Annotated in this window: 42 protein-coding genes, 1 tRNA gene and 1 pseudogene; 10 read left to right on the top strand and 34 right to left on the bottom strand. The window is 64.8% G+C overall.

The annotated features are described in order from the left end of the window. Window positions 1-72: 72 nt before the first annotated feature. A tRNA-Ala gene (locus B3T59_RS06600) sits at window positions 73-145 on the bottom strand. Between the two features lie 121 nt (window positions 146-266). Between B3T59_RS06600 and B3T59_RS06595 the strand changes: the two genes are divergently transcribed. After that, window positions 267-1,049, top strand: coding sequence for a hypothetical protein (locus B3T59_RS06595; protein WP_251722638.1), 783 nt, complete (start codon window positions 267-269; stop codon window positions 1,047-1,049). On the opposite strand, the gene glpR is transcribed toward B3T59_RS06595, so the two are convergent. The 5 genes from glpR to B3T59_RS06570 form a co-directional block, all read right to left on the bottom strand. Further along, window positions 1,006-2,442, bottom strand: a complete 1,437-nt coding sequence (glpR, locus tag B3T59_RS06590; protein ID WP_287001800.1) for a gephyrin-like molybdotransferase receptor GlpR — start codon at window positions 2,440-2,442, stop codon at window positions 1,006-1,008. The two genes, B3T59_RS06595 and glpR, sit on opposite strands and share 44 nt — an antisense overlap. A gap of 162 nt (window positions 2,443-2,604) precedes the next feature. Next, a complete protein-coding gene (locus tag B3T59_RS06585) occupies window positions 2,605-3,264 on the bottom strand; it encodes an SIMPL domain-containing protein (protein ID WP_287001799.1) in 660 nt (219 codons plus the stop codon). 48 nt (window positions 3,265-3,312) lie between these two features. Then, window positions 3,313-3,975 carry a GNAT family N-acetyltransferase gene (locus B3T59_RS06580; RefSeq protein ID WP_039856816.1) on the bottom strand — a complete coding sequence of 221 codons (663 nt, stop codon included), beginning with the start codon at window positions 3,973-3,975 and terminating at the stop codon, window positions 3,313-3,315. Window positions 3,976-4,062: 87 nt separating this feature from the next. Continuing rightward, window positions 4,063-5,376 (bottom strand): gephyrin-like molybdotransferase Glp, encoded by a 1,314-nt coding sequence (gene glp / locus B3T59_RS06575; RefSeq protein WP_287001798.1) that lies wholly within the window; start codon window positions 5,374-5,376, stop codon window positions 4,063-4,065. Between the two features lie 107 nt (window positions 5,377-5,483). After that, window positions 5,484-6,440, bottom strand: coding sequence for a UTP--glucose-1-phosphate uridylyltransferase (locus B3T59_RS06570; protein ID WP_287001797.1), 957 nt, complete (start codon window positions 6,438-6,440; stop codon window positions 5,484-5,486). 172 nt (window positions 6,441-6,612) lie between these two features. Between B3T59_RS06570 and B3T59_RS06565 the strand changes: the two genes are divergently transcribed. Beyond that, window positions 6,613-7,191 carry a 5-formyltetrahydrofolate cyclo-ligase gene (locus tag B3T59_RS06565; RefSeq protein ID WP_287001796.1) on the top strand — a complete coding sequence of 193 codons (579 nt, stop codon included), beginning with the start codon at window positions 6,613-6,615 and terminating at the stop codon, window positions 7,189-7,191. 54 nt (window positions 7,192-7,245) lie between these two features. Here B3T59_RS06565 and B3T59_RS06560 read toward each other — a convergent pair whose 3' ends face one another. Then, window positions 7,246-7,599, bottom strand: a complete 354-nt coding sequence (locus tag B3T59_RS06560; RefSeq protein WP_287001795.1) for an FmdB family zinc ribbon protein — start codon at window positions 7,597-7,599, stop codon at window positions 7,246-7,248. A gap of 247 nt (window positions 7,600-7,846) precedes the next feature. Between B3T59_RS06560 and B3T59_RS06555 the strand changes: the two genes are divergently transcribed. Further along, the gene (locus tag B3T59_RS06555) at window positions 7,847-9,391 is read left to right on the top strand and encodes an alanine/glycine:cation symporter family protein (RefSeq protein WP_287001794.1); all 1,545 of its coding nucleotides are present in this window, start codon (window positions 7,847-7,849) and stop codon (window positions 9,389-9,391) included. 13 nt (window positions 9,392-9,404) lie between these two features. On the opposite strand, the gene nhaA is transcribed toward B3T59_RS06555, so the two are convergent. After that, complete coding sequence (nhaA, locus tag B3T59_RS06550; protein WP_287001793.1) at window positions 9,405-10,751, bottom strand: Na+/H+ antiporter NhaA; 1,347 nt, start codon at window positions 10,749-10,751, stop codon at window positions 9,405-9,407. A 304-nt stretch (window positions 10,752-11,055) separates the two neighbouring features. Between nhaA and B3T59_RS06545 the strand changes: the two genes are divergently transcribed. Then, window positions 11,056-11,655 (top strand): SAF domain-containing protein, encoded by a 600-nt coding sequence (locus tag B3T59_RS06545; RefSeq protein ID WP_287001792.1) that lies wholly within the window; start codon window positions 11,056-11,058, stop codon window positions 11,653-11,655. A 185-nt stretch (window positions 11,656-11,840) separates the two neighbouring features. Further along, window positions 11,841-12,674: a large conductance mechanosensitive channel protein MscL gene (gene mscL, locus B3T59_RS06540; protein WP_064870008.1), complete on the top strand. Its 834-nt coding sequence runs from the start codon at window positions 11,841-11,843 to the stop codon at window positions 12,672-12,674. Between the two features lie 494 nt (window positions 12,675-13,168). Here mscL and B3T59_RS06535 read toward each other — a convergent pair whose 3' ends face one another. The 6 genes from B3T59_RS06535 to B3T59_RS06510 form a co-directional block, all read right to left on the bottom strand. Continuing rightward, window positions 13,169-13,888: an MspA family porin gene (locus B3T59_RS06535; protein ID WP_287001790.1), complete on the bottom strand. Its 720-nt coding sequence runs from the start codon at window positions 13,886-13,888 to the stop codon at window positions 13,169-13,171. Window positions 13,889-13,965: 77 nt separating this feature from the next. Next, complete coding sequence (locus tag B3T59_RS06530; RefSeq protein ID WP_287001789.1) at window positions 13,966-14,610, bottom strand: MspA family porin; 645 nt, start codon at window positions 14,608-14,610, stop codon at window positions 13,966-13,968. Between the two features lie 695 nt (window positions 14,611-15,305). Then, window positions 15,306-15,962 carry a MogA/MoaB family molybdenum cofactor biosynthesis protein gene (locus B3T59_RS06525; RefSeq protein ID WP_064870011.1) on the bottom strand — a complete coding sequence of 219 codons (657 nt, stop codon included), beginning with the start codon at window positions 15,960-15,962 and terminating at the stop codon, window positions 15,306-15,308. A 159-nt stretch (window positions 15,963-16,121) separates the two neighbouring features. After that, a complete protein-coding gene (locus B3T59_RS06520) occupies window positions 16,122-17,525 on the bottom strand; it encodes a S1C family serine protease (protein WP_287001788.1) in 1,404 nt (467 codons plus the stop codon). A gap of 172 nt (window positions 17,526-17,697) precedes the next feature. Further along, window positions 17,698-19,155 (bottom strand): sensor histidine kinase, encoded by a 1,458-nt coding sequence (locus B3T59_RS06515; RefSeq protein ID WP_064863806.1) that lies wholly within the window; start codon window positions 19,153-19,155, stop codon window positions 17,698-17,700. A 32-nt stretch (window positions 19,156-19,187) separates the two neighbouring features. Further along, the gene (locus B3T59_RS06510; RefSeq protein ID WP_005207267.1) at window positions 19,188-19,874 is read right to left on the bottom strand and encodes a response regulator transcription factor; all 687 of its coding nucleotides are present in this window, start codon (window positions 19,872-19,874) and stop codon (window positions 19,188-19,190) included. 64 nt (window positions 19,875-19,938) lie between these two features. Here B3T59_RS06510 and B3T59_RS06505 point away from each other — a divergent pair, with 64 nt between their 5' ends. Further along, window positions 19,939-21,201, top strand: coding sequence for a cation:dicarboxylate symporter family transporter (locus B3T59_RS06505; protein WP_287001787.1), 1,263 nt, complete (start codon window positions 19,939-19,941; stop codon window positions 21,199-21,201). An 81-nt stretch (window positions 21,202-21,282) separates the two neighbouring features. Here B3T59_RS06505 and B3T59_RS06500 read toward each other — a convergent pair whose 3' ends face one another. Both B3T59_RS06500 and B3T59_RS06495 read right to left on the bottom strand, forming a co-directional pair. Continuing rightward, a complete protein-coding gene (locus B3T59_RS06500) occupies window positions 21,283-22,878 on the bottom strand; it encodes a 4Fe-4S binding protein (protein ID WP_287001786.1) in 1,596 nt (531 codons plus the stop codon). Next, window positions 22,878-23,822, bottom strand: coding sequence for an AurF N-oxygenase family protein (locus B3T59_RS06495; RefSeq protein WP_287001785.1), 945 nt, complete (start codon window positions 23,820-23,822; stop codon window positions 22,878-22,880). The genes B3T59_RS06500 and B3T59_RS06495 overlap by 1 nt, the downstream gene beginning before the upstream one ends. 244 nt (window positions 23,823-24,066) lie before the next feature. Between B3T59_RS06495 and B3T59_RS06490 the strand changes: the two genes are divergently transcribed. Further along, the gene (locus tag B3T59_RS06490) at window positions 24,067-24,837 is read left to right on the top strand and encodes an SDR family oxidoreductase (RefSeq protein ID WP_287001784.1); all 771 of its coding nucleotides are present in this window, start codon (window positions 24,067-24,069) and stop codon (window positions 24,835-24,837) included. A gap of 40 nt (window positions 24,838-24,877) precedes the next feature. Here the strand turns inward: B3T59_RS06490 and B3T59_RS06485 are convergent, their stop codons facing one another. The 3 genes from B3T59_RS06485 to B3T59_RS06475 form a co-directional block, all read right to left on the bottom strand. Beyond that, window positions 24,878-25,516: a trimeric intracellular cation channel family protein gene (locus B3T59_RS06485; protein WP_064863809.1), complete on the bottom strand. Its 639-nt coding sequence runs from the start codon at window positions 25,514-25,516 to the stop codon at window positions 24,878-24,880. Between the two features lie 184 nt (window positions 25,517-25,700). Then, window positions 25,701-25,874, bottom strand: a complete 174-nt coding sequence (gene rpmF / locus B3T59_RS06480; protein WP_005174583.1) for a 50S ribosomal protein L32 — start codon at window positions 25,872-25,874, stop codon at window positions 25,701-25,703. 268 nt (window positions 25,875-26,142) lie between these two features. Continuing rightward, window positions 26,143-27,093 carry a DUF4190 domain-containing protein gene (locus B3T59_RS06475; RefSeq protein WP_287001783.1) on the bottom strand — a complete coding sequence of 317 codons (951 nt, stop codon included), beginning with the start codon at window positions 27,091-27,093 and terminating at the stop codon, window positions 26,143-26,145. Between the two features lie 193 nt (window positions 27,094-27,286). Between B3T59_RS06475 and B3T59_RS06470 the strand changes: the two genes are divergently transcribed. Then, window positions 27,287-28,225 (top strand): AEC family transporter, encoded by a 939-nt coding sequence (locus B3T59_RS06470; protein WP_287001782.1) that lies wholly within the window; start codon window positions 27,287-27,289, stop codon window positions 28,223-28,225. A gap of 90 nt (window positions 28,226-28,315) precedes the next feature. On the opposite strand, the gene B3T59_RS06465 is transcribed toward B3T59_RS06470, so the two are convergent. After that, a complete protein-coding gene (locus tag B3T59_RS06465) occupies window positions 28,316-29,836 on the bottom strand; it encodes an MFS transporter (RefSeq protein WP_287001781.1) in 1,521 nt (506 codons plus the stop codon). Window positions 29,837-29,921: 85 nt separating this feature from the next. Here B3T59_RS06465 and B3T59_RS06460 point away from each other — a divergent pair, with 85 nt between their 5' ends. Next, window positions 29,922-30,593: a TetR/AcrR family transcriptional regulator gene (locus B3T59_RS06460; RefSeq protein WP_287001780.1), complete on the top strand. Its 672-nt coding sequence runs from the start codon at window positions 29,922-29,924 to the stop codon at window positions 30,591-30,593. 57 nt (window positions 30,594-30,650) lie between these two features. Here the strand turns inward: B3T59_RS06460 and B3T59_RS06455 are convergent, their stop codons facing one another. From B3T59_RS06455 to B3T59_RS06445, 3 genes are all read right to left on the bottom strand, one after another. Further along, window positions 30,651-31,307 carry a DUF1707 SHOCT-like domain-containing protein gene (locus B3T59_RS06455; protein WP_287001802.1) on the bottom strand — a complete coding sequence of 219 codons (657 nt, stop codon included), beginning with the start codon at window positions 31,305-31,307 and terminating at the stop codon, window positions 30,651-30,653. A gap of 260 nt (window positions 31,308-31,567) precedes the next feature. After that, window positions 31,568-33,568 carry a vWA domain-containing protein gene (locus tag B3T59_RS06450; RefSeq protein ID WP_287001779.1) on the bottom strand — a complete coding sequence of 667 codons (2,001 nt, stop codon included), beginning with the start codon at window positions 33,566-33,568 and terminating at the stop codon, window positions 31,568-31,570. Window positions 33,569-33,603: 35 nt separating this feature from the next. Beyond that, window positions 33,604-35,049: a sigma 54-interacting transcriptional regulator gene (locus tag B3T59_RS06445; RefSeq protein WP_064863815.1), complete on the bottom strand. Its 1,446-nt coding sequence runs from the start codon at window positions 35,047-35,049 to the stop codon at window positions 33,604-33,606. A gap of 212 nt (window positions 35,050-35,261) precedes the next feature. Between B3T59_RS06445 and B3T59_RS06440 the strand changes: the two genes are divergently transcribed. Further along, window positions 35,262-35,738, top strand: coding sequence for an OsmC family protein (locus tag B3T59_RS06440; RefSeq protein WP_251722623.1), 477 nt, complete (start codon window positions 35,262-35,264; stop codon window positions 35,736-35,738). Between the two features lie 69 nt (window positions 35,739-35,807). Here the strand turns inward: B3T59_RS06440 and B3T59_RS06435 are convergent, their stop codons facing one another. From B3T59_RS06435 to B3T59_RS06385, 11 genes and pseudogenes are all read right to left on the bottom strand, one after another. Next, complete coding sequence (locus B3T59_RS06435; protein ID WP_287001778.1) at window positions 35,808-36,386, bottom strand: maleylpyruvate isomerase family mycothiol-dependent enzyme; 579 nt, start codon at window positions 36,384-36,386, stop codon at window positions 35,808-35,810. Window position 36,387: 1 nt separating this feature from the next. Then, window positions 36,388-36,876, bottom strand: coding sequence for an SRPBCC family protein (locus B3T59_RS06430; protein WP_039856209.1), 489 nt, complete (start codon window positions 36,874-36,876; stop codon window positions 36,388-36,390). After that, window positions 36,870-37,253: an ArsR/SmtB family transcription factor gene (locus B3T59_RS06425; protein ID WP_064863817.1), complete on the bottom strand. Its 384-nt coding sequence runs from the start codon at window positions 37,251-37,253 to the stop codon at window positions 36,870-36,872. Before B3T59_RS06425 ends, B3T59_RS06430 begins: the two co-directional genes overlap by 7 nt. A gap of 334 nt (window positions 37,254-37,587) precedes the next feature. Further along, the gene (locus B3T59_RS06420) at window positions 37,588-38,529 is read right to left on the bottom strand and encodes a TauD/TfdA dioxygenase family protein (protein ID WP_287001777.1); all 942 of its coding nucleotides are present in this window, start codon (window positions 38,527-38,529) and stop codon (window positions 37,588-37,590) included. Window positions 38,530-38,832: 303 nt separating this feature from the next. After that, window positions 38,833-39,765: an ABC transporter ATP-binding protein gene (locus tag B3T59_RS06415; RefSeq protein WP_287001776.1), complete on the bottom strand. Its 933-nt coding sequence runs from the start codon at window positions 39,763-39,765 to the stop codon at window positions 38,833-38,835. Continuing rightward, window positions 39,746-40,822: an ABC transporter substrate-binding protein gene (locus B3T59_RS06410; RefSeq protein ID WP_287001775.1), complete on the bottom strand. Its 1,077-nt coding sequence runs from the start codon at window positions 40,820-40,822 to the stop codon at window positions 39,746-39,748. The genes B3T59_RS06415 and B3T59_RS06410 overlap by 20 nt, the downstream gene beginning before the upstream one ends. A 6-nt stretch (window positions 40,823-40,828) precedes the next feature. After that, entirely contained in the window at window positions 40,829-41,698 is an 870-nt protein-coding gene (locus B3T59_RS06405; RefSeq protein WP_287001774.1) for an ABC transporter permease, read from the bottom strand. Between the two features lie 210 nt (window positions 41,699-41,908). Further along, window positions 41,909-42,652, bottom strand: coding sequence for a sulfite exporter TauE/SafE family protein (locus tag B3T59_RS06400; RefSeq protein ID WP_064863819.1), 744 nt, complete (start codon window positions 42,650-42,652; stop codon window positions 41,909-41,911). A gap of 111 nt (window positions 42,653-42,763) precedes the next feature. Next, entirely contained in the window at window positions 42,764-44,344 is a 1,581-nt protein-coding gene (gene purH / locus B3T59_RS06395; protein ID WP_005207290.1) for a bifunctional phosphoribosylaminoimidazolecarboxamide formyltransferase/IMP cyclohydrolase, read from the bottom strand. Further along, the gene (gene purN / locus B3T59_RS06390) at window positions 44,341-44,922 is read right to left on the bottom strand and encodes a phosphoribosylglycinamide formyltransferase (protein ID WP_051993948.1); all 582 of its coding nucleotides are present in this window, start codon (window positions 44,920-44,922) and stop codon (window positions 44,341-44,343) included. The genes purH and purN overlap by 4 nt, the downstream gene beginning before the upstream one ends. A 53-nt stretch (window positions 44,923-44,975) precedes the next feature. Beyond that, window positions 44,976-45,333: pseudogene (locus tag B3T59_RS06385) on the bottom strand (hypothetical protein); the annotation flags it as partial.

Here is a 45,333-nt window from a genome sequence, read left to right as displayed (position 1 = left end):
TCTACTGCGGACGCACTGCGGACGGACTCGGGCAAGAAAAAACCCGCAAGCCTCTGACCTGCGGGTTTTCGGTGGAGCTAAGGGGAATCGAACCCCTGACCTACTCGATGCGAACGAGTCGCGCTACCAACTGCGCCATAGCCCCGGGTGATCACTGCGTGACCAGCCGTAGGTCACTCTAGCAGTCGCCGCGGGGAAGGTCACAAACGCCTCGTCGGCGTCGCGGCGGAGGTTGATCGAACCGACTTTCGGATAGGCTGCAATCCGTGGCCACGATGTCCGAGAAAGAGCTCGCAACCGCCCTCGACCGCGCGATCGGCATTATCAATCCGATCCTCGACGCCCTCGCCTCGTCGGATCCGCTGGGGATCAAGGCCAGCACCTTCGACGACGACCCGCAGGACCGCTCCCGCCTCGACAAGCTGCGGCACGTCGTTGCCCATGGTCTCGACATCGCCGATTGGCCGGGCACGCGTGGATGGTCGGAGCTGTCGATCAAGGAGCGCGCCAAGTGGTGGGTCAAGCGCGTCGGGTCGCTCAACAACGTCGCAGTCTCCTACCCAGGAGTGTTCGGCGCCTGGGCCAAGGCCCTGCCGCTGAGCAGTGCGCTTGGCTACGCCAATCAGGCCATCGTGCTCACCGCCGTCGCGCGCGAGTACGGGGTCACCGAACGCAATGATCAAGTCCGACTGCTTGCTTCGGTTCTGAGCGGTCGAGAACTGAGTTCCGACGCCGCGTCGAACACCGACCCCTTCGACGACACGTCCTCAGGAAGAAAGCGTCGCGGATGGTCGCTGATCAGCGGGCTGTGGGAGGTCGCGCAGATCCTACGGAAGGCCAACGACGAACTCGACCGTCGTCCGGGGCCGCCCAAGCTCCTCGGAATGCTCAGCTACATCCCGGTTGTCGGCGCACCGATCACCTATGTGGGCGAGAGTTTCGCGCTCCGCCGCGCCGTCAGTGATGCCTCCACGTGGATCAAGGACCACCCGGAATCGATCACCGTCAGCCAGCAGCAGCCCGACGGAACTCCTCGTCCTCACGCATGACACGGCGCCGCTGGAACGGCGGGATGTGATCGAAAATCGGGTCCTCGTCGTCGATTTCGACGACGACGGCTCCGCCGGGCCTACGCATCTGAGGTGCGGGCTCGACCACCGGGACGAACTGCGGCGCAGCCATCTCACGACGTCGACGCTCCTCGTCCTGGCGACGCTGACGCGCCACACGAGCTGCCCGCTGAGCACGTAGCCGCTGCTCGTTGCGCACCGCGCTACGCAGGTACGCCAAGTAGGCAAAGAGCATCACAACGGTGATCCCGGTGGCGACCCAACCAATGAGTCCCAGGAAGGCTCCGAGCGCGATCGAGATGACCACCAACGTCAGAAGCGCGATGGCCACGCGCTGACGCTCGCGGTAGCGAATCTTCCTGTCCTGCTCGTCAAATGACGTACCCGAACGTCGAGCATCACGTGTGCGACCACGTTCGACGACGTGCGTCGGCTCGGCTTGTGCTGCGGCGGAACGCTTGTCGCGCGGCACGGGGTTCTCGTAGCCGTCTACCTCGTCGAGGTAGTCGTCGTCCCCGTCTTCCGCGTCGTATTCATCTTCCGCGTCGTACTCGTCTTCTGCGTCGTAATCGTCTGCGTCGCACTCGTCTTCGACGTCGTCCTCGTACTCGTCGTCCGCGTCGTAGTCGTCATCCGAGCTGTCGTCTTCTACGTCGTAGTCGTCCTCGTACTCGTCGTCCTCAAACTCATCGTCGAGGTCGTCGTCGTATTCGAGATCGTCGTCGTACTCGGCTTCATCCTCGACGTCCTCGACATCCTCGATGTCCGAATCATCCTCGAGCTCAGCGTCTTCGGCCTCAGCGCCCTCAGCCTCGGCATCCTCGACCTCGACGACATCCGAAGTGTCCGCAGCGTCGTCGACCTCGTCGGCCCCAACCTCGTCGGCATCAACCAGTTCGCCGGTGAGCGTGACACTCTCGTCGCCCGACTCGACATCGTCGGCGTCAGGATCCTCTGCGTCGACATCCTCTGCGTCGAGATCCGCGTCGACGTCCGAATCGGCCTTGGGCGCCTGCACCTTCGCTCCGGTCGCGCGCTTGGTGCTGGTCGACTTCCGTGCCGTCGGAGCGTCGTCGGCGTCGGATTCGGTCGACACCTCTTCGTCGGAATCGGTCTTGTCGAGAAGCGCTGTCGCGGTGCTGCTTGCAGAACGCGACGACCGTCGCGACGTCCAGGACGGGTCGTACGGATGTGCACCGGCAGAGCGTCGAGCAGTCGACGTGCGGGTCTTGGTGCCGCCGCGGTGAAGAAGGCGCGTCATGCGCGCGGCTTCCGTCGACTTGCGCATCTGCGGCCGCCCCTTGATGACCATGGGGACGAGGACGAAGAGCCACACCACGACGAGGCAGACCCACAGCACGGAGTTCGGCATTCGACCTCTCCCTTCAATCACTCTGGTTACACCGGACCACCCAATAATCTAGGTGCGACCATTGCGCGAACTGCGTAGACGCGCCGAGCTCCCGCCAGATTGAAGCGATTCATATGGCTTTCTCAGCCGCTCGGTCTGCCGGCTTACCGGCACTCCCAGCGGCTATCCCGCGACGAAGCGCGCGTCCACCGAGACTTCGATATCGATGTCCTCGGGCCGCAACTCCAACGTCGGCGCGTCAGCGGGCGCGCCCGCGAACGCCACCCGGGCCATCTGTTGCGGTCCACTCGACAGCATGTCCGGATCGGCGAGCTGCACAGCCCGCACCTCGCCCCGACCCACCGCGTCGGCGTACGCCTGCGCCTTCGCCACCGCATCGTCGACCGCGCGACGTCGCAGCTCCCTCTCATGTTCGGCTCGCCCCTCGCGCGTCACATCCCAGCGCACGCCACCGACGTCAACACCCTCGACCGTCGCCCACGCGTCGATGAACGCATTGAGCTCATCGACGTCGACGAACTCGGTGCTCACGCGAATCTTCTTGACGTACAACAGTTCTCGTGGCTTACCCTTCGCATCGACCGGTCGATACGACCAGACGTGAACCGACTCGCTGTGCCACGTCGACACAGCGGCCCGCGCTTCCAGTGACGTCAGAGACTCGACAATCCGCCCCTGCACCCCGACCGCGTCGGTGTACACGGCCTCGCGGTTCGAGCCGGAGAAGTCGATGCCGAGCGAGAGCAGCGCACGCTCGGGCGGATAACTGTCGCGCGCGTGTCCGCGCACCACGATCTCGAGCAACCCCGATGACTCAGCCATACGGCAACCCTACGCAGAAGGACAGGTCGCCCAGACAGGCAACGAGAACTAGCCCTGCAAGAAGTTCGCGCGCCCCGAGCGCACCAGACGCTCGACGGCCCCTTCGGGAACCTCCTCGGCAGTCAGGGCGAACAGGTTGTGGTCGCGCCACCGCTTGTCGACGTCCATATAGCGTTCGAGAAGACCTTCGTGCCGGAATCCGAGCTTGGTCAACACCGCCTGCGACGCCCCGTTCGACGGCTGTACCGTCGCCTCCAGGCGATGCAGCCCCACCGGACCGAAGCAATGGTCGACGCCCAAAGCGACTGCGGCAGTGGCGATTCCCTGACCGAAGTGCGCCTGGTCGATCCAGTATCCGATCCACGCGGTCCGCACAGCTCCGCGTTGGATGTTGCCGACGGTGAGCTGTCCGACGTATGCGCCGTCGAGTTCGATGACGAATGGCAGGATGGTGCCGCGCCTGGCCTCGGATTTGAGGATCGCGTACAGCGGTGGCCACGACGCCGGCTGATGCCGATCGGCCCAACTGCCGACTCCGGTCGGCTCCCACGGCAGTAGCGAGTTCTGGTTGCGGATGCGAAGGTCGCTCCAGCTCTTGGCATCACGAACCCGCACCGGACGCACGGTCACCGCTCCACCACGAGAAAGCAATGGTCCCAACGTCGCCGGCCACCCGGGACTGGCCGGAACACCGCTCAACCATCTGAACACGCCAGTGAGTCTATTCGGTGAACGTCGTGGTGTGACCGGCTCGCACACACGCGCCGATCAAACAGAATCGACCCACCCCGGACGCACTCATCCGCGCTGAGCGAGGAACGCGACCTCGACCTCGTCGCCCGTACCCAATTCCTCGACGTCGGGTTCGACGATGATCAGGCAGTTCGCGTCGGCGAGCTCGGCCAGCAGGTGCGACGACCCGGTTGGCGACGCCCCGAGCACCTGCACCAGGTACTCCCCCGACTTCTCGTCGCGCATCAACTGGCCGCGCAGATATCCCTTGCGGCCCGCAACGGACGCGATCGGCCCGATCGTTCGTGCGGTGATCACGCGTCGCATCGGCTGCCGCTTGCCCAGCGCGATGCGGATCAGCGGCCGCACCATGACCTCGAATGTGACCAGCGCGCTCACCGGATTGGCGGGCAGCAGGAACGTCGGCACCTCATCGCGGCCGAGTCGGCCAAAGCCCTGCACCGAGCCCGGATGCATCGCGACCCGCGCGATCTCGAGGTCGCCGAGGTCGGCCAGGGCGTCGGCGATCGCCCGTGAGGCCGTACCGCCCACCGCGCCGCAGATCACGACGATCTCGGACCGAATGAGTTGCGCCTCAACCACTTCGCGCAGTCGCGACGACTCGCGTTCGGCGAGTCCGACACGGTTCACATCGGCACCCGCATCACGCGCGGCAGCCGCCAGTGAGTAGCTGTTCACGTCGTAGATCTGGCCGGGGCCGGGAGTGCGGTCGATGTCGACGAGTTCGCTGCCCACCGAGATCACCGACAGTCGAGGCTTGGGATGAACCAGCACGCGCGACTGACCGACCGCCGCGAGCAATCCGACCTGCGCCGGGCCGATGATCGATCCGGCACGGACCGCGACATCGCCGGGCTGCACGTCGTCGCCGACTCGTCGAACGTAATCGCCGCTGTCGACACCGTGGCCGATCTTCACCTTCTGCTCGCCACCGTCGGTCCAGCGCAGGGGCACCACGGCATCGGCGAGCGTCGGCATCGGGGCACCCGTCTCGACGCGTACCGCCTGGCGCGGCTGAAGCCTGGTCGGGGTGCGCGCACCCGGTGCAACCTCGCCGACCACGGGGAGCGACACGATCATCGGCTCACCTGGCTCGAGGTCGACCAACTCGGCACCACCGGCATCGAATTCTTCGAACTCGTCGGGATCGCTGGGAGCCGACGCTCCGGCGAGCGCCACGTCGACGGCCCGCACGGCGTACCCGTCGATGGCGGCCTGGTCAAAACCGGGCATCGGTCGCTCGGTGACGACCTCCTCGGCACACATCAATCCCTGCGCCTCCGAGATGGCCACCCGTACCGGCCGCGGAGCCACCGCCGCAGCGGTCACCAGCGTCAGATGATCTTCGACGGACCGCATCTCACCTCATCGCCTCGCCGGACACACGTCAGGCAATGACGTTAGCGCCAGTGCCCGTATCCGTGACGCAGGCGCGCTGAGTCGACGTCGAGTCGGACGGCGTCGGTTCAGTCTGCTGCCAGTCGCGAAACAAGCCATTCGCGCAGGTCGGGTCCGTAGTCGTCACGGTCGAGAGCGAAATCGACCGCCGCTTTCAGGTAGCCACCGGGGTTGCCCAGGTCGTGACGAGTGCCCTTGTGGACGACGACGTGCACCGGTTCGCCCTCTTCGATCAGCAGCGCGATGGCATCGGTGAGCTGCAGCTCACCACCGGCACCGGGCTTGATGCGACGCAGAGCGTCGAAGATCTTTCGGTCGAGGATGTAGCGTCCGGCAGCCGCAAGATTCGACGGCGCGTCCTTCGGCTCCGGCTTCTCGACCATGCCTTTGAGCTTCATCACATTGGGATTGTTGGCGTCGGGCAACTCTTCGACGTCGAAGACGCCGTAGGCGCTGATCCGCTCTTCTGGCACCTCGATCGCACACAGCACCGAACCGCCGCGACGCTGGCGTGTGCGAGCCATCACCTCGAGAACGCCGCCGGGCAACACGAGGTCGTCGGGAAGGAGCACCGCGATGGCGTCTTCGTCGTCGTCGAGGTACTGCTCGACACAACCGACCGCATGCCCCAGACCGAGAGGCTTCTCCTGAATGACCGATGCGACCTCGAGCAACGACGGCGCCTTGCGCACCTTGGCGAGCATCGCGGCCTTACCGCGCGTGGCCAGAGTGTTCTCCAGGACAAGATCTTCGACGAAGTGCGCAACGACCCCGTCTTTGCCCGGCGAGGTGATGATCAGGAGCCGCTCTGCACCCGCCGACTTGGCCTCTTCTGCCACGAGCTCGATGCCCGGTGTGTCGACCACCGGCAGCAGCTCTTTGGGGACGGTCTTGGTCGCGGGCAGGAATCTCGTACCCAAGCCTGCCGCTGGCACCACTGCGGTTCTCGGAATAGGCGGGGTGTTCGGTACAGACGAGTACTCGCTGAATTCGTCGGTGCTCGCCTTGCTCACGCTGGACGTCATACCGACACCCTAATGTCGGAGTCTGACGGCGTCCTTGCGAAGGGTTGCGGATCACCCAACTGAGGGACGCACGCGTGCGTTCTACGTCACTTTCGGGCGCTACAGTGCGAGTGCAGAGCGGGGCAAGTGTATGTCGGGGCGAATGCAGGTGCGCAGAAAGGCGGAGGTCGCGGTGCCCACCCTCAAGAATCAGTTGCGCGAAGAGATTTCGACCAAGCGACGCGACATGTCGCCGTTCGCGCGCGAGCAAGCCGCAGGCGATCTCGCCGACTGGATCTACGCCGCACCATTCCGACTCGAATACGACGTCACCGTGGCCGCATACGTCCCGATAGGCACGGAGCCGGGGTCACCGGCGATGCTCGATGCCCTCGTCGACCGTGGGGTGAGCGTCCTGGTCCCCATCGTCCCCGACGGCGATCCTGCGCCGCTGGACTGGGTCCGCTACGACGGCGCCACCACCTTGCAACCACGACGCTGGGGACTGCTCGAGCCGTCCGGAGAACGACTCGGCACAGACGCCGTACACGCGGCGTCGGTGGTCCTTGTGCCCGCTCTCGCGGTGGACAAGACGGGTGTCCGCCTGGGCCGCGGCGCGGGCTACTACGACCGAACACTGATCGGGAGTTCTGCTGAGCTCGTTGCCGTTGTCTACGACGACGAGGTCGTCGACGCTCTACCGTCGGGCAACTACGACGTCCCGGTCGGGTGGGCTCTCACGCCCGCCGGGGGATTTCGAAAACTCAGCTAGGAGTAAGCGGCACCCGAAAATCGCGAGGACGCAGCGATCACGAAGACTCAGTGATCACGAAGACGCAGCGGCGCTGCTCTTCGACTCACTCTTCGACGACGACGTGCTCGAACTACTGCCACTCGACGAGGAGCTATCCGACGACGAACTGCTGCTCGACGACCCCTCCGACGACGATGAACCGCCGTCGGACTTGCTGCTCGACGACGCCGTTTCTGAGCTCGAGGAGCCCGAGCGGGAGTCCGTACGGTAGAAGCCGCTGCCCTTGAACACGATGCCGACCGAGTTGAACAGCTTGCGCAGCCGACCCGAGCACTGCGGGCATTCGGTCAACGAGTCGTCGGAGAACGACTGAACAATGTCGAACTTGTTGTCGCACTCCGTGCACGCATACGAGTAGGTGGGCACCGGTACCTCCGAAGGCTGTGAAGTGATTCGCCATAGATTCTAACCAACTCTGGCACTCGTACATTCCGAGTGCCAAGACTTCGGACCTCTAGACCATTGCCCGAGGTCACGAGGATGACGCTCCCGTCCCCTGACACCAGTTGACCGTTCGTCGAGCAGTAAACGACAAACCATGGAAAGGTAAACGCCTGCCAAAGCCTTGGCGGGCGATCGCTGTCCTCCGAGGTATCGCTACCCGGAAGGACCCATGACCGACTTCTTGGACTCGGTGAACGGATACGTCTGGAGCAACGCTCTGGTGTTTCTCTGCCTGGGCGCAGGCGTGTACTTCTCGATACGGTCGCGCCTCGTCCAACTGCGACGAATACCCGACATGGTCAAGCTCATGTTTCATGGGGAGAGCTCACCGGATGGGGTGTCGTCCTTCCAGGCACTGACCATGTCACTCGCTGGACGCGTCGGCACCGGCAACATCGCTGGTGTCGCAACCGCGATCGCCTTCGGCGGACCAGGAGCACTTTTCTGGATGTGGCTCGTGGCGTTTCTCGGCGCATCGACGTCGTTCGTCGAGTGCACCCTCGCTCAGATCTACAAAACCCGCGATCGCCTCACCGGTGAATACCGCGGCGGACCGGCGTATTACCTCAGCCGAGCCTTCGCACACACCAAGGCCGGGCCGGTCTTCAAGCTCTACGGGCTCCTCTTCGCCGCCGTGACCGTTCTCGCGTGCGGCCTGCTGCTTCCCAGCGTGCAGTCCAACTCGATGGCCATCGCCGCTGAAAACGCTTGGGGCATAGAGAAATGGGTGTTCGCAGTGGCGACGGTGATCGTGCTCGCCCTGGTGATCATCGGTGGCGTCAAGCGGATCGCGAACTTCGCATCGATCGTCGTGCCCTTCATGGCGATCATCTACATCATCGTCGCGATCGTGATAGTGGCGATGAACGCCTCGGTCGTCCCGAACGTGATCTCCACGGTCTTCGCGAGCGCCTTCGGTGCCGACGCCGCTTTCGGTGCGATCATCGGCGCCGCGATCATGTGGGGTGTCAAGCGCGGCCTGTACTCCAACGAAGCCGGGCAGGGCACCGGTCCGCACGCCGCAGCAGCCGCGGAGGTGTCGCACCCCGCCAAACAGGGACTCGTCCAGGCGTTCGCGGTCTACATCGACACGCTCTTCGTCTGTTCCGCCACCGGCTTCCTCATCCTGTCGACCGGCGCCTACCGCGTGTTCGAGGGCGAGTCGGAGTCGGGGGCGGTGATCGCCGAAGGTGGGAACCTCCCCGCTGACGCAGAGGTGGGGCCGACGTTCGTGCAGACCGGCTTCGACACCCTGTGGAGCGGCGCCGGATCGTCATTCGTCGCAATCTCGCTGCTGTTCTTCTGCATCACGACGATCATCGCGTACTACTACATGGCCGAGACCAATCTCCGGTTCCTGCTGGGCCGCGCGTCGACCGTCTACATCAGGCCGCTGCGCAGCACCGTGGGATCGAACGCCACCATTTGTCTGCAGGTGCTGATCCTGGTCTCCGTGGTGATCGGCGCGGTGTCGACGGCCACCGAGGCGTGGACGCTCGGCGACATCGGGGTCGGCCTCATGGCGTGGCTCAACATCATCGGCATCCTGATCCTGCAGCAGCCTGCGTTCAAGGCGCTTCGTGATTACGAGCACCAGCGCAAGCGTGGCATTGACCCGGCTTTCGACCCGGTGGCGCTCGGCATCACCGGAGCAACGTTCTGGGAAGACTACGAGCCGGTCGAGAAACGACGCCCCGTCGAGGCCGACGTCTGAGATCGTCCCGGGCTCAGCCGCCGATCACGTCGAGGTCGGTGTCGACGACGCCGTCGCGGTTCATGTCGGGATCACGCGCCTTGCGCGCATTCCAGCGGAGCATGATCGCTGCGACGCTCGCCGCGATGACCGATCCGATGAGGATCGCACCCTTGGCGGGTGCGGCGTGATCGGCCTCGCCGAAGGAGAGTTCGGCGATCAGTAGGGCGACCGTGAAACCTATGCCGGTCAGCATGCCCACCGGGATGAGGTCGCGCAGTCCGACCGAATCGGGTAACCGAAGTGGAGTCAGACGCGTCATGAGCGCCGTCGCGCCGAGGACGCCGGCGATCTTGCCGACGCACAACCCCACCACGATGCCGATGGAGACTGGCTGGATCAATGGTTCGTCCGCGCCGACAACCGAGACACCGGCCGCGGCAAACGCGAAGAGCGGCAGCGCAACTCCGGCAGACCACGGACGGATGGTCTCGTCGAGCAATTCGGTGCGCGAGAGCCGCTCACCGCGAATCGTGAGTGCAGGCACGACCAGCCCGAGCAGGACACCGGCGACGGTGGCATGTACTCCGGACGCGTGCATGAAAGCCCACGCGACCACGGCCAGCGGCAGCAACAGCCAGCGATACGAGCGGGATAGCCGGACCACGACACCGAAGGCGACAATGGCCAGCAGTGCGCAGCCGAGCATGACGAAGTCGATGGACTCCGTATAGAAGACTGCGATCACCGTGATTCCGAGCAGATCGTCGACAACAGCGAGAGTGAGTAGAAACGTGCGCAGCGCGAGCGGCAGCCCTCGCCCGAAGATCGCGAGGACGGCGAGCGCGAAGGCGATGTCGGTGGCGGTGGGAATCGCCCAGCCACGCAAGGCTTCTGGATCGAGTGCGCCGACCACAGCCACGTAACAGAGTGCCGGCGTGATCATTCCGGCCACGGCAGCGACGATCGGCACGCCTGCCAGCCGGAAATCACGAAGGCTTCCGGCAACGAACTCCTGCTTCAGTTCGACACCGACGACGAAGAAGAAGATCGCGAGCAATCCGTCGGCGGCCCATTCGCTGAGGGAGAGATGGAGGTGCAGCGATTCCGGGCCGATCTCGTAGGCCAGAAAGCTGTGATAAGCGTCCCGCCAAGGCGAATTGGCGATGAGGACGGCCAGTGCAGCGCTGATCAGCAGAAGCGCGCCGCTGGTGGTGTCAAGCGAGAGAACTCGACGAAAACGTTCCCGACGATTGTGTCGGCGCCAGCCTGGCGGTCCTGTGCGGTCCGGTGTCCCCGTCGACGTGGACGACTCGGTGACCGACGTATCGAGGGCGGCGTCGTTCCTCGAGATCTGTCCATCGGAAGAATGCTCTGGCATGCGGTGATCCTGTCGGGCTGTCCCGGCAGCGAGGCCGAGAGGGGTCGATTGTGCATCCGGATCGTGATCCGGATCGCCGACCAGACTTCCCGGCACACCGTTGTCGATTCTAACGGAACACGACATTATCCACCGACCGCGCACGGTGGAGTGGTTGTCCACAGTCTCGCCGAGGGCACAGTCACACATGCCCGCAGGCGACTACGTTTCGCCCATGAAACCATCGCGTGGAGACCGGGGCCGCCTCGACCGCCGGGGCCGAGATCGTCTGAACCCGCGTCTCGTCGACCGTCTGGGAGCTGCCGTGCGTCCGGGTTGGGTGAGGTCGCTGTTGATTCGACGTTGCGCTGCAGCGCTACTCGTCGCGGCCGCACTGGGTTTCGCCACCCTCGGCGGAGCAGAACACGACGATGAATCGGTCATGGCCGCCGCCCACGACCTGCTGCCGGGAACCGAACTGGCCGCAAGCGATCTCGTCGTGCGTCGGGTTGCCGGCGGCATGGTGCCTGCGGGCGCACTGCGAATGTCGCGCGACGGCGCAGGCAAGACGGTGACCGGCATGGTCCGGGCCGGCGAGATTCTCACCGACGCACGGCTCCTCTCATCCCGGCTGCCGCAACAGTTGACCGGGTCGGCCGATGCCCGCCTCGTCCCTGTGCGCCTTTCCGACGACGCTGTATCGGCGCTATTGCGAGCGGGCGATGTGGTCGACGTCGTCGGGCCGGACGCGGATGTACTTGCCAAGCGTGCCGTTGTCGCGCTGGGTACCGAACGGCCCGCGTCAAGTGGTCTCGCAGCGCGAAATCAGGCGTCGGCGCCCGTTGTACTCGCGATGGACCAGAAATCGGCACTCCGCGTCGCGGCGGCCGGACTCGACGTCGCACTGGCCGTAATAGTGCATTGACGTGTGGTTTCGCGATTCGTTGCACAGCGTCGAAGATTCATTGCACAGACACAACATGGTTTGGTTCCGCAACGCGCATGCCCAACTCCACTAACATCACGAAGAACGGACTGTGCACCACTGAGCAGATTCCGTCAGTACCTCGCCACAGGCACGTACCACCGACCGAATGAGAGGACCGGAAAGTGCTCAAGGGTTTCAGGGATTTCATCATGAAGGGCAACGTGGTCGATCTGGCCACAGCGGTCATCATCGCCACGGCCTTCACCGCAATTGTCACGGCTTTCACCGACGGCATCATCAAGCCGATCATCAACACCATCCCGTGGAGCCCGAACGAGGCAGACGGCCTCGGATTCGAGTTGGTCAGCGGCAAGTCGTCGACGTTCGTCAACATCGGTGGAGTGCTCACGGCGGTCATCAACTTCCTGATCATCGCCGCTGTCATCTACTTCTTGATCATCGTTCCGTACAACAAGCTCGCCGAGCTCGGCGGCTTCGGCAAGAAGGCCGAGGTCACCGAGGTTGCGCTGCTCACCGAGATCCGCGACCTCATGGATCCCGACAGCGTGTCGAAGGCCAAGGCCGAGGCGGAGAAGGATCTCCCCGACCATCTGAGCGACTCGGGCGGAGGTGACGATGGCTCATCCGGTTCGGGAGCTTCCGATTCACCCGACACGTATTCGCCGTCCTCCGACGCATATCCGTCCGGTCGACTCGACGCAGCACCGCCCACCCAGCGCCTCACGACGCCGCCACCGGCTTCTCAGGCCCCGTACGAGGCGCCGTCGACCTACGGCAACCCACCGTCGTATCAGGCGCCTTCCGGGCAGCCGCAGCAGAACCCGCCGACTTACCCGGCAGGCGGCCCGGGTGCACCGCAACCCGGCTACCCGACGCCGAACCCGGCTCCGGGCAACTATCCCCCGCCCGGCAACTACCCGCCGAGCAGCTACCCGTCTCCGGGATCGCAGTTCCCCGGCGACAACCCCGGCGACTCGGGACGCCACTCCCGCTGATCAGACACCAATCGAACGGCCACGCCCACCTCGGGCGTGGCCGTTTCGCTATGTCCAGCCGTTTGACAGCGACTTGACCATCGCATCCCAAGGTTCGATTCCTAGGTTGAAATCCGTTGGCGCTGATCTTGATTCATAGAGCGTCGACGAAACGTCACATCAACCCAATGGAGGAGCAACGATGCCTCAGCCTCACGGAAACCAGCGACCGGGCCAGAACAACCACGGCCGACCGCAGCCCCAGCCGCGCCCTCGTCCGCGTCCGTGGTTCCCGTTCCCCTTCTTCGGGAGCTGAACCTGCAGTTCTGGACCCCAGCAGCCGAGACAATCGGTAGCTGATCGCTGGTGTCGTCCGACGCGCCAGTACGAAAACAGGTTTCGCTGTGTCGATGGTCGATCCCCGAGGCGATCGGCTCAGCGCAACGCCGCAGGGCGGGAACCGGATCTCCGGTTCCCGCCCTGCGGTCGTGTTCAGTTGTGTGCGACGAGCGCGATCAGCCGAGGCTGAAGGGCTTACCCGTGTAGGTGACGATGCCCTTGACGGAGTCCGTCTTGACGGTCACCTGCACGATCGTCCGGGCAGATGCGTATCCCGCGCAGCCGTTCAGAACGAAGTGCTCCTGGCTGTAGGTGACTCCACCGGTAGAACCCGTGAACGTCAGATCGCCTGCGGTGTAGTTGTCGTCATCCTTGTTCGTCACGTCCGACGACTGGATGCTGTTTCCGAGGCTGTCACCGCTGATGAGCCAGTACTTGGTAACGCCACCGGGCCCGAGAGTGACCTGTCCGTTACCGCCTTGGGTACCACTCCACACAGCATTGTCCGGACTCGGCTCGCCGTCTTTTCCAGTGCCGGGCCTGAAGCCCGCGCCCGTACCCAGACCACCTGACACGCCGAAGTCGACCTGGCATCCCAGTTCGTAGCCGACCTTGATGGAGCCGCCCTTGGCCTTGCCGCCAACCTTGACGCTGACCGTTCCCGAACCCCAGGCTTCGCGGCTCAGCGCGCTCTGGTTGATCGGACGCTGGACGCTGATGCTCTCCTTGGAGAGCGTGATGCTGACCGGAGTTCCGTCGACAAGCGTCTTGGTGACCTTGCCGCCGGGCAGCGGCCCAGCGTCAGCCTGTCCTGCACTGACACCGCTCAGACCCATCGCGGCGGCACCCGCGACGGCGGCGACAGCCGCCAGGCGGCGAGTGTAGCTCTTCTTCATGATTCCCCTTCGTGGAATGTCAATCTGCCTACGAGCAGATAAATCTCAGAGTGAGTTGTTGGATTACCTGCTGCGGATTAACTGACGTTGAAAGGCTGGCCGTACAGAGTGGACTTCACGAGAGGTCCGTCGACGTTCAGGGTGCCTCCCTTGGCGTCGAATCCCTTGGCCGCGTAGACGGAAACGTAAGACCGTGCCGACGCGTAGCCGCCGCACTTGTCGAGAATCACCTGGAGATCCGAAACCTGCAGCGATGCCACACCCTTGTCCGAGAGGCTCACGCTGGAGAGCGAATAGTTTGCAATCTGACCCGGCTTGATCGGCAGGGTAACGCTGCCGCTGCCGGTCAGTCCACCACCAACGAGGTCGAAGGTGCCGCCGAGATCCAGGCTGATACCGGAGATGTCGACCTGGCAACCGATGATGTAGCCGACGTTGACCTGGCCACCCACGCCGGGAGCGGACTTGACGGTATAGGTACCGGAAATCGCCAGACCGCGCGACAGCGGGTTGTTGGCGACGGTCCCGACTCGCGTGAAGTACTCACCCTTGCGCCAGGACTCAACAGTCGTACCGTCGCCCGCGACGGCCTTCTTGTAACCATCGGCCAGCTTCGCGGCTTCCGCGTGTCCCGCCCCCATGCTGGTTGCGCCAATCACCGCGGCAGCGGCGACGGCGACCGCAGCAGCTCCGCGGCGCCCAAGCTTGCTGAACTTGCTCATTCGTTCCCTCTCACAGGATTCGGCTGTTATCCGAGGGAGACGAACTCGTTCCCTCGGGTTGACCTTGGCGGCTCGCGGGAATCATCGTCCGCTCCGGTTAACACGCTGTTTCGTCGTGCTCACCGAGGCGTAAAACTCCCTGCCCCCTCGTTCCACTGCTGCTGACCGACGTTGATCGGACTGCAGGACCACGGCCCCGGCCTCCCGCAGGGACCGAGTGTTGTCGCAGCGAACGTTATCCGAGCGATATCAAAACGGGCAACAGCAACGCTCAGGACGATCTCAACATTCTCTTACAAGATTTCACAGGCTGACTTCACGTCAGTGTCAGCAAGAGTGTTAACAAAAGGAAAACACCCTGCGTCCGACGTGCCAGAAGCGGCATTTCACTCATAGTGCGGCGGCCGCTGGGCGCGGTACCACTCCTGAGAATCACCTATGTGACCTTCGTCACTCTCGTCTGACGTGGTCTCAGGGAGATCGTCGCCGAAGACATCGTCAATCCTGCGACGATGCCTCGATTTCCGTCGTGAACCGGCCTGCGTCTCGCGATTCGAGCCTTCTTGCGACATATCGACTATTCCGTCTCAGAACCTAAACCGCATGCTGCAGAAATTTCCGTGAACACAAAGTGAACCGAAGTCATGCACACGTGCGCATTTCCTGATATTTGCGCACCATTCGATTCGCTCGACTCAGAACTCGCTGATCGACTCGATTACGTGCTTGGCGAGTGGCGCCACAGTAGCCATTCCGTCGCGAACGGCCGCGCGCGACTCGGCGATGTTGACCACGAGCGTCTGCCCCGAGATGCCCGCGAGCCCCCGCGACAGCCCGCCGTCGGTGGCTCCCGCAGCGAGACCGGAGCTTCGGACTGCTTCTTCGATGCCGCGAAGTCGGCGGTCGAGCAGCGGCTCGGTGGCCTCGGGAGCCACATCGCGAGCACCGACTCCGACGCCACCGACCGAAACCACCAGGTCGACGCCCCCGATGACCGCGGTGTTGAGCGCATTGCGGATCTCGATCTCGTCGCCGGACACTGCGAGCGTCGCGTCGACGTGAAAGCCTGCCTCGTTGAGCAGCTCACCGACCAGCGGGCCGAGTGAGTCGGCGACCTCGCCGTGCGCGATCTGGTCGTCGACGACAACCACCAGCGCTCTACCGATCTCGTCGCCCGCGGTCCCGGCCGCCTCGCTGGTGTGGCGGGCAACAAACTCGCGGGCCGCAGCGTCTGCGGCAACCACGTCGGCGGGATCGACCTCGGAAGCCTCCAACGCGATCGGATCGATCACGCTCGACGCATCGTCGTCGGTGAGGGTTGAGCCTTGCGGACTGCGGCTTGATTCGATCATGCTCGCCTCTTTCTCGTTCTCGCCTGTTCTCGCCCCTTGCTCATGGTCTCAGATCGGGGGCCTCGATGATCAGTCGGTGGCATATCACTCTGTGGCATATGAGTCGGTGACACATTCTGGTGGCTGGCAGATGCTCGAGTGATCGAGCGACGGCACCGGTCAATTGGTGGTGAGCGTTCCCAGCGTCACCGACGCTGTGCGGGTCTGCCCATCCGCCACGTAGGTGACCGTCACCTTCTCACCGGGTGCGTGCGAGCGCACCGCGGCGACCAACGCATCGCCCGACGCGATGTTCCGGTCGTCGAGTTTGGTGACGATCGCGTTCTTGGGGATACCCGCCTGCGCGGCAGGCCCACCGGCCGTGACGTCGGAGATCACAGCACCGGGCGTGCTCGCGGGACTGTTCGGCCGCACCGACACCCCGAGGCTGGCATGTGTCGCCTTGCCGCCGTTGTTCCGGAGTTCATTGGCGACGCGGATGGCCTGGTCGATTGGGATCGCGAAGCCGAGGCCGATACTGCCGCTCTGCTGCTGTTCGGATGCACCGAGCGATGCGATCGCGGTGTTGATGCCGATCAGGGCGCCCCTGGCGTTGACCAGAGCGCCACCCGAGTTACCCGGATTGATCGCGGCGTCGGTCTGGATGGCGTCGATGACCGACGTCGTTCCACCGTCGCGCGACGTGGATACGGGACGGTTCAACGCGCTGATGATGCCTGTGGTGACGGTGCCCTGAAGTCCGAGGGGCGCACCGATCGCGATGACCGACTGCCCGACGGCCAGGTTCTTCGACGTTCCGACGTTGATCGGCGGGAGGTTGTTCTTCTCGACCTTGATCACCGCGATGTCGGAGATCGAGTCGGCGCCGATCAGCTTCGCCGATGCGCGCGTGCCGTCTTGAAAGTTGACCTGGATCGCCGACGGCCTTCCGCTTCCGGATGAGCCGGCGACAACGTGGTTATTGGTCATGATGTATCCGTCGTCGGAGAGGATGACGCCCGATCCCTCGCCCGCCTCGGTCCCGCTGACCACGTCGATCGACACCACGGACGGGAGCGTCTTGGCGGCGACCTCCTGCACCGACCCCGCGGGCGCGGCAGCCACGTTCTGACTGTTGGTGTTCGGATCGCCGCCGAGCGGCGCCGAACTGCTCGACGTCGAGTCATCGTCGGAGACCTTTGCTCCGACGACGCCGCCGATTCCGCCTGCGACCAAACCGATCACCAGTGCGCCACCGACGAGGGCTGCGATGAGTCCTCCGCGCGACTTCTTCGACGACGTTGAGCGACCCGGATCCGACGAGTCGAATCCCGTCGGAGACTCGGGCTGGAAACCGCTGAACGAGTGGTCGGTCGGCGTCGTCGAACCTGTCGCACCCCACGCTTGGTTGTGCTGCTGACCGGCGGGCGGTCCGTAGTACTGCTGCGTCGGTGGTGCGCCGTAACCCTGCTGGCCGCCCGGGCTCTGCTGCGAATCGCCGTGACCCGAGCCGTACGCGGGAAATCCACCGGTCTGCGGGTCGTTTCCGTACGGATTCCCCCCGTGCGGGCCTCCACCTGTCATCGTCGTGCTTCTTTCCTCGCCTTGTTCAGACCGCGCCCTGGCAGACGGCGGTCAATCGACCGATCTTCGACGCCGGACCGCCCTTCTGGTCCGGCGCTCACTTGTGGCTCAACACTATGGGACCGTCTGCTCGCGTAGGTAAGCGATAGGCCGGATGCGTCGTCTCCCGAAACTATTGACGAATCACCTTCGGTGAAGGTTCCACGGGCGTCGGTCGTCCGGGCAGCGTCATCGTGATCATCGCGCCACCGAGGCTCGACTGGTCGGCCCGGACGGTCCCGCCCATCCGGTCGACGACCTGCCGCACGATCGCGAGGCCGAGCCCCGACCCGGGCATCGACCGCGACTGCGTCGACCGATAGAAGCGTTCGAACACCAACTCCCGATCCTCCGGTGGGATACCAGGGCCCGCGTCGGAGACGGAGAATTCGGCCGTGCCGGTGTCGAGCTGTCGCAGCGTCACGAGCACCGAACGCCCACGCGGACTCCACTTCGCTGCATTGTCGAGAACGTTGACCACCGCACGCGAGAGCCCGTGCTGCTCACCGAATACGAACCACGGCTCGAGATGCACCTCGAATTCGACGTCGACGCGGCGTCGACGTACTCGCTCGAGCGCTGTCTCGACGAGTTCGTCGAGGTCGACCTCCTCGAAGACCACCTCGGGGGTGTCCTCGCGCGCGAGGTCGACGAGATCGCCCACCAGAGTGGACAATTCCTCGATCTGCGCCACGATGTCGGAGCGCAGTTCGATCATGTCGGCCGCGGGCACCGCGGGCGCGCCGGGTTCGCTTGCGGCCATGAGCAATTCGAGATTCGTGCGCAAAGACGTGAGCGGAGTACGCAATTCGTGGCCCGCGTCGGCAACGAGTCGCGCCTGCTGATCGCGCGACTGAGCCAACGCGCGCAGCATGGTGTTGAAACTCTCGGTGAGACGTGCCAATTCGTCGTTTCCCGCCACCGGAATCGGGGTGAGGTCCTGCGTGCGTGCGACCCGTTCCGTAGCGCGAGTGAGGCGGGCGACAGGTCGAAGACCCGCACGCGCGACCGTCGTACCTGCAATTGCCGCGAGCGCGACGCCGCCACACCCCACGACGAAGAGAACCCACGCCAGTCGTTTGAGGACACGATCGGTGTGCAGCAGACTCTGCGCGAGGATGAGGGTGTTGCCGTCGTCGAGTTTGCGCGCGAGCACCCGTTGGTTGTTGACGGTCCGCAGACTCTGCAGGTTGTTTCCCGGATTCGACGGCGAGCGCGCGACTTTGCGTTCGACGTCCTCGAATGGCACCGACCCGACCAGGTAGGTTTGCCCGCTCGGTTTCACCAGCGCGAGAGAGATATTGGTGGAGAACACCGTTCCCGCGACCAACGCCTCGGGCCGGTCGTTGAGCGTCCCCATCTTCGCGAGCGCGGTCATGCCGTCTGCGCGGGATTCGAGCTGGTTGTCGACCTCGTTGTACATCGCGCGGTACACCACGAAGTACGCGGCAGCGGCCATCAGGCCCACCGACACCAGTACGACCGTCGCCGACAACAACGTGACGCGCAGGCGCAGCGAGACCAACCGGGTCAAGGGCATCGGGTCGCGCATTTCGCCCGACTTGCCCTCCGGACGCACCCGCAACCACATCCGTGCGAGGCGGAGTCGAAGCACAGACGGCACTAGGGCGGCGTCTCACGTAGCACGTAGCCGACGCCGCGCACGGTGTGTATCAGCCTCGACTCACCGTCGGCTTCGGTCTTGCGACGCAGGTATCCGACGTAGACCTCGAGCGCGTTACCCGACGTCGGGAAGTCGTAGCCCCACACCTCTTCGAGGATGCGGCTGCGGGAGAGCACCCGCCGGGGATTGGCCATCAGCATCTCCAGCAGCGCGAACTCGGTGCGGGTGAGGCTGATCTGGCGTTCGCCGCGCGAGACGTCGCGGGTCACCGGGTCGAGTGAGAGGTCGGCGAAGGTGAGCGCCTCCGAATCGGCGTCTTCCTCGGGTGCCGCGCGGCGCAGCAGTGCACGCAGCCGCGCGAGCAGTTCTTCGAGAGCGAACGGCTTGGGCAGGTAATCGTCGGCGCCGGCGTCGAGGCCGGAGACCCGCTCGGAGACGGTGTCGCGGGCGGTGAGCACCAGGATCGGCAGGTCGTCGCCGGTCGATCGGAGTCGACGACACACCTCGAGACCGTCGAGCCGGGGCATCATCACATCGAGAATCGCCACGTCGGGCCGCTCGGCCACGATCTTCTCCAGCGCTTCGATGCCGTCACCAGCGGTGTCGACGGTGTATCCGTTGAACGTCAGCGAGCGGCGCAGCGACTCGCGGACCGCCCGGTCGTCGTCGACAACAAGAATGCGCATGTAGACAGTCTTATCGACTTCGACTGAGAACCCGCTGAGCAACGCGCAGATTACCGGCAACTTCGTGACGCTTCGCGGGCCTTCGACGGGTTGTGCATGCGCACCGATCATCTTCTGCACCGTCGTGCTCGGCATCGTCCATGTCGGCGACATGAAGGCCGTCGGACGAATCGGGATCAAGGCACTCATCTACTTCGAGGTGGTCACCACGTTCGCCCTGATCTTCGGGCTCGTGATCGGCAACATCGTCAAACCTGGCGCCGGTTTCGACGTGAATCCCGAAACCCTGGCGACCGGAGCCGACGCCGTCGCGAAAAAGACCAGCAACGGCGAACTCCCCCGCACCGTCGAATTCTTGCTGAACATCATCCCGACGTCGGCGATCTCGGCCTTCACCGAGAACGAGTTGCTGCAGGTGCTGTTCTTCGCGGTCCTCTTCGGACTCGCGCTGGCCAAGATCGGCGAGAAGGCACCGTTCTTGGCCGGGTTTGTCGATCGGTCCAGCCACGTCTTCTTCACCATGATCGGCTGGATCATGAAGCTGGCTCCGCTCGGAGCGTTCGGCGCGATGGCGTACATCATCGGCCAGTACGGCATCTCGTCGCTGGGCAGCTACGGCAAACTCATTGCATGCTGCTACCTCGCGGCGGTGCTGTTCATCCTGGTTCTCGGGGTCATCGTCCGGGTCTTCGCAGGCGTCAACCTGTGGAAGTTCATCGTCTACATCAAGGATGAGCTGTTCGTCGCACTCGGCACCGCGTCGACGGAAGTGGTGCTGCCGCGCATCATGACCAAGTTGACGTACGCGGGGTGTTCGCGGTCCGTCACGGGACTCGTTGTGCCGACCGGCTATTCGTTCAACCTCGACGGCGCGACCCTGTATCTGTCGATCTGCGTGCTGTTCCTCTCACAGGCGATGGGCGTGCACCTCAGCCTCGGCGAGCAGCTCACTGCGATGCTGGTCCTTATGCTGACGTCGAAAGGCATGGCGGGAGTACCGGGTTCGTCGTTTCTGGCATTGTCGGCGACGATCTCGGCCATCGGTCACGGATCGATTCCCGTTGCGGCCGTTGCCCTTCTGCTCGGCGCCGACCGCATCATGGACTCGATGCGGGTGTCGGTGAACCTGATCGGCAATTGCGTCGCCACCTTCGTCGTCGCCGCATGGGAGGGCGAACTCGACAAAGAGAGAATGACTCTCGTGCTCGACGGTCGGCCGGTCCCCCCACTCGAGGAAACCAACCCGATGACCGGAGAGAAGCAACTGCTCCCCGAGGAGGAGGGACTCGGCCTGCACACCGTCGAGTCCGAAGCCAAGCAGGACTGAGCTAGGCAGGACGGGGCTGGGCAGGACGGGGCTAGGCAGGACCGGGCCGTGCAGAGCTGGAAACGTCGAATGCCTCGGCCGCTACCGCTTACGCCAGCCCGCAGCGCCGACCATGTCGCCGACACGGGTGAACTTCACCCGCGGACGGCCCTGTTCGGAGCCGCGTCGACGCTCGATCCGGTCGATCGCTCGCATACCGCGATAGCCGATGACGTGTCGAGTTCGCTTGCGCAGCAACGAGGCGAACTCGCCGCGCTGACGGGTGGTGCGAGTCAACTTGCCGTCGACCGCGTCGCGGATGAAGTCCTCGACAGTCAGCTGGGCGCACTTCTTGTTCGCCCCGATGCCACCACTGGGACCGCGCTTGGCCCAGCCGAGCACGTACGAACCCGGAATGATCTCGCCCGAGTCGTCGAGCATCCGTCCGTCGACGTTGGGGAACAGTCCGCGAGCGTCGTCGAAGGGAAGTCCCGCGATGGGAACCGAGCGGTATCCGATGCTGCGCACCGCGAGGTCGGCGTCGATCCGATGTGTCTGCCCACCGGTCGAGACGGTCACGCCTTCGACGCGCTCGTCGCCGAGAATCTCGTCGGGAGTGCTGTGGAACAGGAACACTATTCGTCGGTGGTCGGGGTCCGCAGGCCCGGTGAGGTCAGGAACTCCGGCACCGTCGGCGTCGTCGACGACGAGCACCTCGACACCCGGAATCGTCGACAGCGCACGGTATTCGGCAGACGTGTAGGCCGCATGCGCCTGATCTCGACGACCGAGCAGGACTACCTCGTGGACGTTCTGCTCTTCCAGGATGCCCAGCGCGCGGTCGGCAATGTCGGTGGTGGCCAACAGTTCCGGTGGCGACACCAGGATTCGCGCGACGTCGAGGGCCACGTTTCCGGTTCCGACGATCACGGCGCGTCCGCTCGCCGGATCGGCGTCAGTCGAGCGGCGGATAGGCGGAGCCGCGTCGGCACCGGGCACCGCGTTGTACCAGGCGACGAGCTCGGTCGCCGACGTCGATCCGGGCAGGTCCTCACCCGGAATGCCAAGGCGCCGTGACTCGCTCGCACCGACCGCGTAGAAGACCGCGTCGAAATGCTCGGCGAGTTCGGCGGGCGTGATCTGTCCCTCTGACTCGCCGACCTCGACGTTGGTCGCCATCGTGACGCGCGGATCGCGGTAGAGCAGATCGAATCCGCGCAGGACACCCTTGGTGCCGGGATGGTCGGGGGCGACGCCCGCACGAACCAGGCCGCCGGGCGTCGGCAATTTGTCGATCACGGTGACCGACGCCTCGGTGCGGTCGAGCAGCGTACGCAACGCGTAGCCACCCGACGGTCCGGTGCCCACCAGCGCAACACGAAGTCCCGCAGGCAATTTCGGAATCTCGGGGTACACAACGTCGGACCAGCCCGACTTCACGTCCGGGTTGTTCTTGTAGTAGTCGGCGTTGATCTCGATGAAGACCTTGTCCCTGGTGCCGAGGTTCTCGGCCGGGAAGATCGCGTCGACGGGGCACGCGTCTGCACACGCACCGCAGTCGATGCAGGCCTGCGGATCAATGTGCAGGATGTCGGAGGTGCCGAAACCGCGCTCCTCCGGCGTCGGATGAATGCAGTTGACCGGACACACTGATACACATGCTGCGTCGCTGCAGCAGGACTGAGTGATGACGAACATCAGAGCATGTGCACTTTCCGGTAGTAGTACGCGGCGGGCTTGGTCAGCAGGCCGACCTCGTCGAGGAACTCCATGAGGTGCGCACAGCTACCGCGGATCATCGAGTGGAAGTGCGAGTTGGTATTCATCTCTGCGACAGCACGATCGGCGTCGAGCCCGGCGTCGACGAAGGCCTGACGCTGCACCAGGCTCGACACGATGAAGTAGCCACCGAGCGCGACGTAGAGCGCGCTGAACTGACGACGGAACCAGCCGACACCCTTCATCGAATCGCGGACCTCTTCACGCGCGAACTTCATGTGGCGCGACTCTTCGAGAACGTGAATCTCGTTGACGGTACGGATGAACGGGAGCACCCGCTCGTCGCGCATGCAGCCGCGCTGAAAGACGTCGAGTACCTCTTCGGCGACCAGGATGCCCGCGAACGCGACCTCGTTCTTGGCGGTGCGCTTGAACAGCTTGCCCGCGCGACCGACCCACTTGGTGGGCTTGTACGACGTGCCGACCATCTTCTCCGACGCCTTGGCGAACATGATCGAGTGACGACACTCGTCGGCGATCTCGGTGAGCGCGAACTGGAACTCATTGCTGTGATAGGCGCCGAGGTACTGATCGCGGATGACCATCTCCTGCAGGATCATCTCGAACCAGATGCCGATGTTCATGATCGACGCGAACTCGTGACGGGTCACCGAGATCCGCTGTTCCTCGGTCATCTCGTCCCAGTAGTCCGTGCCGTAGAGCGACGACCACTCCGGGCTACACCCGTACTTGGTCGGGTCCATCGGAAGGCTCCAGTCGATCTCCGTCATGGCGTTGCGCGAGAGCCGCGCCGCCGAAGCAAGGAGACGCTCGGACACGGCGTCGGCACCCTCGTCACGAATACTCACGACGTTGCCGACGACATCGTCGGTGGGTTCGGTGCGGTCCATTGCAGCAGTCATGGTGCTCGACTTCCCATCTCCGCCTGCGGCGGAACTCGGCGACCTGGATTTCACTGGCAGAGCAGTGAGGTGTTGACCCTCAGTTTTGTATCAACGACTAATGTCATATCAACAGCTGATGTCATATCAACGCTTGTTGTCAAGATAGCACCCCGGTGTGACGTAGTAAACAACTTGGACATCTATACTGGCGAGTAAGTTTCGGGAGCGGAACGTCGTCGCAGTTCAGAAGGGCAGGGACCTCATGTCATCGATCTTCATCACCGGTGGGGCCGCGGGTATCGGCCTGGCCACGGCGGAGCGTTTCGCACACGAGGGGTGGACCGTCGGCGTGTACGACGTCGACAACGACGCGCTCGACAAGGTGAAGGCGAACCACCCAGATTTCATCACCGGCAAGATCGACGTCCGCGACCCCAAGGAGTGGGACGACGCTCTGGCCGACTTCACAGCACACACCGGCGGAACCCTCGACGTCCTCGACAACAACGCGGGCGTGCTCACCGAGGGCAAGCTCGCCGACATCTCCCCCGACGCCGTGCGTCGTCAGATCGACATCGACGCACTGGGCGTGACGCTGGGAGCCCAGGCCGCACACAAATACCTCAAGAAGACGCCGGGCTCACACCTGGTGAACATCGCCTCGGCGTCGGCGATCTACGGGCAGCCGGGCATCGCCACCTACAGCGCCAGCAAGTTCTACGTCGCGGGACTCACCGAGGCACTCGAACTCGAGTGGGAACCCGACGGCATCCGCGTCGTGAGCATCTGGCCGCTGTGGGCCAAGACCGCGCTGGCGGCCAACGACGCCAAGTCGACCAAAACGCTCGGCGTGCGGATCACCCCCGAGCAGGTCGCCGACAAGATCTGGGAGTCGGTCCATCCCACCAAGAAAGATCTGCGGCTGCACCGCACGAGCTACTCCGTCGGCACCCAGACGCTCGTGCTGGGCAACGCGGCGAAGTTCATCCCCAACTCGCTGAACCGACTGGTGAACAAGGTCATCGCTCAGTAGTCACCCCAGACCGGCGGTGAGAGGGGTGCATCGCCGCCCGTCACCCTCGACGACGCCAGTTGTAGCCGACGCCGCGTGGCGCCATCGGCAGCCGCCAACCGAGGGCGAGCGCAACCAGGCGTAGCAGTGCGCCGACGATGAGTCCTGCGATGACCCAGACCTGCGACGGCAGGTCGGAGTACGTTCTGCCGATCGCGACCACCGCGGCGGCGACGATTGCGGGCACGGCGTAGAGATCAGCTGGTTGCAGGAGCAACGGGATCTCGTTGGCGAGCACGTCGCGCAGGACGCCACCGCCGATCGCCGCGAGCATCCCGATGAGGGTTGCGGCGAAGGCGTGCGCGTGATGGTCGATCGCGATACTCGCGCCGGTGGCGGCGAACAACCCCATGCCGATCGCGTCGAGGACAACGATGGTCCGACGCAGCAGCGCAAACGACGGATGGAAGATCACCGTCACCAGCGCGGCGATCAGTGCTGTCGTGACGGGGACCCAGTTGTCCAGCGCCGAGGGCGGGGTGATGCCGAGCAGAAGATCGCGCAATATGCCGCCACCGACTCCGGTCAGCACCGCAACCGTCGCGATCCCCCAGATGTCGAAGTCCTTTCGGATTCCGACCAACGCTCCCGACGCAGCGAACACCCCGATACCCGCGATGTTCAGGATCGCAAGCAGCATCGGCACCTCGCTTTCACGGCGAACATCTGCACATTCACGGTGTACTTCTGCACCGGCCGACGTTCACGGCGTAGTTCCGGAGGAGTGCTTTTCCAGGTGTACTTCCACAGAACAGCACAACTGCCGCAACGTCTGGGACGTTGCGGCAGTTGTGCTGGATTAAGTCGCTGAGGTTATGTCGCGATCAGCGGCGGTCGAGATCGATGATGCCAGCGCGCGCAGCCTTGACCAGACGACGCGGGATGCGCTGAGCAACACCGTTCACCTTGACCTCCTGCAGCGCGGGGTTGTCCGCTTTCCACTGCGAACGACGGCTGCGGGTGTTGGCCCGCGACATCCGGCGCTTCGGTACAGCCATGGTTGTGCCCTTCTCTACTGTGTCCTTACGGACTGTGTCTCACTGTGGTCCTCGCGGACAGGTCACTGTGGTCCTCGCAGACCTGCAACCGTGGCCCTCGCGAACCCGTAACGCTGGCCCTCGCGGACCGTGCCCTCAGGTCGTCCATTCTCCACAGAGTGGAGCGTCGACCGGCGTGGGTGGACGTGCCACGCAACCCTCGGGCGCAGCACGCAACCTCTCTAGACTACCGGTCGCGCGGTCAACCTCCAAAACGACGTCGAGCACGCTATGTGGTGTTGAAATTCATGTTCACCACGCCAGCGGCGACAAAAATCCAGTAGATGATCCAGAGCACCAGTGCGATGCCGCCGATGATGATCCCTGCGGTGGCCATTCCATCGCCCGTCTGGGTCCCGTTGGAGTCCCTGATCTGTCGCTTGGCGACCACACCGAGCACGAGCCCGAGAATCGAGAGCACCCCGCAGCAGAAGATACCGAGGATGGATGACACCAACGACGCGATCGCCAGGCCGTTCGTCGACTGTCCCGCCGCCGGGTAGCCGGCAGGTTGCCCATATGCCTGCTGGCCATAGCCGGGCTGACCATAGGCGGGTTGACCATAGGCGGGTTGTCCGTACGCCTGCTGGCCATAGCCGGGCTGACCGTAAGAGGACTGGCCGTACGAGGACTGGCCGTAGGGCGGTTGACCGTACGGTGACTGCCCGGACTCGGCAGACGACTGACCGAAACCCTGCGGGGTGCCATAGTCGGGCGTCGAGCCAGGCGTCTGGCCGTAGTCGGGTGTCTGGCCGTACTGCGGAGCCTGCGAGCCGGAGCCGTAGTCGGGCGTCGAACCGTACTGCGGAGCCTGCGAGCCCGAGCCGTAGTCGGGCGTCGAACCGTACTGCGGGGGCTGGTATGGCGACTCCCCCTGCGAGGGCGGGCCGTAGGCGGATGGGTCGAACTTGGTCGTCGGAGGCTCAGGTGATCCGCTGCCGGTCGGCGGAGTTGCACCCGAGGCCCCTGAACCCGAGGCCCCTGAACCCGAAGCCGCTGAACCCGAAGCCCCCGGACCCTCCGAGCCGGAGCTGGGCCGCTTGATCAGCGAGGTGGCATCGTCGCTCGGCGTCGTCCCTGGTGCGTCAGCGCTGGGTGTGCCGGAACCGTCGGAGCCGGTCGAGTTCTGGTCTGGGCGCTCTGGATCCGATGCGCTCGAACCTCCATACGGAGTGGACATCTGCGTTCACCTCTCTGGGTTCACCTCTCTGGGTTCGCCCTTTTGGTTTCCCTCGTTGGGATCGCCGTCGGCGTTATCGCCGCACCGACCGTACTGCCAGAGGGACCGGGCACGCCCCACAGGGCGAGGTCACTCCAATGCTGCAGCCAGCTTAGTGAAAAGCGCACGGGCCCGGCTGCATACACTCATCCGAGTGTCAGGCGTCGTCTCCGGTTTCACCGTCATCTTCATTCTGGTGGCCATCGGATTCGCCCTGGGCCGGACGCAGATCCTCGGTGAACACGCACATGACGTGCTGTCGCGACTGGTGTTCTTCGTCTGTACGCCGGCATTGCTGTTCTCGTCGCTGGTGACCTCCGACCTCTCGGTCATCTTCTCGTCGACGCTCGTCGTCGCAGGAGTTTCGGCGTTTGCGACCGGAACGCTCTACATCGTGCTGGCCCGCGGCATTCTGCAACGTCGCGATATACCGGAACTGACCATCGGCGCGCTCTCGTCGTCGTACGTCAACAGCGTCAACCTCGGTCTACCGATAGCGATCTTCGTTCTCGACGACGCCTCGTTCATCGCGCCGCTACTGCTGTTTCAGATTCTGATCTATTCGCCGCTGGCGTTGGGCGTACTCGACGTCACGGCGTTGGACCGCACCGCCGGAAAGTCGGTGCTGCGCGACACCCTGCGACTCCCGCTGACCAACCCGATCGTGATCGGCGGGCTGATCGGAGTGATCGTTTCGCTGATCGGGTGGCATCCGCCCAGCGCGATCCTCGAACCGATGAAAATGCTCGGCAGCGCGTCGGTTCCCGCGGCACTCCTGGCATTCGGAATGTCGCTGACAGGTGTGCCGCTGTTCAAGAAGGGACAGAGTCCGCGGCGCGAGGTCGCACTCGCAACCGTGCTCAAGATGCTGTTCATGCCCGCGTTGGTCTACGTGATCGCGCGATGGGGGTTCGGAGAATCAGGACACACGTTGTTCGCGCAGGTCGTGATCGCGGCGCTGCCGACTGCCCAGAACGTGCTGGTCTACGCGACTCGGTATCGGCGGGGGCAGGTACTCGCGCGCGACACCGCACTGCTCACCACCCTGGTCTCGATCCCCGTCATCGCGGTGATCGCGTGGCTGCTGGCCTGAGCGACCGAGTTGCGTGCAATCCCGTCAGTTACGTGGGACGCTCGGGGGCATTTTTGTACCCCTGTGTCCCACGCAACTCGAGCCAGATCGTCAGTCGACGTCGACGGACCCGGTCGCGAACTCGCCCGCGGCACCGAGCGCGATCTCTTCTTCACGCTGATGCGCCGTCAGGTGGTGCGGGCTTCGACGTGGAATCCCGAAGGCCGCGAGAAGGGCAGCGAGCGCGAACGCTCCGGCGCCGAGTAGGAACGCGGCGCGGTAGGCGTTCTCCGTCGGAAGCGAGACCGCGGTGCCACCCACGACGTGAATCGCGACCTCGGCAGCGAGCACGGTGATGATGACCGCGCTGCCGATCGCGCCACCGACCGTGCGCATGATGGAGTTGATCGAATTGGCGATGCCGGTCTCGTGCGGCTCGACATTCTCGACCAGGAGCGCAGGCATGGCCGAATATGCTGCGGCCACAGCCACATTCGCAACGATGAGGCCCGCGATCATCTCGCCGGTGTTCTCGTGCAAGAGAGTCAGCATCAGCATTCCGACCACGCCGATCACGCTTGCACCGAGCAGCACGATGCGGGGACCCACACGGCCGACCAGTCCGCCTGCGACCGGGCCTACGAGGATCGACACGATCGCGCCGGGAAGCATGAACGCGACGCTGGTCCGTAGGACAGAGGCACCGAACCCGTAGCCCGCCAACGCGTCCGGGGTCTGCACGAAGTACGTCGCGCCGAGGAACACGCTGAACATCGCGAACCCGACGCAGAGCGACGCGACGTTCGTCGCGAGAACTGCTCGGTGCTTGAGCAGGTCGACGGACACCAGCGGCTCGCCGCGTCGACTCTGCAGTATCCAGAAGCCGCCGAGCACGACGACGGCGGCGACGTAGAGGCCGATCACACGTGCCGACCCCCAGCCCCACGTGTGGCCCTGCGACGTCGGCAGCAGGAGGCAGACCAGACCGACCGCGAGCACCAGCGCGCCGAAGTAGTCGACACGACCGCCCGTTCCCGGTCGAGACGGAATCGCGAAGATCACGAGCACCAGAACGACGGCCGACATCGCCACACACAGCCAGAAAATGCGTCGATAGTCGGCGCCGCCCTGTGTCAGCAGACCTGTTGCCACGAGCGCCAACCCGCTACCGACCCCCAACGACGACGCCGTGATCGCCATCGCCCCGGTGAGACGTTCGCGGGGCAGTTCCTGCCGCAACACGCTGATCGCCAGCGGGAAGAGTCCGAAGCTCGCACCCTGCAACACGCGACCGACGATCAGCCAGTCGATCGAATTCGCCAGCGCCGCAATGAGACTGCCCACCAAGGTGATCAGCAGCACCGCTGCGATCACCCGCTTGTGTCCGTAGACGTCGCCGAGACGTCCGAACAGCGGAGTGAATGCCGACGCCGCCAGCATCGTCGCCGTGGTCACCCACCCGACAATGGTCAGCGAGACGCCGAGCTGCTGGCCGATCTGCGGCAGAGCGGGCACCGCGAGGGTCTGAATCATCGAGAGCAACAGCACAGACGCCGCCGCGGCAACGACGATCAGTGCTGTCGACGAGCGCACCTTCGAGGGTGCCTGCTCCGGAGCTGCCGCTTGTGTCATGGGGGCCAATCTAGAACAAAATCGACGCTCCGTCGATTTTTGTCGACGACTAGTCGAAATTGTCCGGATTTCCTACTATGGAGGAATGACGACCAAGGCGCCCGACGATCCGCAGGCCCAACCGGCCCGCCGTAGAGGCGCTCGTACCAAAGGCGACGAACGTGAAGATCAGATTCTGAGCGCGATGCGTTCACTTCTCGCCGACCATCCGATCGACGACGTCACCATCGACGACATCTCTTCTGCGGCAGGCATTTCGCGAACGAGCTTCTACTTCTACTTTCCGTCGAAGCAGGCAGTCCTCACGACGCTCATGGAACGGATCTGGGACGACTTCGCCAGCACCCACGACTGGTTCGACGCCGTCGGACCCGACCCCGTCGGCCTGCGCGAGCAACTCGACGCCGTCGCCGCTATCTGGCAGACGAACGGATCGATCATGGCGTGCGCAGCTCGCACCGGATACACCTCCGGTTACGCGCCGCTACAGGACTTCCTCGCGAGAGCGCGCGCCCGATTCGTCGAACGACTCGCCGCCAAGATCGAGCGCGATCGATCAGCGGGGCTGGCGCCCGACGGTCCGCCCGCCGCCAATCTGGCAACCCTGGTGGCCGTGATGCGCGATGCAGGCCTGAGTGAACTGACATCGTCCGCGGGCACGGTCCCCGCGGGCCACGGACGCAGTACAACTGCAGACGACCCGCTCGACACACTCACCGTTGCCATCCTGCGGATGATCTACGGTCGCATCGACTGACGACACCGCGCGAGCGCGATCAACAGCACCGGACGGGCGTGATCGGCGACACCGCGATCAACGACGCTCCTTTCGCTTGACGTCCACCCCGCCCATCAACGCGAAGCCGGTGACATGGACCGTCGGAGCGCCGGGGCGCCCGGGCCCCTCGGCTTTTCCCTCGAATCCGCCCATGATGGCGAGACCACCGACTTCGAGGGTCACATCCGGCGGAACGATGACGTCGACGCCACCCATGATCGCCACACACTGGACAGTCAGCACCGGTTCGGTGAATTCGACTTCTCGCAGGTCGATCTCGACGCCGCCCATGATCGCGGTCGCCTCGAGCTGATCCGCGACCGCCGCATGACCTTTCAGCTCCGAGCCGGACATGATCGCGAGGCGATGCCGCACAGGCTTACGCCCCGACCCCGTGCCGGGACGTGTCACGCCCGTCGGGTACGGGTCGCCGGGTCGCGGCAGCGGCACACCGAGCTTCCCGACGGGGAGATCGTCGGTCAACTCGTCGAGATCGCCGAAAGTCTTTGCGGTAGAGGCCTTCAGCGCCCGCTCCTCGTACTCGCTCGGCGTGAGCGCGCCACTGGTCATCGCCGCCGAGAGAATTTGGTGCACGAGTTCACGGTCGGCGTCGGCCGCTCTGAGTCGGTGATCGGGCGCTGGCGCACCGCCGGGAGCCGAAGTCTCGTACTGGGCGGGACTGGGCTTGGTCAGGTCAGGCTTGGCCGGCTCAGCGTCGACCGACTCAGCGTTGGCGTGCTCAGCGTCGGTTGGCCCTGGCTTTGTCAGATCCGGCCCGGTCGATTCGGGAGCTGCCGGGTCATGCCCGGTCGAATCGGGTTCTGGCAGTTCAGGCTCTGGCAGTTCGGCGGGAACGCTCATACCGTCGACGTTAGTGATTGCATCCGGCGCCCGACACCCTGAAATACCCTGACTCGTCCCCTGATTTCTCCGAGATCCGCCCCCTGCGTCGATCAGCCGCGGCGCGGACGTCGTGACCGCAGGTAGTCTCCGACCACCGCGGCGCCGAGTCCGTCAACGTCGGGGGCAACCACCCGACCGCCGATCCTGCGGGCGATCTGGTCCATGAAGTGTGCGAGGCCGGGGTCCTCGCCCAGCCGGAAGAACGTGACCTGCGCGCCCATCCGTGCGACGTGGTCGAGTTCGCGCACGGTGAGCGCGATGGTCTGCGGGTGCGGCGGATAGAAAAAGAACGGCTCGCCGCTCGGGTCGAGGTGCGCGGTGGGCTCGCCGTCGGTGACGACGAGGACCACCGGCTGCGCGTTGGGGAATCTCCGCAGGTGCCGCTGTGCGAGCAGCAGTGCGTGGTGCAGGTTGGTTCCCTGTTCCATCCGTGGTTGCAGGCCGGTGAGCTCGGCGATGTCGATGCTGCGGGCGTATCGTCCGAACGCGATCACTTCGAGCTCGTCGCTCCGAAACCTGGTGGAGATCAAGTGATTCAGCGCGATCGCGGTCCGCTTCATCGGCGTCCAGCGACCTTCCATCTCCATCGAGAACGACGTGTCGACCAGCAGCACCACCGCGGCCTGTGTCCGCGCCTCGGTGTCGGCGACCTCGACGTCGCGGACCGAGATGTGCACACCGTCGCGTGCCATCGCCGACGGCGCGTTCACGGGATCGGAACTCTCGGAAATGGTGCGCAACACCGCATTCGACACAGTTCGCGTCACATCCCATGGGTCGGTGTCGCCGAACTCCCACTCGCGCGTCGCCCCGGTCGGCTCGCCGAGCAATCCTGATTTGCGGGTCTGTCTGTCACCCCGACGCCCCGACATCTGGTCGGCGATGTCGCGAAAGATGGTCTGCCCCAGCTGCCTCATCGCCTTGGGGCTCAGCCGCAGAGTCCCGTCGGACGTGCGGTCGAAGAATCCCTGCTCGGTCAACGCCTTCTCAAGCTCGGCGAGCGTTCGGGCGTCGACGGCCGCCTGGTCGCCGAGCTGTCGTGCGAGGGCGTCGAGGTCGATGTCGTCCATGCGCGCGCCGGCGTACTGCTGCGAGAGTTGCTCGGAGAGCGCGTCGAGTTCGGAGATGTCGCGCAGTGCCGCCGCACCCTGCCCCAGTCCCATCTGCTGATCGCCCGAGAACGACTCGCCGCCATCCCAATCGAGGCCCGGCCTGGCCTCACGCAGTGCCGAATCCATTTGCGCGAGTTGATTCATCAGGTCGGGTGACCCGAACGCCTGCTGTGCGAGCTGATCGAGTTCTGCTCGCTGTTCGGGCGTGAGCGAGTTGTAGAACTGCTGTGCCGCGGCCGCACGTTGCGCGAGAGAGTCGATGAGTTCTTCTGTGTTGCGCGGGTTTTCGGGGAAGTACTCGCCGTGCTTGCGCATGAAGTCGTCGAATTGCTCAGCGGTGTCCTCGCCGCGATTGTGGGCGTCGAGCAGCTTGTTGAGGTCGGTGAGCATCTCGGAGATGGCCTCACGGTCCTGATCGGTGGCGCCCTCGAGCGCTTCCTTCATGCCCGCGAAACGCTGGTCGAGCAGTTCCCGGCCCAGCAGATCCTTGATCTTCTCGAAGTCCTCACGCGCCTGCGGGCTCCGCCAGTTGTACTCCGACAGTTCCTCGACGGCCTGGGCAGTCGACGGTGGCAGACTCCCGATCTGCATCTCGGCGAAACGCGCGTCGTCGTCGAGGTCGCGTGCGAGCTGCTTGCGCTCCTCGAGTACCGCGCGGTCGAGGAGCTCGCGGATCTCATTGAACGTTCCGTCGAGGTTCCGTTGCTTCAACAGCTCCTGCCGCCGACGGTTGACCTCTTCACGCAACTTGTCCAGCCCGCGCATGTCCTGAGTCCCGCGCCGCAGGAATTCGCGCAGCGCGCGCTGCGGCGACGCTCCCGCCATCACGTCGTCGCCGATCTCCTCGAGCGCTTCGCGGAGATCGACCGGCGGCGCAAGCGGGTCGGGACCACCGGTGTACCGCTGATAGCGCGAGCGGTGAAAGTTCTTCTGAGCCATGTGTATACGTCCAGCCCGATGTCGTACGGCGTAGATCAGCCGTAGATGGTCTGCCCCTCGTCGTCGGCTTCCTTGCCGATGCGACGGGCCAGAAATAGTCCCTCGAGCGCCAGTTCGAGTGCGCTCGCACGCTCGCCGTCCGCCTCGGCGTCGAGTCGTTCGGCGATTCCGTCGAGGACACCGGCCGTCGTCTCGGGTGAGGGGATGGAAGCCAAGAAGTCCGTCGCCGTGACCCGGTCTCCGGTGACGACGGGCTCTCCGTTCTCCAGGGCGTCGACGAGCGGCGCCATGTCGATGCCGCCGAGGTGTGCGCGCACGGTATCGGCGACGGATTTGCGGAGCAGGTGCTCGAGGATCTCGAGCTCGCGCCCCTCCTCACCCGACTCGAACTCGATCTTGCCGCGCAGCACCTCGATCACCGATTCGAGGTCGACGACGCGCGCGACGGGCACGTCCTCCCCGGTCACGGTGGCACGATGCAACGCTGCGGCGGCGACGGTCTCTGCGGCCGCGATCGAGAACCGCGCAGAGACGCCCGACCGCTGATCGATCGACGGATGGTCGCGCGCATAGCGGGTGAAGCGGGCGAGGATCTCGGTGATGAACGTCGGAACCGTCGCCGTGAGGTCGGCTTCCTGCTCGATGACGGAGATCTCGTCGTCGAGTTCCAGTGGGTAGTGCGTCCGGATCTCGGCGCCGAAGCGGTCCTTGAGCGGTGTGATGATGCGGCCGCGGTTGGTGTAGTCCTCGGGGTTCGCGCTCGCCATGACCAAAACGTCGAGCGGGAGCCGCAGCGTGTAGCCGCGCACCTGGATGTCGCGCTCCTCCATCACGTTGAGCATGGAGACCTGGATGCGTTCGGCAAGGTCGGGCAGCTCGTTGATGGCGACGATCCCGCGGTGCGCGCGCGGAATGAGTCCGAAGTGAATCGTCTCCGGATCGCCGAGGCTGCGGCCCTCGGCCACCTTCATGGGGTCGATGTCGCCGACGAGGTCGGCAACGGAGGTGTCGGGTGTCGCGAGCTTCTCGCTGTAGCGCTGGCTGCGATGACGCCACTCGATCGGGAGCTCGTCGAGAAGTGCGGCGGCGCGTCGGACGGACGCCGGCGTGATCGGCTCGTACGGATGCTCGCCGAGTTCAGACCCCTCGATGACCGGCGTCCACTCGTCGAGCAGGCCGACCAGTGTGCGCAGAATGCGCGTTTTGCCCTGACCGCGTTCGCCGAGCATGACCACGTCATGGCCTGCGATCAGCGCACGCTCGAGTTGCGGGATGACCGTTGCCTCGAATCCGACGATTCCCGGCCACGGGTCGTCGCCCTCGCGAAGCGCGGTGAGCAGATTGTGGCGGATTTCGTCACGCACACTGCGCTGCACATGGCCGCTGGCACGCAACTCGCCAACGGTCCTTGGTGAGGGTGGGCGACTTTCGGTGGTTTGGGAGTTGGATGTGGTGAAGTTCTCCTCTGGCACCTTCTCCACGGTACTCCCGTCGGCGTGCGGAGCGCTGCGTTCGCACTCCTGCCCTCGGCACACGCGACCGTCAAGCCCGGAGAGGTCTTGTACCCGAATCAGGCCCTGTGTGCACGTTGCACCCGCTGCGCGCACAAGGGTGTGCGCGCAGCGGAAGTCGCGGCAGAGTTCGGTGCGATTCGGCGCGCCGGGGCGTCGACGAACCGAAAAGGAGCCCAACCATGACATCGACGATCCGCACATCGGTAGTCCCCTTTGTGATCAACGCCAAGGGCACAGGGGTCGCACAGCATTTGGTGGTCGAGGGCGACGCCGGGCATGAATTCGACACCGATGCCTACCCCGCATTCGGCGGCAGGGACGAGGCGCCGAGTCCCCTGTTCTATGCACTTGGCGCACTCACCTCCTGCAATCAGGTCACTGCAGCACTTGTGGCGAAAGACCTCGGAATCACGTTGGGTTCCTTCGAATTCCGAGTGCAGGGCGATCTCGACACCGCGGTGTTGGTCACGGGCGAAGACGGAAACGCCAATTTCGATGCAGTCACCGTCGAGGCGACTGTCACCACCGATGCCTCGCCCGAGCAATTCGACCGCTTCGTGGCCGAAGTCGAACGCCGCTGTCCTGTCAGCCAGCTCTTCATCCGTAGTGGACTGCGCTTCACCAACCGTTGGAGCGCACGAGCCCTCGAATCATGAGACAGGCAGACGATGTGCGCCACCCGCCGAATTCCGGAGGGGTGAGGGTCTGGGAGCTTTCGAGAGAACTCATCGGGCGCGACGCCACGCTGGATCGCGCCCGATGAATCCGACGAGCCGCGAGACCGGATCGGCGTCGTCGTCGACTGACACTGCGGGTCCGTACTGACCCGACGATCGCAGCAGTTCCTCGATACCCGTCATGCCGTCGAGCAGTCGTTGCGCGTAGTCGGGGTCGAGGTCAGGGGTTCTGCCCCCGGCCGCCGCGAGATCCCACGTGTGCATGAAGACGTCGGCCGTATAGAACTGATCGACCGCGTCGGCGAGGCGGTGTTCACCGACCATCGGGTGCACGAAAGCCGAGTTCGACGACGGGCCGTCGAGCAAATCCCCGATCGCGGCACTGCGCGCCTGCCAGGCGGCGAGTGGGTCGTCGGCAACTGTCGGGCCGTCGGGTAGCTGCACTCCCCCGGCGGCGAGGAAGGCTGCGAACCAGTCGACGAGATGAGCGACGACGTCGCGCGCCACCCATCCATCGACCGGCGTCGGAGCATCCCAATCCTTCACTGCTGCAATCTCTTCGGCGAATCCGTTCGCGATGATGCGATGGCGGTCGGCAGCGCTGAGCTCGGTGAGCGACGTCGTCATGTCAGAGTTCTCCGAGCAGGCCGTCGAGCTTGGCGTAGCCCTCGTTGACCCCGACCTCCATGCCCGACGACAACCAGCCGTCGCGGGCTTCGAAGCTGTCGCAAAGGGATTGGGCGTGCAGGCGCGTGGTGCCATCGCCGAGGTCCTCAAAGTGCAGCGTCTCCAACGCCACCTGATCGGGCATCCCCTCCCAAGTGAAGGTCTGCACGATCGTGTCGTCGGACACCGTGTGGAAGCAACCGCGGAAGGCGAATTCGTCGTCGTCGCGCGATGACACATAGCGCCAGCTCCCACCGTTGCGGACGTCCCACTCGACGATCCTGCTACTGATCGAGTCCGGCCCCACCCAGCGCACGAAGAGCTCGGGATCGGTGTGTGCCTTCATCAATTGTGCTGGGGTGCCACGAAAGTCGCGTGTGATACGGATGATCGGCACCTCCTTGTCGGCCTCGATGGTGGCTTCCGGATAGCGCGTCTGCGTGCTCATGATGCCTTGCCCTTCTTCGTCGGTGTCTCGTCGCCGCGGGGAACCGCGTCGCTCATCTGCGCGTCATTCATCTGTGCCAGTACGGCGTCGAGACGCTGATAGCGATCCTCTGCCGCGCGGCGATACCGCTCGATCCACTTGGTCATGAGGTCGAACACCTCGGCTTCCAGGTGGACAGGACGGGTCTGCGCCTCCCGGGTGCGGGTCACCAGGCCTGCGTCTTCGAGCACTTTCAGATGCTTCGAGACCGCCTGGATGCTGACGTCATAGGGCTCGGCGAGCTGACCGACCGTCGCGTCACCGACTGCGAGCCGCGCGACCATGTCACGCCGGGTCGGGTCTGCCAGCGCGGCGAATACCCTGGACAGCTCGTCTGCCACTCGTCCTCCTCAACCGTTTGGTTGAATACGAGTGTGCGACGACGCCGATAAGTTGTCAACCCTTTGGTTGAATACACCGCGCTCCGCTGGTCGAGCTGAACCCGCCGACCGAGCTTGTCGAGACCACCCGCCGCCCGCGGCCGAGCAGCCGATCAGTATGACGCGCAGCCCGAGAACAAGGGCGAAATGTCATACGGATCGAGCGTCGAGCTCGCGGAGCCGCGCGAGTGGTTTCGACTCGAGTGCTCGCTACGCTCGCGCCCGCTCAACCAGCGGAAGTCGGCCCCAGCCCGCTGGTTGAACTGACCCGGATCCTCGCTACGCTCGCGCCCGCTCAACCAGCGGCAGGCGGTCCCACTGGCTCGTCGCCGCGGAGTGTGATGCGGTGCATGACACGACGGTTGTCGCCGTAGTCGCGGTTCGCGTAGTGCAGAGTGTTGCGGTTGTCCCACAGCACCAGGTCGCCGAGGCGCCAGCGGTGCCGCACTATGTGTTCCGGCTTAGTCAGGTGCGCGTAGAGCAGATCGAGAATGCCGCGGCTCTCGGCGTCGGACACGCCCTCGATGTGCGACGTGAAGCCCGGGTTGACGAACAGCGATTTGCGCCCGGTTTCCGGATGCACTCGTACGACAGGGTGGGTCACCGGTACCAACTCGGTGACTTCCTTTCCGTCCCAGACGTTTCCGCGACCGCCACGACGCTGCTTCAGGTAGTAGCCGAACTCCCGATTACCGTCGTGCACGGCAGAAAGATCTTGGACGAGGCGCTGTACCGGAGCCGACAGCGACTCGTATGCGAGCTCCGCGTCGGCCCAGTTCGTGTCGCCTCCGTTGCGTGGCAACACAACCGGGCGCAGGATCGATCCCATTGGCGGTCGGGGCATGAACGTGACGTCGGTGTGCCAGACGTCGGCGAAACCGTTGTCGGTGCTGTCGAGCGAGTACACCTCGGCGGGCACGTCGCCGCTGTTCCACACGGGGTGTCCCGCGGTGAGGTCGCCTATGCGACGGCCGAATTCGACGTGCGACGCGTCGTCGAGCTGCTGGTCGCGCAGCACGATCACCTTGTACTCGATCAGCGCGGCCCGGATGGCGCGGATCTCGTCGTCGGAGGCCGAAGCGACGTCGACGCCGCGGATCTCGGCGCCGAATCGTGGGCCGAACTCGTCGATATCGAACTCGACACCCGACGCGACCGTTGCCGTCGGATCGAGAGGCGTCGAATCAAGCGGGGCTTGTGCGCCGGTACGTGAGGATTCAGGAAGTGAAATGGTCATGGTGGGTCCTTCTCGGGGAGTCGTAAGTGGTTGCGAGTCCGAGAGAGACCGGCGGCGAGCCGTGGTGGCTTCCGTCTGCCCATGTCATCCGGTGAATCATCTGCGCGTACCCCTGCTGCTCCTGAAAGGCCGTGGTCCGCGCTGACCCACCGTCGACAACAGAGTCCCACAGTCGACACCGATCGGCAGCGCGAAGTGTGCCGGCAGGTGCGATGAGGTGGGAGGTTGTACTCACAACACCTGTTTAGTCACCGAAGAGCAGCCGGAACAGGGTTTACCGCAGCGCGATAAAAACCCCGACACTCACTTCTTCTCAGCCGATTCGCCGCGCGCCGCACTCTTGACCGCGCTCGCGATCTCGGTGCGTAGAACGGTGTACTCGGCGGAGTCCCTGATGTCGTCAGCGCTGACACCGGTACGCGGAATCGGCGATGAGATGTCGAGCGCCACACGACCGGGACGGCTGGTCAACACGACGATCCGCGATCCGAGGAACGCAGCTTCCTCCGAACTGTGCGTCACAAAGACATTCGTGCGACCCAGCTCCGCACTCACAGTGCGAACGTCCTCCTGGAGCGTCTCTCGCGTCAGCGCGTCGAGAGCCGCGAACGGCTCGTCAAGCAGAAGCAGCGACGGGTCGCCCGCCAACGCACGCGCGATGGCGACGCGCTGCTGCTGACCACCCGAGATCTCCCAGATTCGACGATTTGCCGTGTCGGACAATCCCACTCGCGCGAGCAGTTCCTCCCGACGTGCCGGCCGATCCGAACGCGGAACGCCTGCGTACTTCAACGCGAGGTCGACGTTGCCGCCGACGGTGCGCCACGGAAACAGCCTCGGCTGCTGGAAGACCACGCCAGACGAGCTGCCGGGCGCCGGCTTTCGTCCGGAGACCTCTACGACGCCCGACGCGGGGTCCTCGAATCCCGCGATCAGCCTCAGGAGCGTCGACTTGCCACAGCCCGACGGCCCGACGAGCACAAGTACTTCACCGGGGTCGACCTCGAGGTCGACCGGCCCAACGGCGGTCACGGCGTCGGCACCCTTGCCGTACCGCTGCGTCACGCCGCGCAGGCTGATGCTGCCCTGACCCTGTGCCGGTTCACTCTGCGCCGCAGCGGGACTCGACGCCGCTTGGCTGTCGGTCACCGTCGCGTCGGCCTTCTGAGCATCGGCCTTCTCGGCGTCGACCTTGCTGCCGCTATCGGTCTTGGTATCACTGTGCGGTGAGGACACCCGGAAGCCCCTTGGTGTAGATCGCATTCTGGAACGTCGACAGCGGGGGCGCCGACGGGATCTGCTGTTGTTCCGCAAGGAATTCCGCGGCGCTGTGCAGGTTGTCGGCGACGTTGCCCGGCTTACCCTCGGTGCCGAGCCACTGCGGCGAGGTCAGCTCGGCGTCAGTCAGGTAGATGCCCTGCTTGAGCTGGTTGGCCGCGTCCTCGGGCGTCGTGTTCAACTGTGCGGCAATAGCCCTGGCCGCCGCCTGCGGATCGTCGTGGATCTGCTTGAGCGCGCGCGCTTCGGCCTTGCGCCAGGTGTCGACGACGTCGGGGTGATCCTTCGCGAAGTCAGACGACACGACGCCGAGGTCGAGCGTCGGCTTGCCCCAGGTGGCCACTTCGCGGCTGGTCACGATGGTCTTGCCGGACTTGCGCAGTTCGTCGAGTGTCGGCAGCCAGGTGTAGACGGCGTCGACGTCTCCGCGCTGCCATGCGGCCAGCGATGCCTGCGGCTGCAGGTCGATCAGGTTGACGTCTTTCGGGTTCACGCCGGCGTGGTTGAGGGCGGCGAGCAGACTGTAGTGCGAAGTCGATGCGAACGCCGTCGCGACGCGCTTGCCCTTGAGGTCGGCGATCGAGTTGATCCCGGTTCCGTTGCGCGCCACCAGAGCTTCATTGTCGCCCGCGACGTCGAGGATGAACGCGACCTGGTAGGCGATGTTCAACGGCGCGGAGAGTCCACGCGCCACGGGGCTCGAACCGATTGCGCCGAAGTCGACCTGCTTCGCCACGAATGCCGTGTTGATGTCGGCACCCGAATCGAACTTGGTCCACTTGATGTTGTACTTCGGTAGCGCGTCCTCGAGCCACTTGTTGTTCTTCACGATCAACTCGCCGCTCGGGAAGGATTGGTAGGCAAGGCGAATGGTCGGTTTGTCGCTGTCTCCGGAAGACTTGTCGACCGAGCAACCGGTGAGCACAACCGCGGCCGAGGCGACGAGAGCACCGACGGTCACCCCGAGCGAGCGCAACCGCGATCGACGAGACGCGCTCGATGTCAGGAATGTCATTGTTGTTCAGGCCTTTCCACGCCACGGCACCAGGCGGTGCTCGATTATCCGAAGTATTCCGTCGATGATGAGACCCGACAGTCCGATGAGGACGATGCCGACCAGCACGACGGGAGTGTTGTTGTAGTTGCTGGCATCTTTGACGACGCCACCGATGCCGGGAATGCCGTTGAAGAGCTCGGCCGCGACCACCGACGAATAGGCGATGCCGACCGAAAGTCTTATGCCCGTGAAGGTTTCGGGTAGCGCGGCCGGGATCACGACGTCGGAGATCACCTCACGCCTGCTTGCCCCCAGCGCGCGTGCGGCCTCGATCAGCGAGACCGGGGTGGCACTGACGGCCGTGGTGGTCGCCACCGCTGCCGGCGGAAGAGCGGCCAACGCGAGAAGCGTGATCTTCGGCGCCTCGTCGATTCCCAGCCAGATGACCAGGAGGAAGAAGTACGCCAGCGGAGGCAGCGCGCGCAGGAATGTCAGCCACGGCTCGAGAAGTCGTCGGACCCACGGGATCGACCCCATGATCAGACCCAGGACCACACCCGCCGCGACGCCGATTACAACACCGACGAAGACACGACGCAGGGTCATGTAAAGGTGTTCCCACCAGTAATAACCGGCATATCCGACGACGCCGTTGTGCGTCGTCGACATTTCGACGAAGGCGTGCCAGACGGTACCGAGGCGAGGCACGAACGTCTCGCTCCAGACGCCGCTGACGGCGACGGCTTGGTAGACGGCGAGGAACAGAACCACTGAGAGCACCGGGAGACCGAACTGCAGTGCAACAGAACGAAGCCTGCTACCGGTCGAGGTCTTCTCAACCCCTGGTTGTCCGCCCTGCTGCTCCTCGGGCGTGATGTCGACGAACAAAGTCACCGGCTATGTGTACCGGTCCGGGCAGCGCACGACCATCCTTTTCCTCAGCGTGAGAAAAAGACCCACTGGATTGGCGTCATGGGTCGTCGATTCTTTAGGGACGTCGACGATTACGTACGCCAAGCGTACGTCCGCGCAAGGGGTTTCGAGCCAACGGCGGGTACGGACCTACACCTGCGGCCGGCCGCTCCGAGTAGACGTCAGCAGCAATCAGCTGAACGCCAGCCACACAGCGAGACCGAGCCCGCCGAGTCCCACCGCGATGCGGAGGGGTCCGGCGGGTAGTCGTTTGACCACGGGCGGACCGCACCAGCCGCCGATCAGGCAGCCGATCGCCATGGCAATCGCCGCCGGCCAGTGAACCGGGCCCCAGATGATGAACCCCACGGCCGCAACAAGATTGGCGACGCCGAGAAACAGAGACTTCAACAGCGTTGCGCGCCAGAGCGGTTCGCTCGTCACGACGAGAGTCAGTGCGAGGAGCACGATGCCCGCGCCAGCGCCGAAGTAGCCGCCGTAGATGGAGATCAGGCCGAGTCCGACGACGAAGAGCCACGGACGGTCGGCGTGGCGTGAGGCGAGTCGTCGAAGCTGTGGTTGAACGAGCAGAGCGATCGCCGCAAAACCGACGAGGTACGGCACGATCACCTTGAAGCTATCGGGGGGCGTGATCAAGAGAATGATCGCGCCGATCGTGCCGCCGATCAGCGACGCGACCACACCGGCGTACAGCGGCCGACGATCACCCGCGAGCAGTACTTTGCCGGACTGGCCGAGACTCCCCGCCCCCACCGCGACGAGCGACACCGTGTTGGTGACATTCGCCGCGATCGGGCTGAGTCCCACTGCCAGGAGCGCGGGATAGCTGACCACCGACGCCAAGCCGGTGACGTATCCGATCAGCCCGGCACCGAACCCGGCGACGAACAGCAGCGCGAGGTCGAGGACGGTCATCGGTCACGCCCACTCGGCCCGACGGAGCGCCCACTCGGCTCCACGGAGCGCCCAGTCGACAGAATGCGACGCCCACTCGGCCCGACAGAGCGCCCGGTCGACGAGATCAGGTCAGTGCGCGAAATGCCGTGCACCGGTGAGGTACAGGGTGATGCCGGCCTCTGCGGCGGCCTCGATGACCTCTTTGTCGCGGATCGACCCGCCGGGCTGCACGACGGCCGATACCCCACCGTTGATCAGCACCTGCAGACCGTCGGGGAACGGGAAGAAGGCGTCCGACGCTCCGACGCTGCCACTGGCCCGCTCGCCTGCGCGGGTGACGGCGAGGTGCGCCGAGTCGACCCGGTTGACCTGCCCCATACCGACGCCGACAGAGGCGCCGTCCTTGGCGAGCAGAATGGCGTTCGACTTCACCGAGCGGCATGCGCGCCAGGCGAATTCGAGATCGGCGAGGGTGTCGGGATCGGCCGGGGGTCCTGCGACGAGTGTCCAGTTGTCCGGGTTGTCGCCCTCGGCGTCGAGGATGTCGCGATCCTGCATGAGCAGGCCGCCGGACACCGGACGGAACTCGAGTCCTGCGCGCACCGGCGGGGTGGCGCGAAGGATGCGAATGTTCTTCTTGCGCTGCAACACCGAGAGCGCGCCGTCGGCGAAGCCCGGGGCGATGATCACCTCGGTGAAGATCTCGGCGACCTGCTCGGCCATCTCGACCGTGATCTCACGGTTGGCCGCGATCACGCCGCCGTAGGCGCTGACGGGGTCGCACGCATGGGCGAGGCGGTGCGCTTCCCCGATCGTCTCACCAATGGCGATGCCACAGGGGTTGGCGTGCTTGATGATTGCGACGGCGGGTGCGTCGAAGTCATGGGCGCTACGCCAGGCGGCGTCGGAGTCGGTGTAGTTGTTGTAGCTCATCTCCTTGCCGTGCAACTGTTCTGCCGACGCGAGGCCCTCGGGAGCAGCGGTGGATAGGTAGAGCGCCGCGGCCTGGTGAGGGTTCTCGCCATAGCGCAGCACGTCGGAACGCTTCCAGGTGAATCCGGTCCACTCGGGGAACTTCGATCCGTCAGTCGCGGGCGCAACCTCCTGCGACATCCAGGAGGCAACAGCGACGTCATAGTCAGCGGTGTGGCGAAATGCCTTGGCGGCCAACTCACGTCGCTGTGTGAGCGTGAATCCACCCTCGGCGACGGCAGCGGAGACCTGCTCGTAGTCCATCGGATCGACGACGACGGCAACGCTGGGATGGTTCTTGGCCGCGCCGCGCACCATCGACGGTCCGCCGATGTCGATCTGCTCGATGCACTCGTCGGGCGTCGCACCAGACGCGACGGTCTCGGTGAACGGGTACAGGTTGACCACGACGAGATCGAAAGGGGCGACTCCCAACTCGTCGAGCTGAGCGACGTGCGACTCCTTGCGACTGTCGGCGAGGATGCCCGCATGCACCTTGGGGTGGAGCGTCTTGACCCGACCGTCGAGGCATTCCGGGAATCCGGTGAGCTCCGACACCTCGGTCACCGGAATTCCAGCTGCCGCAATGGTTTTCGCAGTCGACCCGGTCGAGACCAGTTCGACGCCCGCCTCGTGCAACGACGACGCGAGATCGGCGAGGTCGGTCTTGTCGTACACACTGACCAACGCGCGCTTGATGGGGCGTCGACCTGTGTCTGCGGGGGTGGCTGCGTTCACGGAATCCGGGCCTTTCGTCCGTCGATGACAACTCCTCGGGTGACGAGTTTCGCCACAACGTCGGCGAGCAGGAATCGCTCGACCGACTTGATGCGTTCGTGCAGGGTCTCCTCGGTGTCGCTCGGTGAGATCATCACCGGCGCCTGCGCGAGAATCGGACCGGTGTCGACGCCGTCGTCGACGAGGTGGATCGTCGCGCCGGTCACCTTGACGCCGTGCGCGAGAGCGTCGGCGACGCCGTGCGCGCCGGGAAACGACGGCAACAACGCCGGGTGAGAGTTCACGATGCGACCACCGAAACGCGACAGGAACGCCGGGCCGAGGATCTTCATGAAACCTGCGGTCACCACCCACGCGGGCGCTACCGCTGCCACCTGCTCGGCCAGCGCCTCGTCCCAGCGGGCACGGTCGGCGTGGTCGGAGACACGACATACGACGACGGGGATCTCGTGGCGTTGCGCGATCGACGCTGCGCGACAATCACGGTCGACGACGACTGCCGTCACCTCGAAGGCGGAGTCGGGGCCGTCGGCGCGGTCGATGAGTGACTCGAGCAGTGTTCCCGTACCCGACGCCATCACGACGATCGGGACGCGTACCGGGTTACCGGCAGCGTCTACGGGGGTTCTGTTCACATCTGCGAGCCTAGTGGATCGCTTTTCGCGCCCTGTGAGCGAGTCGTTGCGTCCCCGGCGCTGATCGGATCGACGTCGGTGCCGTCATCGTCAAACCCGGTATCGCCGTCGAAACGGGCATCATCATCGACTGCACCGCTGTCGGAGCCGACGCCGTCGTCGTCGCTGTCGCTGAGATCGCTGCCCTCCTCGAACTCCGCGGCGTCGTCGAACTCCACGTCATCACTGGCGCCGCCGTAATAGGAGTCGTCCTCGTCCCAGGAGTCGTATTCTTCGCGGGAGTCGGCGACGTAGTCGTCGTCGTATCCGGAGTCGTCGAGCCAGGTGTCGAGGTCGTCGGCATCCTCGGCGCCG

The sequence above is a fragment of the Gordonia sp. UBA7860 genome (assembly GCF_002500165.1).
Taxonomy (GTDB): Bacteria; Actinomycetota; Actinomycetes; order Mycobacteriales; family Mycobacteriaceae; genus Gordonia; species Gordonia sputi.
The sequence above is the reverse complement of the archived record's forward strand: the minus strand, read 5'-3'. Positions and strand labels throughout refer to the sequence as shown.

Bases quoted from the DNA above. Each gene is read 5' to 3' on its own strand.
- B3T59_RS06475 (WP_287001783.1), bottom strand. From the start codon at position 27,093: ATGTCCACTCCGTATGGAGGTTCGAGCGCATCGGATCCAGAGCGCCCA.
- B3T59_RS06555 (WP_287001794.1), top strand. From the start codon at position 7,847: ATGACCGACTTCTTGGACTCGGTGAACGGATACGTCTGGAGCAACGCT.
- B3T59_RS06465 (WP_287001781.1), bottom strand. From the start codon at position 29,836: ATGACACAAGCGGCAGCTCCGGAGCAGGCACCCTCGAAGGTGCGCTCG.
- B3T59_RS06510 (WP_005207267.1), bottom strand. From the start codon at position 19,874: ATGCGCATTCTTGTTGTCGACGACGACCGGGCGGTCCGCGAGTCGCTG.
- nhaA (WP_287001793.1), bottom strand. From the start codon at position 10,751: ATGCCAGAGCATTCTTCCGATGGACAGATCTCGAGGAACGACGCCGCC.
- B3T59_RS06400 (WP_064863819.1), bottom strand. From the start codon at position 42,652: ATGACCGTCCTCGACCTCGCGCTGCTGTTCGTCGCCGGGTTCGGTGCC.
- purN (WP_051993948.1), bottom strand. From the start codon at position 44,922: ATGGCGTCGGGTACGGGAACACTGCTCGAGTCACTCATCGACCGCGCC.
- glp (WP_287001798.1), bottom strand. From the start codon at position 5,376: ATGCGGTCCGTCGAAGATCATCTGACGCTGGTGACCGCTGCGGCGGTG.
- B3T59_RS06450 (WP_287001779.1), bottom strand. From the start codon at position 33,568: ATGGCTCAGAAGAACTTTCACCGCTCGCGCTATCAGCGGTACACCGGT.
- B3T59_RS06485 (WP_064863809.1), bottom strand. From the start codon at position 25,516: ATGCTGCTTGCGATCCTGAACATCGCGGGTATCGGGGTGTTCGCTGCG.
- B3T59_RS06495 (WP_287001785.1), bottom strand. From the start codon at position 23,822: ATGACTGCTGCAATGGACCGCACCGAACCCACCGACGATGTCGTCGGC.
- rpmF (WP_005174583.1), bottom strand. From the start codon at position 25,874: ATGGCTGTACCGAAGCGCCGGATGTCGCGGGCCAACACCCGCAGCCGT.
- B3T59_RS06530 (WP_287001789.1), bottom strand. From the start codon at position 14,610: ATGAGCAAGTTCAGCAAGCTTGGGCGCCGCGGAGCTGCTGCGGTCGCC.
- B3T59_RS06520 (WP_287001788.1), bottom strand. From the start codon at position 17,525: ATGACAGGTGGAGGCCCGCACGGGGGGAATCCGTACGGAAACGACCCG.
- B3T59_RS06515 (WP_064863806.1), bottom strand. From the start codon at position 19,155: ATGTGGTTGCGGGTGCGTCCGGAGGGCAAGTCGGGCGAAATGCGCGAC.
- B3T59_RS06570 (WP_287001797.1), bottom strand. From the start codon at position 6,440: ATGACGTCCAGCGTGAGCAAGGCGAGCACCGACGAATTCAGCGAGTAC.
- B3T59_RS06490 (WP_287001784.1), top strand. From the start codon at position 24,067: ATGTCATCGATCTTCATCACCGGTGGGGCCGCGGGTATCGGCCTGGCC.
- B3T59_RS06585 (WP_287001799.1), bottom strand. From the start codon at position 3,264: ATGGCTGAGTCATCGGGGTTGCTCGAGATCGTGGTGCGCGGACACGCG.
- B3T59_RS06525 (WP_064870011.1), bottom strand. From the start codon at position 15,962: ATGATCGAATCAAGCCGCAGTCCGCAAGGCTCAACCCTCACCGACGAC.
- glpR (WP_287001800.1), bottom strand. From the start codon at position 2,442: ATGCCGAACTCCGTGCTGTGGGTCTGCCTCGTCGTGGTGTGGCTCTTC.
- B3T59_RS06535 (WP_287001790.1), bottom strand. From the start codon at position 13,888: ATGAAGAAGAGCTACACTCGCCGCCTGGCGGCTGTCGCCGCCGTCGCG.
- B3T59_RS06435 (WP_287001778.1), bottom strand. From the start codon at position 36,386: ATGACGACGTCGCTCACCGAGCTCAGCGCTGCCGACCGCCATCGCATC.
- B3T59_RS06460 (WP_287001780.1), top strand. From the start codon at position 29,922: ATGACGACCAAGGCGCCCGACGATCCGCAGGCCCAACCGGCCCGCCGT.
- B3T59_RS06420 (WP_287001777.1), bottom strand. From the start codon at position 38,529: ATGACCATTTCACTTCCTGAATCCTCACGTACCGGCGCACAAGCCCCG.
- B3T59_RS06440 (WP_251722623.1), top strand. From the start codon at position 35,262: ATGACATCGACGATCCGCACATCGGTAGTCCCCTTTGTGATCAACGCC.
- B3T59_RS06410 (WP_287001775.1), bottom strand. From the start codon at position 40,822: ATGACATTCCTGACATCGAGCGCGTCTCGTCGATCGCGGTTGCGCTCG.
- B3T59_RS06500 (WP_287001786.1), bottom strand. From the start codon at position 22,878: ATGTTCGTCATCACTCAGTCCTGCTGCAGCGACGCAGCATGTGTATCA.